This window comes from Pseudomonas sp. Pdm06 (genome assembly GCF_014851795.1).
Taxonomy (GTDB): Bacteria; Pseudomonadota; Gammaproteobacteria; order Pseudomonadales; family Pseudomonadaceae; genus Aquipseudomonas; species Aquipseudomonas fluorescens_AA.
The window spans coordinates 403004-460674 of record NZ_JACVAH010000002.1 but is presented as its reverse complement, the minus strand read 5'-3'; the positions used below and the strand labels follow the sequence as shown (position 1 = coordinate 460674).

Annotated in this window: 43 protein-coding genes (2 of these 43 running past the window's edge); 21 read left to right on the top strand and 22 right to left on the bottom strand. The window is 60.8% G+C overall.

Going from position 1 to position 57671, the window contains the following annotated elements; genetic code table 11:
• The 5 genes from IB266_RS05150 to IB266_RS05130 form a co-directional block, all read right to left on the bottom strand.
• A protein-coding gene (locus IB266_RS05150) for a carbohydrate ABC transporter permease (RefSeq protein WP_053184628.1) crosses the window boundary here: on the bottom strand, positions 1-453 show its start. Its footprint begins 483 nt before the window's first position; only the first 453 of its 936 coding nucleotides appear in the window; the start codon lies at positions 451-453; its stop codon lies beyond the left edge, outside the window.
• Between the two features lie 157 nt (positions 454-610).
• Positions 611-1921, bottom strand: a complete 1311-nt coding sequence (locus IB266_RS05145) for an ABC transporter substrate-binding protein (RefSeq protein WP_092200812.1) — start codon at positions 1919-1921, stop codon at positions 611-613.
• 345 nt (positions 1922-2266) lie between these two features.
• On the bottom strand, positions 2267-3172 hold the full coding sequence (locus tag IB266_RS05140; RefSeq protein WP_060742529.1) for an AraC family transcriptional regulator: 906 nt from the start codon (positions 3170-3172) through the stop codon (positions 2267-2269).
• A 70-nt stretch (positions 3173-3242) separates the two neighbouring features.
• Positions 3243-4535, bottom strand: a complete 1293-nt coding sequence (locus IB266_RS05135; protein WP_192260425.1) for a glycosyltransferase — start codon at positions 4533-4535, stop codon at positions 3243-3245.
• 77 nt (positions 4536-4612) lie between these two features.
• A complete protein-coding gene (locus tag IB266_RS05130; protein ID WP_192260424.1) occupies positions 4613-4993 on the bottom strand; it encodes a response regulator in 381 nt (126 codons plus the stop codon).
• A gap of 251 nt (positions 4994-5244) precedes the next feature.
• Between IB266_RS05130 and IB266_RS05125 the strand changes: the two genes are divergently transcribed.
• The 5 genes from IB266_RS05125 to IB266_RS05105 are packed head-to-tail and all read left to right on the top strand — an operon-like array spanning position 5245 to position 11782.
• Entirely contained in the window at positions 5245-8727 is a 3483-nt protein-coding gene (locus tag IB266_RS05125; RefSeq protein ID WP_192260423.1) for a response regulator, read from the top strand.
• A complete protein-coding gene (locus IB266_RS05120; RefSeq protein ID WP_192260523.1) occupies positions 8727-9542 on the top strand; it encodes a CheR family methyltransferase in 816 nt (271 codons plus the stop codon). The genes IB266_RS05125 and IB266_RS05120 overlap by 1 nt, the downstream gene beginning before the upstream one ends.
• Complete coding sequence (locus IB266_RS05115) at positions 9539-10126, top strand: chemotaxis protein CheB (RefSeq protein ID WP_192260422.1); 588 nt, start codon at positions 9539-9541, stop codon at positions 10124-10126. The genes IB266_RS05120 and IB266_RS05115 overlap by 4 nt, the downstream gene beginning before the upstream one ends.
• Positions 10127-10131: 5 nt before the next feature.
• Positions 10132-11412 carry a hybrid sensor histidine kinase/response regulator gene (locus tag IB266_RS05110; protein WP_192260421.1) on the top strand — a complete coding sequence of 427 codons (1281 nt, stop codon included), beginning with the start codon at positions 10132-10134 and terminating at the stop codon, positions 11410-11412.
• The gene (locus IB266_RS05105) at positions 11405-11782 is read left to right on the top strand and encodes a response regulator (RefSeq protein WP_060742522.1); all 378 of its coding nucleotides are present in this window, start codon (positions 11405-11407) and stop codon (positions 11780-11782) included. The genes IB266_RS05110 and IB266_RS05105 overlap by 8 nt, the downstream gene beginning before the upstream one ends.
• Positions 11783-11838: 56 nt before the next feature.
• Here IB266_RS05105 and IB266_RS05100 read toward each other — a convergent pair whose 3' ends face one another.
• The 5 genes from IB266_RS05100 to IB266_RS05080 all read right to left on the bottom strand — a co-directional run bounded on the left by IB266_RS05100 (position 11839) and on the right by IB266_RS05080 (position 18297).
• Positions 11839-13509, bottom strand: a complete 1671-nt coding sequence (locus IB266_RS05100) for a response regulator (protein ID WP_192260420.1) — start codon at positions 13507-13509, stop codon at positions 11839-11841.
• On the bottom strand, positions 13506-15008 hold the full coding sequence (locus IB266_RS05095) for an ATPase domain-containing protein (RefSeq protein WP_192260419.1): 1503 nt from the start codon (positions 15006-15008) through the stop codon (positions 13506-13508). The genes IB266_RS05100 and IB266_RS05095 overlap by 4 nt, the downstream gene beginning before the upstream one ends.
• A 230-nt stretch (positions 15009-15238) precedes the next feature.
• Complete coding sequence (locus IB266_RS05090; RefSeq protein WP_192260418.1) at positions 15239-16297, bottom strand: tetratricopeptide repeat protein; 1059 nt, start codon at positions 16295-16297, stop codon at positions 15239-15241.
• Positions 16298-16685: 388 nt separating this feature from the next.
• Positions 16686-17366, bottom strand: a complete 681-nt coding sequence (locus tag IB266_RS05085) for a glutathione S-transferase family protein (protein WP_192260417.1) — start codon at positions 17364-17366, stop codon at positions 16686-16688.
• A gap of 178 nt (positions 17367-17544) precedes the next feature.
• Entirely contained in the window at positions 17545-18297 is a 753-nt protein-coding gene (locus IB266_RS05080; RefSeq protein WP_192260416.1) for an SDR family oxidoreductase, read from the bottom strand.
• A 127-nt stretch (positions 18298-18424) separates the two neighbouring features.
• On the opposite strand from IB266_RS05080, the gene IB266_RS05075 reads away from it, so the two are divergent.
• Positions 18425-19372, top strand: a complete 948-nt coding sequence (locus tag IB266_RS05075) for a LysR family transcriptional regulator (RefSeq protein ID WP_192260415.1) — start codon at positions 18425-18427, stop codon at positions 19370-19372.
• Between the two features lie 61 nt (positions 19373-19433).
• Here the strand turns inward: IB266_RS05075 and IB266_RS05070 are convergent, their stop codons facing one another.
• From IB266_RS05070 to IB266_RS05055, 4 genes are all read right to left on the bottom strand, one after another.
• Entirely contained in the window at positions 19434-20855 is a 1422-nt protein-coding gene (locus IB266_RS05070; protein ID WP_192260414.1) for an efflux transporter outer membrane subunit, read from the bottom strand.
• Positions 20852-24031, bottom strand: a complete 3180-nt coding sequence (locus tag IB266_RS05065; protein WP_192260413.1) for an efflux RND transporter permease subunit — start codon at positions 24029-24031, stop codon at positions 20852-20854. The genes IB266_RS05070 and IB266_RS05065 overlap by 4 nt, the downstream gene beginning before the upstream one ends.
• 15 nt (positions 24032-24046) lie before the next feature.
• Positions 24047-25300 (bottom strand): multidrug efflux RND transporter periplasmic adaptor subunit MexE, encoded by a 1254-nt coding sequence (gene mexE, locus IB266_RS05060; RefSeq protein ID WP_192260412.1) that lies wholly within the window; start codon positions 25298-25300, stop codon positions 24047-24049.
• Positions 25301-25445: 145 nt separating this feature from the next.
• Positions 25446-26210 (bottom strand): substrate-binding periplasmic protein, encoded by a 765-nt coding sequence (locus IB266_RS05055; protein WP_192260411.1) that lies wholly within the window; start codon positions 26208-26210, stop codon positions 25446-25448.
• A 369-nt stretch (positions 26211-26579) separates the two neighbouring features.
• On the opposite strand from IB266_RS05055, the gene IB266_RS05050 reads away from it, so the two are divergent.
• The 4 genes from IB266_RS05050 (at position 26580) to IB266_RS05035 (ending at position 30058) form a co-directional block, all read left to right on the top strand.
• Complete coding sequence (locus IB266_RS05050; protein ID WP_060742514.1) at positions 26580-27005, top strand: VOC family protein; 426 nt, start codon at positions 26580-26582, stop codon at positions 27003-27005.
• 128 nt (positions 27006-27133) lie between these two features.
• On the top strand, positions 27134-27754 hold the full coding sequence (locus IB266_RS05045) for a TetR/AcrR family transcriptional regulator (RefSeq protein ID WP_060742513.1): 621 nt from the start codon (positions 27134-27136) through the stop codon (positions 27752-27754).
• A gap of 203 nt (positions 27755-27957) precedes the next feature.
• Complete coding sequence (locus IB266_RS05040; protein ID WP_192260410.1) at positions 27958-28737, top strand: thioesterase family protein; 780 nt, start codon at positions 27958-27960, stop codon at positions 28735-28737.
• A gap of 49 nt (positions 28738-28786) precedes the next feature.
• Positions 28787-30058, top strand: coding sequence for an OmpP1/FadL family transporter (locus IB266_RS05035; RefSeq protein WP_192260409.1), 1272 nt, complete (start codon positions 28787-28789; stop codon positions 30056-30058).
• Positions 30059-30115: 57 nt separating this feature from the next.
• Here IB266_RS05035 and IB266_RS05030 read toward each other — a convergent pair whose 3' ends face one another.
• Positions 30116-30901: an SDR family NAD(P)-dependent oxidoreductase gene (locus IB266_RS05030; protein ID WP_192260408.1), complete on the bottom strand. Its 786-nt coding sequence runs from the start codon at positions 30899-30901 to the stop codon at positions 30116-30118.
• Positions 30902-31037: 136 nt separating this feature from the next.
• On the bottom strand, positions 31038-32501 hold the full coding sequence (locus IB266_RS05025; protein ID WP_192260407.1) for an efflux transporter outer membrane subunit: 1464 nt from the start codon (positions 32499-32501) through the stop codon (positions 31038-31040).
• Positions 32502-32719: 218 nt separating this feature from the next.
• Here IB266_RS05025 and IB266_RS05020 point away from each other — a divergent pair, with 218 nt between their 5' ends.
• The 7 genes from IB266_RS05020 to IB266_RS30955 all read left to right on the top strand — a co-directional run bounded on the left by IB266_RS05020 (position 32720) and on the right by IB266_RS30955 (position 46699).
• Positions 32720-33829, top strand: coding sequence for an efflux RND transporter periplasmic adaptor subunit (locus IB266_RS05020; protein WP_192260406.1), 1110 nt, complete (start codon positions 32720-32722; stop codon positions 33827-33829).
• On the top strand, positions 33826-36906 hold the full coding sequence (locus IB266_RS05015; protein ID WP_192260405.1) for an efflux RND transporter permease subunit: 3081 nt from the start codon (positions 33826-33828) through the stop codon (positions 36904-36906). Before IB266_RS05020 ends, IB266_RS05015 begins: the two co-directional genes overlap by 4 nt.
• A 56-nt stretch (positions 36907-36962) precedes the next feature.
• Positions 36963-38255, top strand: a complete 1293-nt coding sequence (fabF, locus tag IB266_RS05010) for a beta-ketoacyl-ACP synthase II (RefSeq protein ID WP_192260404.1) — start codon at positions 36963-36965, stop codon at positions 38253-38255.
• Between the two features lie 231 nt (positions 38256-38486).
• Positions 38487-40202, top strand: coding sequence for a type I secretion system permease/ATPase (locus IB266_RS05005; RefSeq protein WP_192260403.1), 1716 nt, complete (start codon positions 38487-38489; stop codon positions 40200-40202).
• A gap of 19 nt (positions 40203-40221) precedes the next feature.
• Entirely contained in the window at positions 40222-41532 is a 1311-nt protein-coding gene (locus tag IB266_RS05000; protein WP_225613412.1) for an HlyD family type I secretion periplasmic adaptor subunit, read from the top strand.
• A 1-nt stretch (position 41533) separates the two neighbouring features.
• Positions 41534-42841, top strand: coding sequence for a TolC family protein (locus IB266_RS04995; protein WP_192260401.1), 1308 nt, complete (start codon positions 41534-41536; stop codon positions 42839-42841).
• A 123-nt stretch (positions 42842-42964) separates the two neighbouring features.
• On the top strand, positions 42965-46699 hold the full coding sequence (locus tag IB266_RS30955) for a M10 family metallopeptidase C-terminal domain-containing protein (protein ID WP_192260400.1): 3735 nt from the start codon (positions 42965-42967) through the stop codon (positions 46697-46699).
• 200 nt (positions 46700-46899) lie between these two features.
• Here the strand turns inward: IB266_RS30955 and IB266_RS04985 are convergent, their stop codons facing one another.
• The 3 genes from IB266_RS04985 to IB266_RS04975 all read right to left on the bottom strand — a co-directional run bounded on the left by IB266_RS04985 (position 46900) and on the right by IB266_RS04975 (position 50437).
• Positions 46900-47463 (bottom strand): cytochrome b, encoded by a 564-nt coding sequence (locus IB266_RS04985; RefSeq protein ID WP_192260399.1) that lies wholly within the window; start codon positions 47461-47463, stop codon positions 46900-46902.
• Between the two features lie 107 nt (positions 47464-47570).
• Complete coding sequence (locus tag IB266_RS04980; protein ID WP_192260398.1) at positions 47571-49025, bottom strand: aldehyde dehydrogenase family protein; 1455 nt, start codon at positions 49023-49025, stop codon at positions 47571-47573.
• Between the two features lie 38 nt (positions 49026-49063).
• Positions 49064-50437: an aspartate aminotransferase family protein gene (locus tag IB266_RS04975; protein ID WP_103310029.1), complete on the bottom strand. Its 1374-nt coding sequence runs from the start codon at positions 50435-50437 to the stop codon at positions 49064-49066.
• 215 nt (positions 50438-50652) lie between these two features.
• Between IB266_RS04975 and IB266_RS04970 the strand changes: the two genes are divergently transcribed.
• The 3 genes from IB266_RS04970 to IB266_RS04960 all read left to right on the top strand — a co-directional run bounded on the left by IB266_RS04970 (position 50653) and on the right by IB266_RS04960 (position 54066).
• Complete coding sequence (locus IB266_RS04970; protein ID WP_192260397.1) at positions 50653-51621, top strand: helix-turn-helix domain-containing protein; 969 nt, start codon at positions 50653-50655, stop codon at positions 51619-51621.
• 58 nt (positions 51622-51679) lie between these two features.
• The gene (locus tag IB266_RS04965; RefSeq protein WP_192260396.1) at positions 51680-52420 is read left to right on the top strand and encodes an IclR family transcriptional regulator; all 741 of its coding nucleotides are present in this window, start codon (positions 51680-51682) and stop codon (positions 52418-52420) included.
• Positions 52421-52617: 197 nt separating this feature from the next.
• Positions 52618-54066, top strand: coding sequence for an APC family permease (locus IB266_RS04960; RefSeq protein ID WP_060742497.1), 1449 nt, complete (start codon positions 52618-52620; stop codon positions 54064-54066).
• Positions 54067-54237: 171 nt separating this feature from the next.
• Here the strand turns inward: IB266_RS04960 and IB266_RS04955 are convergent, their stop codons facing one another.
• On the bottom strand, positions 54238-55029 hold the full coding sequence (locus IB266_RS04955; protein WP_192260395.1) for an SDR family NAD(P)-dependent oxidoreductase: 792 nt from the start codon (positions 55027-55029) through the stop codon (positions 54238-54240).
• Positions 55030-55296: 267 nt separating this feature from the next.
• Between IB266_RS04955 and IB266_RS04950 the strand changes: the two genes are divergently transcribed.
• Positions 55297-56106: a sugar phosphate isomerase/epimerase family protein gene (locus IB266_RS04950; protein WP_192260394.1), complete on the top strand. Its 810-nt coding sequence runs from the start codon at positions 55297-55299 to the stop codon at positions 56104-56106.
• 172 nt (positions 56107-56278) lie between these two features.
• Here the strand turns inward: IB266_RS04950 and IB266_RS04945 are convergent, their stop codons facing one another.
• Entirely contained in the window at positions 56279-57085 is an 807-nt protein-coding gene (locus IB266_RS04945; protein ID WP_192260393.1) for an IclR family transcriptional regulator, read from the bottom strand.
• 45 nt (positions 57086-57130) lie between these two features.
• Positions 57131-57671, bottom strand: the 3' portion of a protein-coding gene (locus IB266_RS04940; RefSeq protein WP_192260392.1) for a Gfo/Idh/MocA family protein. The gene runs 467 nt beyond the window's last position; only the last 541 of its 1008 coding nucleotides appear in the window; its start codon lies off the right edge, out of view — the gene reads right to left on this strand; it ends in the stop codon at positions 57131-57133.

Genomic DNA, 57671 nt, shown 5'->3' with positions numbered 1-57671 from the left:
CGAGACCGGGTGGAAGATCAGGTTCTTCCAGATCAGCGCACCGACGGTGGGCATGATGAAGAACGGCGAGATCAGCAGCACACGGACGATGCCGCGACCGAAAAACTCACTGGCTTCCAGTAGCGCGCTGATCAATACCCCGAGGACGATACTGATCAACAGCACGCTGCCCACCAGCAACAAAGTATTGGTGGCGCCGGGCATGAAACCCGAGTCGGTCAGGAAATAGGTGAAGTTCTCCAGCCCGACGAATTCGTTTTCGCCGGGGTAGAGCAGGTTGTAGCGGATCATCGAGAAGTAGACGGTCATGCCCAGCGGCACGATCATCCACAGCAGCAACAAGGCCACCGAAGGGCTGACCAGGAACCAGCCGGGGTTGGCCAGGCGGATCTTGCGCGCCGGCGGCGGGGCAATCTCGATGGGGGCTTTGGCGGTTGTAGTTGAGCTATTCATGGCATTGAACCGATTTTTGCGGGCCTATGAAGATCCACTGTGGGAGCGAGCTTGCTCGCGATGGCGTCGTGTCAGTCACTCGTGATATTGGCCGGGGAGCCCTCATCGCGAGCAAGCTCGCTCCCACAGGTATCGGGAGCGGGCCTCAATGAGCTGACTACTTGGGATACCCAGCGCGTTTCATCTCGCGTTCGGTGGTGGACTGCGCGGCGGTCAACGCCTGGTCCACGGTCTGCTGGCCGGTCAGCGCGCCCGAAAAGAACTTGCCCACCTGGGTGCCGATGGCCTGGAATTCGGGAATGGTCACCAACTGGATGCCGATGTAGGGCACAGGCTTGAGGGTTGGCGCTTTCGGATCGGCGACTTTCAACGATTCCAGGGTCACCTTGGCAAACGGCGCGGCCTTCATGTACTCGTCGCTGTAGGTCGAGGTGCGGGTGCCTGGTGGTACGTTGGCAATGCCGTCGGTCTTGGCGACCAATTGGCTGTACTCCTTGGACGTCGCCCAGGTGGTAAAGACCGTGGCGGCTTCCTTGGCTTTGGAACTGGTCGGGATAGCCAGTGACCAGGAGTACATCCACGAGGTGCCTTTGTCGGTTTTTTCGTGGGGGGCGAAGGTGAATCCAACGTGATCGGACACCTTGCTCTGGGTCTTGTCGGTGACGAACGAGCCAGCGACGCTGGCATCCACCCAGATCGCGCATTTGCCGCTGTTGAACAGCGCCAGGTTTTCGTTGAAACCGTTGCTGGAGGCGCCCGGCGGGCCGGATTTCTTCATGTTGTCGACATAGAAGTTGAGTGCGTCTTTCCACTCGGGGCCATTGAATTGTGGCTGCCACTTCTCATCGAACCAGCGCGCGCCATAACCGTTGGCCAGGGTGGTGATGAGCGCCATGTTCTCGCCCCAACCGGCCTTGCCCCGCAGGCACAGGCCATATTGCTCCTTGGATTTGTCGGTGAGCTTTTCCGCGAACTCACCGATCTGGGTCCAGGTCGGGTGTTCGGGCATGGTCAGCCCGGCGTCCTTGAACAGGTCCGTGCGGTAATAGGTGATCGAGCTTTCGGCATAGAACGGCAGGGCGTACAGCGAGCCTTTGACCGACAAACCATCGCGCACGGAAGGGAAGACGTCGTCCAGGTCGTAGGAGGCCGGCAAATCCTTCATCGGCTCCAGCCAGCCCTTGGCGCCCCAGAGTGCAGCTTCGTACATGCCAATGGTCAGCACGTCGAACTGTCCGCCCTGAGTGGCGATGTCGGTGGTCAGGCGCTGGCGCAGGACGTTTTCTTCGAGCACCACCCAGTTGAGCTTGATGTCCGGGTGCTCGGCCTCGAAGGTTTTCGAGAGCTTTTGCATGCGGATCATGTCGCTGTTGTTGACGGTGGCAATGGTCAGGGTCTGTGCGCCGAAGCTGACGCTACTGAGGGTCATGCAGGTGGAGACAAGCAGAGCTTTTACCGAAGGTTTCATCGCGCACTCCTTTTCCGCGCCCGAAAGCTGCGGAAGGACAGTTATTGTTTTTGTGTCTTCCGGATGAAGGGAAGAATGTGCGCTGATTACAGCCTTCAATGGACGGCGTGACAAATCATCCGTCGCACTTGTGCTGATACTTTTTTGCACTGGAGGGATTAATGCCTGCCACTTCAGGCCGAACAAAGGACCCGTGGCGAGGGAGCTTGCTCCCGCTGGGGCGCGCAGCGGCCCTCAACAATTCCCCTGACAACTCGGTGCGAAAGGCTGATCCAGGGGGCTGCTTCGCAGCCCAGCGGGAGCAAGCTCCCTCGCCACAGGGGATCTCTGTCAGGGCGAAAAGTCTCAGCCTTGGTTCTGCTCGGTCAACCGCTGCACCGCCAGCCGCCGGTAGTGCGAAGGCGTCATGCCCTTGAGCTGCTGGAAACGCCGGTTGAAATTGGAGATGTTGTTGAAACCGGATTCAAAACACACGTCCGTCACCGGTTTGTCGCCGTCGGCCAGCAATTCGCAGGATTTGCTGATACGCAGGCGATTGACGAATTCGATGAAGCAGCGGCCAGTGGCCTGTTTGAACACCCGGCTGAAGTAGGTGGGTTTCATACCCAGGTGTTCGGCGACTTCTTCCAGGGGCAGCTCCCGGGCGTAATGGGCAAAGATGTAGTCCACCGCGCGGTTGGTGCGGTCGATGCTGTGTTCGTCCGCCGTTTGCGGGGCGGTCGCGCCGGACAGCAGTTGGTAGTCATCCGTGGCGGCCAGCAGCTCCATCAGGATGAAAAAGTGCCCCAGGCGGCTCATGCCCTGGGAATCGGCGATACGCTGCATCAGGCTCATGGCCTGGCGGATGGTGCGCTTGCAACGGAACTCGATGCCGTATTGGGCGCGTTCGAGCAGCGGGGCGACCGTCTTGAGCTCGGCGAATACCTGGTGGCCGCTTTCGAACAACTCGTCGGTGAAGTTCACCAACATGTCGCGCTTGGGCACCACTTCGTCCTCGGCCACCTGGCTGATCCAGTTGTGGGGCAGGTTGGGCCCGGTGAGAAACAGCGACTGGGGGTAGAAGTTGCCGATGTAGTCGCCAATGAACACCTTGCCGGAACTGGCGACGATCAAGTGCAGCTCGTATTCCTTGTGGAAATGCCAGCGCACCAGCGGGCAGGGAAAGCCGTGCTGCCGGTAGATGATGGACAGCCCGTTGTGGTCGTCCATCAACTCGTAGGAGGGGTCGGTGACTCTGGCTGTTCGGGTCATGGGCCTGGCGCTTTTATTGTTATCGCCACTGGATAATGCCCCCTTCGCCAGGCAGGTGCCACCCTGGCGTCTAACCGTTGCGGTTTTTTTCTTCGATCCACTGGGACATGTATTGAGTGCTTTTGTGCTGGTGGTGACGCAGCATGCTGCCGGTGAAATTGTCCCGGCGTCGTTGTGCCAGGTCTGCCCGGCAAGCGTTGATGCTGTCGATCAGCGCCGGCCCATGTACCTGTTGTCGGTAGCGGCTCGCCAGCAGCGCAAGGCCTGCGTGCTGGGCCTGGGTCCAGCGCGCCTGGTCGCTATACAACTGCACCGCCGCGCCGGCGATGCCTTTGGCGCTCTGGGCAATCGACCCGGGCCAGGGCATGTCGCCGTGCATGGCTTCGGCTCCCACGGGCGTGGTGACGTTGGGGGTACCGCAGAGCATGGCGTCGATCAGCTTGCCCTTGATCCCGGCGCCGAAACGCAACGGCGCCAGGCAGATGCGTGCCGCCGACATGACCTGCAAGGCGTCCTCGGCCCAGTTCATGATGTGAAAGCCCTGGGCCGGATTGTGCAATGCAGCGGCCTTGGGCGGGGTATAGGCGCCGTACAGGTGCAATTGTGCGCCGGGCAATTGCTGCCGGATCAGCGGCCAGATGGCGTTTTTCATCCAGAGCACGGCGTCCCAGTTCGGCGCGTGGCGAAAGTTGCCGATACTCAGGAAATGCGCCCGGTCCTCGAACGCTACCGACGGCTCACTGGGCAGGTCCAGCATCAACGGGCACCAGTGCAGCAGGTTGCGAGGCAGCTTGAAGTGTTCCACCAACAGTTCGATTTCAACCTCGGACACCATCAGGTTGAGGTCGCAGCGGTACAGGGCGGCGATTTCCCGCTTGGCCAGGTCGGTGTCGGCCATCCGTTGGAACTCCTCGCCCAGGGCCGGGGCGAAGAGGTCGCTGAAGTCCTCGCTCGCCTCATCGCGCTTCAGGCGCTCTTTCAGGCGTTGATGCCGGGCGTGACGCAGGCTTTGCAGATCGGAGGTCTCCAGCACCCGCAGGGCACCGGGGCAGTGCTTTTCGACGCGCCAGCCGAACTGTTCTTCCATCATGAACTGGTCGAACAGCACGATGTCCGGCGCAAGTGTCTGGATGAACACGTCGAAGCTGCTGCTATTGAGTTCGATGGGCACTTCGCGGATACCCAACGCAACCAGGTCGGCGCGCTGCTCGCCCGGGCCGGCCGGGCTGCTGAAGGTGATGTCCCAGCCTTGGCCGAGGAAGGTGTCGAGGATCTGCATGACGTGCCCACTGGCAGCCGATGAGCGCGGCTCGGGCCAGACATAGCCGATAACCAGGACTTTGGTGGCAGTGGGGTGATGCATGAGCAGGGGGTTCCTCGGAGCGAATCAGGCGCCATCGGCGCGCGGGGCGCCGATAGTGACCAAGAATGCGATCCGGCTCAAGCAAGAATGCGTTTGACCTTGTCCCGCAATTGATCGATGGAGAAGGGTTTGCCGATCACCGACATGCCTTCAGGCACATCGATACTTTCGGCATATCCGCTGGCAAACAGCACCGGCAGCTGTGGCCGCTCGAGTCGAGCCTGCTTGGCCAATTCGCGTCCGTCCATTACCGGCAGGCCGACGTCGGTCATCATCAGGGCGATGTCCTGTTGGTGGTCGCGCAAAAACTTCAGCGCCTGCTCACAACCGTCCGCCTCCAGCACCTGGTATTCCAGTTCTTCCAGCACGTCGACGATCAACATCCGCACAATGTCATCGTCTTCGACTACCAGGATGGTGGGCTGGGTGGCGGCAGGGGTGGTGGGCATAGTCGACATTCTCGAAAGATGGGAGCGGGAGGGGCACGGAAAAAAACGGCCTCATTCATGAGTAAGTGCCAAGGCGGCACAAGTTCCCTGGGTTGTACAAGAAAGGATCTATAGTACAAGAGCTGACAAGGATAGTCGCTTCCCTGCTATAAGACGGATTGTCGTGGGATTCGCCTCCTTGACTTGTCAGAAAATGTGGATCCAAGCGCGGTTTTTCGGGCAAACTCCACCGATTTCAACTGTCCACCAAGGCCCTCTCCATGACTCCTTCGTCTTCGGTCGACGAGCAAAGCTTTCGCAAACTCCTGAGCCGCAATATCAGCCTGCCGTTGGGCATGGGCGCCCTCAGCGCGGTGTTTTTTGTCATCCTTATCACGTACCTGCTGTCGGTGATCCAGTGGGTCGGCCATACCGACAGGGTGATCAATAACGCCAACGAAGCGCTCAAGCTGAGCGTGGACCTGGAAACCGGCATGCGCGGCTACCTGTTGAGTGGTGACGAGCACTTCCTCGACCCCTATGAAGTGGCCAAGCCACGGATTGCCGTGGCGTTGGACACATTGTTGGAATTGACAGCTGATAACCCCGTCCAGACCGACCGCCTGCACAAGATCCAAGCACTCCAGACGGAGTGGGCCAATTACGCTCAAAGCATGATCGACCTGCAACGTAGCAGCGGCGATTACCGGGGCGCGGTGAAGGCCGGGCGCGGCAAGCGCCTGACTGACGAAATTCGCCAGTCCTTCGAAGAAGTCGTCGAGACCGAGCAACAATTGCGCGCGGCCCGCAACCAGGATGTGCGCACCACCACCGTCTGGAGCATTGCCCTTTACCTGTTGTTCGTCGCAGCGGTCAGCGGGCTGCTGGCCTACGTCGGTCGCCGGGATCTGTTGAACCTGTCCGAAAGCTACAGCGCCAGCCTGAAAGTCCAGCAACGCAGCGCTTTGCACCTGGAGAAGCAGGCCTGGCTGCGTAACGGCCAGACGCAACTGGCCGAGCAGGTCCTGGGGCAACTGTCGCTGAACCTGTTGGGCCGCAACATCCTGCAGTTCTGTGCGAAATACCTGGGCGTCGCTGTCGCTGCGCTTTATGCGCGGGAAGAAAATGGAGTCCTCAGGCGTGTCGCCACCTACGGGCTGTCCCGGGAGGATGAAGAACAACAGCAGGTGATCGTCGCCGGCGAAGGCATCGCTGGCCAGGCCGTGCAGCAGGGGCGCCTTATTCGTCTGGACGACGTACCGAACGATTATCTGAAAGTCAGCTCCGGGCTGGGGCAAGGCCTGCCCAACAGCGTGCTGGTGGTGCCCACCAGTGACGATGACCGGATCAACGGTGTCATCGAACTGGGTTTCCTGCGGCCATTGACCGAGCGTGACGTCGAGCTGCTGGAGCTGATCGCCGGCAATATCGGCACCTCCATCGAAGCCGCCCGTTATCGCCAGCGCCTGCAGGAAGTCCTGGCCGAAACCCAGCAGTTGAACGAAGAGCTGCAAGTCCAGCAGGAAGAGCTCAAGACCGCCAACGAAGAGTTGGAAGAACAGTCGCGCATCCTCAAGGAGTCCCAGGCCCACCTGGAAGCCCAGCAACAGGAACTGGAGCAGACCAACGAGCAATTGGCCGAGCAGCGCGACGCCATGGACCAGAAGAACAGCGAATTGAACCTGGCCCAGATCCAATTGCAGGAGCGCGCCGAAGAGCTGCAGCGCTCGAGCAAGTACAAGTCCGAGTTCCTGGCCAATATGTCCCATGAGTTGCGCACGCCGCTCAACAGCTCGCTGATCCTGTCCAAGCTGCTGGCGGAAAACCCGCAGCACAATCTCAGCGAGGAGCAGGTCAAGTTTGCCGAGTCGATCTACTCCGCCGGCAACGACCTGCTGAACCTGATCAACGACATCCTCGACATCTCCAAGGTCGAGGCCGGAAAGCTGGAAGTGCGTCCGGAAAACACCAGCGTGCAGCGGCTGGTGGAAGGGCTGCAGGATATGTTCAAGCCGTTGGCGGCGGACAAGGGCCTGAGTTTCGAGGTCCAGGTGCTGCCCGATGCGCCGGCGATGCTCTACACCGATCGCCAGCGCCTGGAACAGGTGATCAAGAACCTGCTGTCCAACGCCGTGAAATTCACCGAGCAAGGTTCTGTCAGCCTGTCCGTGGCCGGTCAGCCAGGCTCGGGCATCGCGTTCATCGTGCGGGACTCCGGGATCGGCATCGCCGTCGATCAACAGCAAAGTATTTTCGAAGCGTTCCGCCAGGCCGATGGCACCACCAACCGTCGCTACGGCGGCACGGGCCTGGGGTTGTCGATTTCCCGGGACCTGGCCATGTTGCTGGGCGGTTCGATTTCGGTCTCCAGCGAGCCGGGGCAGGGCAGTGTGTTTACGCTGGTATTGCCTGAGCGTTATGTCGAGCCCGGTGACACGCCGATAGCGCCAATGACCTTCACCCCGACGGCCACCGCGCCGGCGTCTGTCGCGCCCAAGGCCGCAGCGGCGCCGCTGGTCGCCGAGGTGGACACGCCGATTGCCCGGTTCGCCGACGACCGCGACAAGGCGCCGTTCGACACCCGTTGCATCCTGGTGATCGAAGACGAGCCCAAGTTCGCCCGGATTCTGTTCGACCTGGCCCACGAGCTCGGGTACCAGTGCCTGGTGGCCCACGGTGCCGACGAAGGCTTCGACCTCGCTTTGCAACTGGCTCCCGACGCGATCCTGCTGGACATGCGCCTGCCCGACCATTCCGGACTGACGGTGTTGCAGCGGCTCAAGGAGCAGGCCGAAACCCGGCACATCCCGGTGCACGTGATTTCCGTCGAAGACCGTGTCGAAGCCGCCATGCACATGGGCGCTATCGGCTATGCCGTCAAGCCGACCACCCGTGAAGAACTCAAGGACGTGTTCGCCCGCCTGGAGGCCAAGCTGACCCAGAAGGTCAAGCGGGTGCTGCTGGTGGAGGACGATGATCTGCAGCGCGACAGTATTACCCGCCTGATCGGCGACGATGACATCGAGATCACCGCCGTTGGCTTGGCCCAGCAGGCCCTGGACCTGCTGCGGACCAATGTCTACGACTGCATGATCATCGACCTCAAGTTGCCGGACATGCTCGGCAATGACCTGCTCAAGCGCATGTCCAGCGAAGACATCTGTTCCTTCCCGCCGGTGATCGTCTACACCGGGCGCAACCTGACACGGGACGAAGAAGCCGAACTGCGCAAGTATTCACGCTCGATCATCATCAAGGGCGCCCGTTCGCCAGAGCGCTTGCTGGACGAGGTGACACTCTTTCTGCACAAAGTCGAATCCCGGTTGTCCCATGAACGACAGCGGATGCTCAAGACCGCCCGCAGCCGCGACAAGGTGTTCGAAGGCCGCAAGGTGCTGTTGGTGGACGACGATGTGCGCAACATCTTTGCCCTGACCAGCGCCCTGGAGGCGAAGGGGGCGATCGTGGTCATTGGCCGTAATGGCTTGGAGGCGATCGATCGCCTGAATGAATTCGACGACATCGACCTGGTGCTGATGGATGTGATGATGCCGGAGATGGATGGTTTCGAAGCCACCACGCTGATCCGCAAGGATCCGCGCTGGCGCAAGCTGCCTATCATCGCCGTGACGGCCAAGGCCATGAAGGACGATCAGGAACGCTGCCTGGCGGCGGGTTCCAATGACTACCTGGCCAAGCCGATCGATCTGGATCGTCTGTTCTCGCTGATTCGCGTGTGGTTGCCGAATATGGAAAGAATTTAGTGGAACGTGACACTGACATTGAACTTCGTTTGTTGATCGAAGCGATTTACCTCAAGTACAGCTACGATTTTCGCGATTATTCCGGCGCCTCCATCAAGCGCCGGGTCCACCATGCGTTGAGCCAGTTCGAGTGCAAGACCATTTCGGCCTTGCAGGAACGCGTGCTGCACGACCCGGGTGCATTCATGCAGTTGCTGCAGCTGCTGACGATCCCCGTCAGCGAGATGTTTCGCGACCCCTCGCATTTCCTGGCGATCCGCGAGGAAGTCGTGCCGCTGCTCAGGACGTACCCTTCGATCAAGATCTGGATCGCCGGTTGCAGCACGGGAGAGGAGGTCTACTCCATGGCGATCCTGCTGCGAGAAGAAGGCCTGCTGGACCGCACATTGATCTACGCCACCGACATCAATCCGCGCTCGTTGGAAAAAGCCAAGCAAGGCATTTTCTCCCTGGAAAACGTGCGCACCTATACGCAGAACTACCAGAACGCTGGAGGCCGGCGATCGTTTGCCGATTACTACACAGCCGCCTACGATTATGCGATGTTCGATAAAACCCTGTGCGAGAACGTGACCTTCGCCGATCACAGTCTGGCGACCGATAGTGTCTTTTCAGAAACTCAATTAATTTCATGTCGCAACGTGTTGATATATTTCAATAAAAAACTGCAAGATCGTGCATTTGGACTGTTCCATGAGTCCCTTTGTCACCGTGGTTTCCTGGTATTGGGCAGTAAGGAGACATTGGATTTTTCGGCTTACGGTCATCGATTCGAGCCGTTGGTCAAACAGGAACGGATCTATCGCAAGTTATGAACCAGACGAAGGACAGATCCAACTCGCCCATCGAGGCCATTGTCGTCGGTGCATCGGCCGGCGGCGTCGAAGCGTTGCTCAGGGTGTTCGGACACCTGCGCAAAGGTTTCGGCCTGCCCATCCTGGTGGTACTGCATTTGCCGAATGAGCGCGACAGCCAACTGGCCTCCGTGCTCGGCCATCGCCTGGCGGTGCCGGTGGCGGAAGCCCGGGACAAGCAGGACATCGCACCGGGTACCTTGTACGTCGCCACGCCCGGCTATCACTTGTCGGTCGAGGCCGACCGTTGCCTGTCGTTGAGCCTGGAGGAACCCGTACATCATTCGCGGCCGTCCATCGACGTACTGTTTGAGTCGGCCGCCGATGTCTATGGCGAGAAGTTGCTGGCCGTGGTAATGACCGGCGCCAATGGCGATGGCGCCCGGGGCCTGGCGAGGGTCAGGGCGCTGGGCGGGATCACCGTGGTCCAGGACCCCTCCGAAGCCCAGGTCGCGACCATGCCTGAAGCGGCGCTGGCCCTGCATGAGCCCGACCATATCCTTACTTTGCAAGGCATCGGCCAATTGCTGGCCGGGCTGGAATGAACCACATGCCAAGAGATATTCAAGCCAAACTGCTGATCGTCGACGATCTGCCTGAGAATCTGTTGGCCCTGGAAGCGCTGATCAGGGGGCCCGACCGCGAGGTCTTCAAGGCCCTGTCGGCGGACGAAGCCCTGTCCCTGCTGCTGCAACACGACTTTGCCCTGGCAATCATCGATGTGCAGATGCCCGAGATGAACGGTTTCGAGCTGGCCGAGCTGATGCGCGGCACGGAGAAGACCCGCAGCATCCCGATCATTTTCGTCAGCGCCGCCGGTCGTGAACGCAACTATGCCTTCACCGGTTATGAAAACGGCGCCGTGGACTTCCTGCACAAACCGCTGGACACCCAGGCCGTCAAGAGCAAGGTCAATGTGTTCGTCGAGCTGTATCGCCAGCGAAAGGCCATGAAGGAGCAAGTCGTAGCCCTCGAGCAGAGCCGGCGGGAACAGGAGATCCTGTTGCAGCAACTGGAGGCCACCCGCGGCGAGCTGGAGCAAGCGGTGCGTATGCGTGACGACTTCATGTCCATTGTCGCCCACGAGGTACGCACCCCCCTCAATGGCCTGATTCTCGAGACCCAATTGCGCAAGATGCACCTGGCCCGGGACAATGCCGCGGCCTTCAGCCTGGACAAGGTGCGGGCAATGGTCGAGCGTGACGAGCGCCAGATCAAGAGCCTGATCCGGCTGATCGAGGACATGCTGGATGTGTCGCGGATTCGTACCGGCAAGCTGTCGATCCGTCCGACCCGCTTCAACTTGACGGCTCTGGTGGAAAACCTGCTGCGCAACTTCCAGCCGCAGCTTGCCATCGCCGAGTGCTCATTGACCTGCCTGGCCGAGCCTGCGGTGGAGGGGCAGTGGGATGAGTTTCGCATCGAACAAGTGGTGTCGAACCTGTTGACCAATGCGCTGCGCTACGGTGGCAAGAGCCCGATCGAAGTGCGCGTCTACAAGACGCCCGAGCATGCCTGCATCGAGGTCCGGGACCACGGCATCGGCATCAGCGAGGAGAACCAGAAACGTATCTTCCAGCAGTTCGAGCGCGTATCGTCCAAGGCGGCCGCTTCGGGCCTGGGGCTGGGGCTGTTCATTTCCGAGCAGATCGTCACGGCCCATGGCGGGACGATCACGGTCGACAGTCGCCTCCATGAAGGGGCGTTGTTTCGTGTTTGCCTGCCCTTGCAGAAAACTGTCTTGGACAAAACCGCCGAACAGACGCAACCTCTGAGAGACCCTAAGGTCGTATCAGCAGCTATTGATCGAACAAAGGCTTCTCATGAGTGAAGATGCGCAAGATGTTGTATTGATCGTCGAGGATGACCCGTCGATCCTGATGGTGCTGTCTGCCTACCTGTCGGGCGAGGGATACCGGGTGCTGCAGGCCGAAAACGGTGACCAGGCGTTCGAGATCCTGGCGAGCAAGCCGCATCTGGACATGATGATTACCGACTTCCGCCTGCCGGGCGGTATTTCCGGGGTGCAGATCGCCGAGCCTGCGGTCAAGTTGCGACCCGAGCTGAAGGTCATCTTCATCAGTGGTTACGCGCAGGAAGTGCGCGACACCGATAGCCCCATTACCCGCAAGGCTCCGATCCTGGATAAACCGTTCGACCTGGATGAGCTACAGCGCATCATGCAGTCGATGTTGTCGTAGGTAGGTGAGGGGGGCATATCCCGGCAGATCAGGCGCCCCAATGCCTGCCCATCGCCTCAGACCTTGATCATCTCCCGTACCTTGGCCGTCAACAAATCAAACGTGAACGGTTTGGTGATCATCTGCATCCCAGGGTCAAGGAAGCCGCCGCGTACCGCCGCATGCTCGGCGTAGCCGGTGATGAACAGTACCCGCAGGTCCGGGCGTACCTGCCGGCCGATTTCCGCCAATTGCCGACCATTCATGCCGGGCAGGCCTACGTCGCTGATCAGCAGGTCGATGCGTTGGCCTGACTCGAGGATAGGGACCGCGCCATTGGCGTCGGCCGCTTCCACAAAGGCATAACCCAGTTCGCTCAACACCGCGCTCACCAGCACCCGCACCGCCGGATCGTCCTCGACGATCAGCACGGTTTCGCCGTCCTGTGCATACGGCGCATGTTGGGTGGTGACCTGGGGTTCGTGGACTTCTTCACCGCGGAAGCGCGGCAGGTACAGGTTCACGGTGGTGCCTTTGTCGACTTCGCTGTCGATGGTCACGTGGCCACGCGACTGCTTGCTGAAGCCATAGATCATCGACAGGCCCAGCCCGGTGCCCTGGCCGATCGGCTTGGTGGTAAAAAACGGATCGAAAGCGCGGCCGATCACCGCTTCGGGCATGCCACAACCGGTGTCCTGCACGCTCAGCACCACATAGTCGCCGGGCTCCAGGTTGGTGTAGGCATCGGTGAAGTCGGCGTCCAGGTGTCGGTTGCAAGTCTGCACCACCAGGTTTCCGCCGTTGGGCATGGCATCCCGGGCATTGAGCACCAGGTTGAGCAGGGCGCTTTCCAGTTGGTTGGGGTCAGCCTCGGCGACCCAGAGCTGTTCGTCCAATCGCATGTCCAGGCGAATGCTTTCGTTGAGGCTGCGTTGCAGCAGCTCGCCCATGGACAGCACCAGCGTATTCATCTGGACGGCCTTGGAGTCCAGCGATTGCCGTCGGGAAAATGCCAGCAGGCGATGGGTCAGGCCGGCGGCGCGGTTGGCCGAGGTCACGCCCAGGTCGATCAGGCTGTCCAGATCCTCGGTACGGCCACGAGCCAGGCGTCGACGCAGCAGTTCGAGGCTGCCGATGATCCCGGTGAGCATGTTGTTGAAGTCGTGGGCGATACCGCCGGTCAACTGGCCGACCGCTTCCATTTTTTGCGACTGGCGCAGAGCCTCTTCGTTGTGACGCAACTGGGCGGTACGTTCTTCTACCTGCTGCTCGAGGGTTTCAAGGGTGGTCTGCAGGCGCAGTTCACTGTTGCTGAGGTCGATCAGGCGGTCGCGGGCTTCGTACTGCCTTCGACGACCCCGCAGGGCGGTGGTCACCAGACTGATCAGGGTCACAGGATGGAAAGGACGCTCGAGGAAGGTCACGTTGCCCAATTGCGTACCGATACGGGCCGCCGGGTTCTGTTCCGGCCCGCCGTGATGGGTCAACAAGACAATGGGCAGGTCGGACCAGGTTGGCTGCTGTTCGATTTGCAGGAACAGCGTTTCCAGGTCGGGCCCTACCAAAGCCTCCGAAGAAATCACCAGCAGGCCGGCACCGCTTTCCAACTCTTCGCACAAATGGCCCAGGTGGCGGCAGATGAGGCCGGCAAAACCGGCTTCATTGAGGATCATCAAGGCGATCTGGCTGTCCCGTCCCAGCGGCGCGAGGATCAACGCCCGCTCGGACAGCGGCTCGGCCAGCGTCACCGGTGTTCATCCTTGAGCAGCGGGTTGCTCTCGCCCATGTAGGTGGGAACTCCGCGCAAGACGCCTTGGAACGCCTCCAGTGGCTCGCCGATGGTCATCCCCAAGCCGCTGATGCGGTATTCGCGGATGGTCGACTCGTGGCTGCCGGTGCGTTTCTTGATGATGGAGATCGCCCGGCGAACCTTGCCCAGTGCTTCGAAATAACGCAACAGAATCACCGTGTCGGCCAGGTAAGTAATGTCCACGGGCGCCTGCATGTCGCCGACCAGGCCGTGCTGGGCGACGGTCATGAAGGTCGCCGCGCCCTTGCGGTTGAGATAGAGCAGCAATTCATGCATGTGCAGTACCAGGGCGTTCTCTTCCGGCATGGCCGCCTGATAACCGTTGATACTGTCGATGACCACGGTCTTGATGTTGCCCTCATCGACGCAACGGCGCACGCGATGGGAGAACTCGCCGGGGGACAACTCGGCCGCGTCGACCTGTTCGATCAGCAGGTTGCCGGTCTCTAGCAGGGCCTGCAGATCGATGCCGATGTTTTTCATGCGCTCGAACAGCAAGCCCAGCTCTTCGTCGAAGATGAACAGCGCGGCCTTCTCGCCACGATGCACGGCGGCTGCGGCAAAAATCAGCGCGATCAGCGACTTGCCGGTACCCGCGGGGCCCAGGATCAAGGTGCTGGACCCCGTCTCGATACCGCCGCCCAGCAATGCATCCATTTCGGCGATGCCGCTGGAGAGTTGCTGGCGCAGATACTGTCCACGGTGTTCGGCGGCTACCAGGCGCGGGAAGACGTGCACGCCGTCGCCCATGATGGTGAAGTCATGGTAACCGCCGCGGTACTTCTGCCCGCGATACTTGACCACCCGGATCCGCCGCCGCTCGGCGCCGTAGTTGGGAGTCAGCTCTTCCAGGCGAATCACCCCGTGGGCGACGCTGTGCACGGTCTTGTCCAGGGATTCGGTGGTCAGGTCGTCGAGCAACAGGACCGTGGCGTCGTAGCGCACGAAATAATGCTTGATCGCCAGGATCTGGCGACGATAGCGCAGGGAGCTTTGCGCCAGCAGACGGATCTCCGACAGGCTGTCGAGTACGACCCGGGTCGGCTTGACCCGTTCGACCACTTCGAAAATCTGCCGCGTCGCTTCGCCCAGTTCCAGGTCCGAGGAGTACAGCAGGCTCTGCTGGTGCTCGGCATTGAGCAGGCTTTCGGGCGGGGTCAGCTCGAAAATATGAATATTGTCATCCAGCGTCCACCCGTGGGAGGTCGCGCCCTGACGCAGTTCACGCTCGGTTTCCGATAGCGTGATGTACAACGAGCGCTCGCCAGCCTTGGCGCCGGCTAACAGAAAATGCAACGCGACCGTGGTCTTACCAGTCCCGGGTTCCCCCTCGAGCAGGAACACATGGCCGCGGGACAAACCACCAGAGAGGATATCGTCCAGTCCCTCGATGCCGGTGGCGGCTTTTGCACTGATCAACTCGTTAGATGTAGACAAAAATAGCCCTCTCATGACTAGGGAAGTGGGCAGCAGGCGGGGTAACGCCTGAAATCGACTGCCTGAACACTTGACCTTTGGCGGTGATGGCGGTTCCGCTTACATCGACAAAACGCGGTGCACTGCACAACTTTGTAGGCGCTGTCGAGCGAAACGAGGCTGCGATCTTTCACCAGGCAATTGAGTCGCAAGTGAACAAGCAACCAGAAGATCGCAGTCTTCGGCAGCGCCTACAGGCCCTGTTGCAGCGCCGGGTCATCGGGGTTCAACTGTTCCAGTTTCGCCAACAGGATCTGCACATTCTGCAACTGACCGGTTTCCTTCCAATAGTTGATCAGCAACACCCGGGCCTTGCGGTCGGCGGGGTAGCGCTGGACGATTTCCTGCAACTGCTTCTGCGCGGCTTCCACTTCCTGTTCGGCATGCAAGGTGGTCGCCAGGTCATAGCGGTAATGCCGGTTCTCGGGTTCCAGTTCCACGGCTTTTGCCAGACCGAGCACCGCATACTCGCTCTGGCCGTGTTGCAGCAGCCACATGCCCAGCGCATGTTGCAGATAAGCCGACGGTGGCTGGGTTTGCAACTGTCGGGCGAGCAATTGTCGTGCGGCTTCGCCCTGGCCTTGTTTGTCCAGCACTTCGATCTGCATGACCAGCGCCGGGAGATTGTCCGGTTGCAGGCGCAAGGCCTGCTCAAGGGCCAATTGGGCTTTCTTCAATTCGGCGTTGTGCAGGTGCAGCCGAGCGAGCTGGTAGTGGGCGTCCGCGGTTTTCGGACCGTCCTCGAGCACCTGCTCCCAGGTATCGATGGCGATCTGCATCGCGCCGAAATACAAGCCGAGGTCATCCGGCGAGAGGCCCAACAGGGCATTCACGGCAGCGAACCGGACATTCGGGTCGTCATCATCCAGAAGTGGGCCGAGCAACAGGCTGCGCTGGCCCGTCGGCACCAGCCCGACGACGCTGCCGATGGCGGCCTGACGCACGTCCGGTGATTCGCTGTGCAGGTCCGCGTCCGCCAGTTTCAGGGCTTGCGGGCTGGGGTAGTTGGGCAGTTCGGCGTGCAGCCACACACGGCGCTTGGGTGAGAGGTCTGGACGCCCCAATTGCTGGTAAAGCATGCGCGCCGCCCCCGGCTGTCCGTTGCGGGCGCTTTCCAAGGCTTCACTGTAACCACGCTTGATCGCTTCGGGGATTTGCGGCGTGGTGCTGCGTAGCCACACCGCGACAAGACCGATCAACAACAGGGCACAGAGACTGAGGAGCAGATAGCGGCGGCGAGGCGAGGGCATGCAGGGAATCCATTACCAGAAGCGTGAAATGTCGCAAGCTTCGGTCAGGTGGCGGCTTGAGTCAAACCTTGTCACAGCGGTAGCGGACCTGTGGGAGGGGGACCCAACCCTGTACCCACCCGAGACCCCTGTGAGAGCCGGGCTTGCTCACGATGGCGGTTGCGCCTCCGACATCACCGCCAACTGACCCACCGCTATCGCGAGCAAGCGCGCTCCCACAATGGTCATGCCTGAACGGCTGGGACACCATGGCCCTGCGCTGGTAGATGACGTGGCCGGCCACCGACGTTCATGGCCGTGGGTTCACGGGATCTGTTTCTGGAGGAAGATGTTGCCTATGCACGGCGTCTGTCCTGATCGAAAGACTTGGGTTGATTGATCGCTTCGGCTAAGCGGCAGCGATCAGTGCTCCTTGTTGGCGCAGATGCGATTGGAAACGATCGGCATAGTCTTCGACAACGGCATTCCTTACGCTGGAGCGCGCCTCAAGCGCCTCAAGCGCCTCACGCCAAGCCGAAATGCGCGGAAGGCCGTCGAAAATCTGGTGTGCGACAGTTGCGTCGATACTCTCGAAGTAACGGAAAAGCGGCGCATAAACCGCATCAACCATTCCAAAGGCCGAGCCATCGAAGAACGGCCCCACGCCTATTTCTGACTCCAGTTTGCCGAGCCGTTCGCGAAATGCGGTGCGCTTGGCATCTGCGGTCGCAGAGTCACGAGCGTGGAGAAACTGCCAGGCTTCAGCTTGAGTCTGCGACGCGAACTCGATCCACGCGCGATTCCGGGCGCGAGCTAACGCATCAACGGGGTACATCGGCGCGCCATCTTGGGTTTCGTCGAGGTACTCGCAGATGACCATGCTTTCGAATAGGATCGCATCTTCCGCATTGTCCTGGCGCACCTTGAGCACGGGGACCTTGCCGGTTGGCGAAACGGCCAGGAACCAGTCTGGCTTGGCTGATAAATCGACATTTATCCGATCGAATTGGATGCCCTTTTCAAGAAGCACAATTGCGGCGCGCTGTACGAATGGGCAGAGTGGGTGGCTTATTAGCGTAAGAGCGTTCATTGCTTTTAGTGGCTCTGGATGGTTTATCAAGCGCAAACAGCGACAGAGGTTTCCCGCGTGCCGCTGTTTGCACAGTCTGGATTGGACTCGTTCGTCGCTGAGTGCCGAGGTGGGCGTTCAGTACCTGATTAACTCAGCCCAGGCGATGTTGCATTCGCGCAATTCTTGAGCGGCGCGCTTAGCCATTCAGCAGGCGGCCGCCGTCAAGGACGATTTCAGAGCCGACCGTCCAGCGCGACTCGTCGGATGCCAGATACAGCACTGCTTTGGCGACCTCGTCGGAGGTACCGAAGCGCCCAAGCGGAATGGTTGCCGCGATCTCTTTGTTAAGCTGCTCGCGATAAGCCTGCGGAATACCGAGCTTGTCGTAAAGTGGTGTCTCGACGGGGCCAGGGCTCACTGCGTTGACACGGATGCCACGGCCCAGCAATTCGGTCGAGAGCGTCTTCGACATGTTCAGCAAGGCGGCTTTCGTTGCGGCATACACGGACGAGCGATCTGCGCCTGCATGCGCGCTTACGGAAGTAGTCAACACTACGGAAGCAGGATTTGCGAAGACCGGCAACAGCGCCTGCATCAGGAAGTACGGCCCTTTGACGTTGATGTCGAAAGAGCGGTCGAACATATCTTCCGTCCATTCCTCGATGGGCAGCCAGACGGATACGCCAGCATTGAGGAAGGCAACGTCAAGTTGGCCGTAGTGTTCCTTGATGACTTGTGCCAGCTCCTTTTGTGCGGCAACGCTGGCCGAGTCGGCACGCAGCACCGGCACTTCCGGGCCCAATTCGGCCTGGGCCTTTGCAATCGAATCGGGGTTGACACCCGTTACGATCACGCGAGCACCCTCCGCCAGGAACTGCTTTGCCGTTTCCAGCCCGATGCCACTGGTGCCGCCAGTGATGAGAGTACGTTTACCTTGCAAGCGCGACATTTGAATTCTCCGGTGAATGACGACCACCGCGGTCGACATGGAGAAATATGCGCTCATGCTTCGTATCGGATAAGACTGCCTATTCGCATATAATTCATGCAAATCAGGCATGAATTAAGGTGGGGAAGTGGACCGATTTCTTTTGATGACATGCTTCGCGCGTGCTGTAGAAACTGGGAGCTTTTCGGCGGCAGGGCGCGATCTAGGGTTGGGGCAACCCAATGTAAGCCGCTATGTAGCGGCTCTGGAGGATCATTTGCAGACGCGCTTGCTCCACCGGTCTACGCGCAAGCTATCCTTGACGCCGGAGGGCGAACGCTACTATGCGGACATCCGGCGCATCCTGGATGCGGTGGATGAATCCGAATCTTCCTTCAGGAACAACATCGTCCCATCGGGACTCTTGCGCGTAGCCTGTCCGACAGCTCTCGCACACGCGTTTGTACTGCCGCATGTGCCGGCCTTTTTGGAGCGCTACCCTCAATTGATCTTGGATCTGCAACTCAACGATCGATACGTAGACCTGGTCAATGAAGGTACCGAACTCGCCATTCGCATAGGACAGCTGGAGGACAGCTCCTTGCGCGCCCGGCCTCTTGGATGGTACGACCGGGTCTTCGTCGCCAGCAAGGACTACTTGGCTAAACGCGGAGTTCCACAGACCCCGGATGATCTACGCGACCACGACTGCATCATCTACACCTTACTGTCGTCCGGGGCGACCTGGCGATTCCGTGACGCGGACATTCCGATTGCCGGCAGGCTCAGGGTCAACTCGCCAGACGCTGTCAGTGCGGCGGTCGTGGCAGGCCTGGGTGTGGCGCATGGACCTGCGTGGCTGTTTGAGGGCGGGCTGAACAGCGGGAGATTACAGTTCATTCTTACCAACCATACGGCTCCCCCTGTCCCCGTGCAGATGGTTTATGTCGCCAATAGACTGCTCCCCACGCGGGCTATCGTGTTCATGGATTTTATGGCTGACGTGTTTTCAAAGATTCCAGCCTTGAACGGCAGCACCCCTCTGCCGACTCTGCTGGAGTCATCGTCAAACAAAAAAAGCCCCGCGTCCAAATGAACGCGGGGCAAAGAATTGGTTGGTTGCGGCCAACCAAAGGAGCTCGGTTGAGCAGGGCGGCTCAGTTGCTGGCAACGGTTTCCGGTTTCCAGCCGCCACCCAGGGCCTTGTAGATCGCGACGATGCCGCGGTACAGGTCCACTTCGGCCTGGGCCTGGGTATCTTCGGCGGCCAGGCGTTCACGTTGGGCATCGAGCAGCACGAGGAAGTCCACGGTGCCTTCGCGGTAGCGAATCTCGGCCAGGTCGGCGGCGGCGCGGCTCGATTCACTCTGGCGGATCAGTGAAATCAGTCGTTGCTGACGCTTGCCGTAGTCGCTGAAGGCGTTTTCCGATTCTTCCAGGGCCAGCAGTACTTGCTGTTCGTAAGTCGCCAGGGCGCCGTCCGCCTCGGCGTCGGCACCGCGCAAGCGCGCCCGCACGCTGCCCAGGTCGAAAGCGGCCCAGGTAATGCTCGGGCCCAGCGCCCAGGCGTTGGCGGCCGAGGAGCCGATCTGCGAACCGCGTCCAGCCGTGAAACCGAGGAAACCGCTCAGGCTGACCCGTGGGAACAGATCGGCCTTGGCCACGCCGATGCGCGCCGTGGCGGCGGCCAGTTGGCGCTCGGCACTGAGAATGTCCGGGCGTCGTTGCAGCAGTTCACCCGGATCACCGATGGGCAGGGCCTTGGCGATGGCTGGCAACTGTTTCGGGCTCAAGTCCACGCTGAGTTTGTCCGGGCGCTCGCCCAGCAACGTGGCGATGCGGTTGCGTTGGCGCACCTGTTCGGCCTGCAGTTGCGGCACGCTGGCCTCTACAGACGCCAGGCGGGCATCGGCACGGACCACGTCGAGCTGATCGCCGACACCGGCATCGCGCAGGCTTTCGGTGATCTTGCGCGAGTCCTGCTGATTCTTCAGGTTGGCCAAGGCGATCTTTTCCCGCAGTTGCGCGCCGCGCAACTGACCGTAGGCGTCCACCAGTTCGGCGATCATCGTCACCTGCAACTGATAGAGGTCGGCTTCGACCGCCTGCTGATCGGCATCGGTGGCTTCCAGGTTACGCCGGATGCGTCCGAACAGGTCCAGCTCCCAGGCCATGTCCAGGCCCAGGTCGTAACGCTCGGTGCTGACCCGGTCGGTGGTCTGCCCAGGAATCTGGCCTTTGCCCAGGTCGCTGCTGGCGCGGCTGGTGATGGTTGGCATGACGTCATTACTGGCGTCATCGCGAATCGCCCGGGCGGCACGCAAGCGAGCAAAGGCGACGCGCAACTCGCGGTTGCCATCCAGGGAACGGGTCACCAACGCGTTGAGGGTCGGGTCGTCGAACTGCTGCCACCAGACGCCCTCGAAGCGGGCGCGGTCGAAATTCTTCTGGCCGGCGGCACCGTCGGTGGCGGTGGTGATGTTCGCTGTTTCTGTTTGCGGTGCCTTGTAGTCCGGGCCTACGGCGCAGGCACTCAGTGCCAGAACCAGCAAGCTCGGCATGAACGCTTTCAAACTCATTGTTGCGCCTCCAGTTTCAAAGCCCGGGCCGCCTTGCGGGCCTCGCTGCGCTCGACGAAGTTGCGGATCAGTACATAGAACACAGGGGTGAGCAGCAGGCCGAAGAAGGTCACGCCGAGCATCCCGGAGAACACCGCCACACCCATGGCATGACGCATTTCCGCACCTGCGCCGCTGGAGAACACCAGGGGCACCACGCCCATGATGAAGGCGAAGGAGGTCATCAGGATCGGCCGCAGACGCAGGCGGCAGGCTTCGAGGACCGCCGCCAGCGGGTTCATGCCTTCGAGCTGTTTATCCTTGGCGAACTCGACGATCAGAATCGCGTTCTTGCAGGCAAGCCCCACCAGTACGATCAAGCCGATCTGGGTAAAGATGTTGTTGTCGCCACCGGAGAGAATCACCCCGGTAATCGCCGACAGCAGAGTCATTGGTACGATCAGGATCACCGCCAATGGCAGGCTCCAGCTTTCGTACTGTGCCGCGAGCACCAGGAACGCCAGCAGTACGCAGAGCGGGAACACGAACAGCGCGGTGTTGCCCGAGAGGATCTGCTGGTACGTCAGGTCGGTCCACTCGTACGTCATGCCGTTGGGCAGTTCCTCCTTGAGCAGTTTCTCGATGGCCTTTTCAGCCTGGCCGGAGCTGTAGCCAGGGGCAGCGGCACCGTTGATTTCAGCGGTGATGAAGCCGTTGTAGTGCATCACACGGTCTGGCCCCGAGGTGTCGCTGACCTTGATGAAGGTCGCCAGCGGGATCATCTCGCCACGGTTGTTGCGCACCTTGAGCTGGCCGATCTGGTCCGACTCGAGACGGAACTGCTGCTCGGCCTGGACGTTGACCTGGTAGGTGCGACCGAAGCGGTTGAAGTCGTTGGCATACAGCGAACCCAGGTAGATCTGCAGGGTGTCGAAGATGTCGCTGACGGCCACGCCGTGGGTCTTGGCTTTTTCACGGTCGATGGCGGCATCGACCTGGGGCACGTTCACGGTGTAGCTGGTGAACAACCCGGCCAGTTCCGGCACGCTGCGGCTCTTGGTGATGATGTTCATGGTTTCTTTGTACAGCTCGTCGTAGCCCAGGTTGCCCCGGTCCTCGATTTGCAGGCGGAAACCACCGATCGTGCCCAGGCCCTGTACCGGCGGCGGCGGGAAGATCGCCATGTAGGCTTCCTGGATCTCCGAGTACTTGCCGTTCAAGGCACCGGCGATGGCGCCGGCCGACATGCTCGGGTCCTTGCGCTCGTCGAAGGGCTTGAGGGTCACGAACACGATGCCGGCGTTCGGGCTGTTGGTGAAACCATTGATCGACAGGCCGGGGAAGGCCACGGCGCTTTCAACACCGGGTTGCTTGAGGGCCAGGTCGGACATGCGCTTGATCACGTCTTCGGTGCGATCCAGGCTTGAGGCGTCCGGCAGTTGGGCGAAGGCCACCAGGTATTGCTTGTCCTGGCCGGGCACGAAGCCGGTCGGGGTGGTGGAGAAGCCGAAGAACGTCAGCACCATCAGGCCAGCGTAGAGCACCAGGGCGATGCCGCTGCTGCGGATCACCCGAGCGACGGTGCCCACGTAGCCATGGCTGGCACGCTCGAAGAAGCGGTTGAACGGACGGAACAGCCAGCCACCGAATATCTTGTCCAGGAATTTGGAGAAACGGTCCTTGGGCGCGTCATGGCCCTTGAGCAGCACCGCGGCCAGGGCCGGCGACAGGGTCAGGGAGTTGACCGCCGAGATTACCGTGGAGATGGCAATGGTCAGGGCGAACTGTTTATAGAACTGACCGGTCAGGCCGCTGATGAACGCCGCCGGAACGAAGACCGCGCACAGCACCAGGGCGGTGGCGATGATCGGACCGGTCACTTCGCCCATGGCGCGCTTGGTCGCCTCCACGGGGGAGAGTCCCAGCTCGATGTTTCGCTCGACGTTCTCCACCACCACGATGGCGTCGTCCACCACGATACCGATCGCCAGGACCAGGCCGAACAGCGACAGGGCGTTCAACGAGAAGCCGAACAGGTGCATCACCGCGAACGTACCGATCAGCGAAACCGGCACTGCCACCAGGGGGATGATCGAGGCCCGCCAGGTCTGCAGGAACAGGATCACCACCAGCACCACGAGAATCAGGGCTTCGAACAGGGTGTGGACCACCGCTTCGATGGAGCCCCGGACGAAGATCGTCGGGTCATAGACGATGCTGTAGTCCATCCCGGCCGGGAAGCCTTTCTTCAGTTCGTCCATCTTGGCGCGAACGTCGTTGGATATCTGGATGGCGTTGGAGCCCGGACGCTGGAAGATCGGGATCGCCACCGCCGGCTGATTGTCCAGCAACGAGCGCAGGGCGTATTGGCTGGAACCCAGCTCGACCCGGGCGATATCCTTCAGGCGCGTGATCTCGCCGTTGGCGCCGGAACGAATGATGATGTTCTCGAACTCTTCCTCATTCACCAGGCGACCCTGGGTATTGATCGACAGCTGGAAGGATTGGGCATTGGGCGATGGCGGCGCCCCCAGGGCACCGGCCGCGACCTGGCGGTTCTGTTCACGGATCGCGGTGACCACGTCGGTGGCGGTCAGGTTGCGCGAGGCGGTCTTGTTCGGATCCAGCCAGACCCGCAGGGAGTAGTCACCCATGCCGAACAGCTGTACATCACCTACACCGCCCAGGCGCGCCAGCTCATCCTTGATGTTGAGCAGGGCGTAGTTGGACAGGTAGAGCATGTCGTAGCGTTTGTCCGGCGAGGTCAAGTGCACGACCATGGTCAGGTCGGGCGATGCCTTGTCCACCGTGATGCCGATCCGGGTCACTTCTTCCGGCAGCTTGGGCTCGGTCCGGGTGACGCGGTTCTGCACCTGCACCTGGGCGTTGTCCAGGTCGGTGCCCAGGGCGAAGGTGATGGTCAAGGTGATCTTGCCGTCAGCGGTGGACTGCGAGGACATGTACAGCATGTTCTCGACGCCGGTGATGGCTTGTTCCAGGGGCGCGGCCACGGTTTCGCCGATGACCTTGGGGTTGGCGCCAGGGAAGTTGGCGCGTACGACCACGGTCGGCGGCACGACTTCCGGGTATTCGCTGATCGGTAGCTGGAACAGCGAGATGGCGCCGGCGATCAGGATCAGCAGCGAAATCACCGCTGCGAAGATCGGCCGCGAAATGAAGAACTGGGAAAATTTCATCTTGGATTCAGTCCCTTAACCGCGTGGGGTCGCAGCGGCCAGTTTGCCTGCCGAGCCTGACGCCGCCTTGGATGGCGCGACTTGGGGCAGGTTGCTGGCTTCGAGCGCTTTACGTTGTTGTGCCAGGGCGGCAATGGTTTCGTCGCTGGCCATCGGCACGGTTTCAGGCGTGACCGGTGCCCCCGGACGAGCCCGTTGCAGCCCCTTGACGATGATGGTGTCGTCCTTGCTCAAGCCGTTGCGCACGATGCGCAGGCCTTCGATCTTCGGCCCCAGCTCGACAGCGCGGTAGGCCGGCTTGTTGTCGGCGTCCATCACCAGCACGAATTTCTTGCCCAGGTCGGTGCCCACGGCTTCGTCATTGATCAGCACGGCAGAGTAGGTGCCACTGCCCACCAGTTTCAGGCGGGCATACAGGCCTGGGGTATAGGCGCCGTCCTTGTTGTCAAACACGGCGCGACCGCGGATGGTGCCGGTCTGCGGGTTGACCTGGTTGTCGACGAAGTTCATCTGCCCCTGGTGCGGGTTGCCGTCTTCGTTGGACAGGCCCATGTAGACCGGTGTGGCCTGGCCGCGCTGGCCCTGGCGGGCGAGTTGGGTGTACTTGAGGAAGACACGCTCGTCGGCGTCGAAGTAGGCGTAGACCTTGTCGGTGGACACGACGCTGGTCAGCGGCGTGACGTCGGCGGTCACCAGGTTGCCGGCGGTGATGTCCGCCCGGCTGACGCGACCGCTGATGGGCGAGGTGACCCGGGTAAAGCTCAGGTTCAGTTTCGCCAGGTCCAACTGCGCCTGGATAGCCGCGGCGGCGGCACGGGCTTCCTGGGCGGCGCTGGTGCGCGAATCCGCCAACTCGGCGGAAATGGCGTTGCTCAAGCGCAGGCGTTCGCCGCGCTGGGCTTCGTTCTCGCTGCGGGTGGCGGTGGCGCGGGCTTGAGCCAGTTGGGCTTCGAGGCGACGGACTTCAGCCTGGAAGGGGCGTGGGTCGATCTGGAACAACAGGTCGCCTTTCTTGACCAGCGCGCCTTCGGTGAAGGCCACTTCGTCGATCTGCCCGGAAACCCGCGGGCGGATCTCGACGGTTTCTGGCGCCTCGAGGCGGCCGGTGAACTCATCCCATTCGTTGACGGGCTGCTCCAATACCTTGGCCACACTGACTTTGGCCGGCGGCATGGACGCTGCCGTGTCGGGAGTCTTGCCGCAGGCGCTCATCACCAGCACCGCCAGCAGCGCGAGGGGAAAACGCAGTTTTGAAAGTGAATGTTCCATGGATAGCATCCGCCAATGTATTGAGAATGGGCGGATGATGCGTGGCGCAAGGCACAGGAACGAATCGAATGAAGCAAAGGTAACTATCATTCAGAATGATATAAGCCATCGATGAGGGCTCTAGTCCGGCTTCCCTCGCCACAGTCTACTGCGGCAAATAAAGGTCATGGACACGCTTGACGGTCCCATCCGCGCGAAGCGCTTCAACCGCGTCGCGCAGATGCTCGACCATTTCCGGCGAGCATTGCTTGGAGCAGGCCAGGTAAAGGTCGGCGTTGCTGCCAACCGAACTCATGAGCAGTTTGCGCTTGGACACCTTCGGCCAGATGTAACGACTCTCCGGCACGCCGTTGAACCAGGCATCGATACGCCCCATCAACAGCATCTGGGCGGGATTGTCGCCGATGGCCAATGGATAGATCTGCTCGTCGCTGAACCCTTCGCTGCGCAGGATATCTTCCTGTGCACTGCCCAGGCCGACGCCGATCTTGCGGTAGGTTTCTTTCGCTTGGGCGAAGCTGCTCACCCGCCGCTCGAGGCTGAAAAAGGCGCGCTCCATGGGCATGATCGAGGCGATCCAGGTGAAGCGATCCTCACGAGTGGGGATGCGCGACAGGGGGGTGATCAAGTGGTCATGTTCTTCGCTGACATGCTTTTGTGCCCGGGCCCAGGGAAGCACATGGACCTTTACGGTGTACCCGGCCCTGGTCATGGCCGCCACGGCGACATCGCCCACGATGCCGTGGCCCCTGGGGTCGTTGACGAAGGTCAGCGGCGGTGCGTCGAGAATGTGCAGTTCAATGACCGGAGGCTCAGCGCCCGCCTCATGGGAAGCCAGCAGCGGCAGTAACAGACAAAGCCGGTAAAGCGCTTTGGTTGAGGCGTTCAAAACGCGTGTAGTCGGGCTCATGGACGGATACTTCAGGCATTGAAAGTGGTGCGCCAATCCCGGCGTACGGGCGCCGGGAACAACGTCTACAGGCCAGCTTCTTTATAGGGTGCGGCGCATGATGCAGCGATCCAGCAGGATTCGCCAGAACCGTTCCATCCCATCACGTCAGTGCCGCTGCCTTGGCCCGACTGTGCTTCTGAAGGTATAGATCATTTACTCGGCGCAAGCGGCTAATTTGGATGTGTACCTGCACGGCGGACCTCCGGTGCAAGGTCCTGCCGCGAAAGTCCCGTCCGTTCCCGGCATCGGTTGGACACGGACTGTAGGGTTTTCTTGCCGCAAGCGCGGCGCTACGATGGTCCGACCTCACACGTAAGAGGATTTTCGATGAGCCTTTCTCCGTTTCATCTGGCGATTCCGGTCTACGATCTTGCCGCCGCCCGTACCTTCTATGGTGAAGTGTTTGGCCTGGAAGAAGGCCGTTCCAGCAGCCAGTGGGTCGATTTCAATTTCTACGGTCACCAACTGGTGATTCATGAGCAACCCAAGACCGCTTCCCAGGAAAGCGCCCAGAGCAATCCAGTGGACGGGCACGATGTGCCGGTCCCGCACTTTGGCGTTGTTCTGGCTTGGGAGGCGTGGGAGGCACTGGCTGAACGATTGAGATCTTTCGGTACGGAGTTTGTGATTGAACCCTACGTCCGCTTCAAAGGGCAGGTTGGCGAGCAAGCCACGATGTTCCTGTTCGATCCGTGTGGCAATGCCCTTGAATTCAAGGCATTCAAGGATATGAGCCAGCTTTTTGCCAAATGATACGGATAAATCGGGAGCCCTTGTGGCGAGGGAGCAAGGCGCGGGTAACTGACGGACGGTTGTTTTGTGACTATATTCATTGGTGGTCACAAGTTGTCATCCCTCGCAGGGATGCGTAAGCTGCTTCCATGAATCAGCCAACAGCACCTTCGCCCAGCACTCGCGGCCCAGCCGATCATGACATTCGCGACCAGATTGTCGCGGCGGCCAACGAGCATTTCAGTCAATACGGCTACGCCAAGACCACCGTGTCTGACCTGGCCAAGGCCATCGGCTTTTCCAAGGCCTACATCTACAAGTTTTTCGATTCCAAGCAGGCGATTGGCGAAGCCATTTGCTCCAGTTGTCTTGCGAAGATCGTTGCGGCCGTGGAGGAGGCCATCAGCGAGGAGGGGCTCTCTTCGACCGAGCGCTTTCGCCGCCTGGTCAAGACCCTGATTACCACGGGAATCGACCTGTTCTTCAATGATCGCAAGCTCTACGACATTGCCGCATTCTCCGCGTCGGAGCGCTGGCCCAGCTCCCAGGTGTATGACGCACGGATCAAGCAATTCGTGGTGCAGGTCGTACGGGAAGGGCGCGAGAGCGGTGAGTTCGAACGCAAGACGCCCTTGGATGAAACCGTTGAAGCGATACACCTGACCCTTCGGCCTTTCGTCAACCCGCTATTGCTGCAGTACAGCCTCGATCATGTCGAAGTGGCGCCGACGCTCACCGCCAACCTCATCCTGCGTAGCCTGATGCCCTGAGGGACGGCTGCCACGAGCAGCCGTCCCGATTCGAAAACGACTTCCCTTGCATTCGGGTTGTACCTGACTGAGCGGTCTCTTTTTGCCTGATAAGTGACTATTGACACAAATGGTCACATGAATAAGTATGGCATCGACTTTCAAGTGGCCCCTCTTGCGATGCTTCTGCGGGTTCACGTTCAGGCCAGTCGGAGGACGTCTAAATGACCAGTTTTGCTCAGGTGCTGGCCCAGTTTGATCCGAGCGTGCCGTTCGTTGCTCCCGCCAATTGGCAGCAGGGTCGCACGATCTTCGGGGGGCTTTCGGCTGCGTTGTCGTTGGAGGCGGTTCTGCGCGAACGCCCACAGGGCTTTCCTCCGTTCAAGTCTGCGCAGGTGTCATTCATAGGTCCGGTCACGCAGGCCCAGACATTCGACACAAGCGTGTTGCGCGAAGGGCGATCCGTGACTTCGGTGTCTGTCGACTGCAAGTCGGGCGATGAGCTGGCGTTGCGCACGACCTTGCTGTTCGCTCAACCACGAGCCAGCAGGATTACCCATGAAGCGTGGGGATGCCCGTTGGTGGAGGAGGCGTCGCGGTACACCACGCTGGCGCTGGACAACACCATTGCGCCTGCCTGCGCCTTCAACTTCGAAATGCGCCCCGCGGGTGGTTCACTGCCGGTGTCCGGGGCTAAAAATCCCGAGTTACTGATGTGGGTTCGTCACCTGGATGCCCAGGGGGTGGATCCGGCGGTGGCTTTGATCGCCCTCGCTGACAGCCTGCCGCCCGCCGCGATGACCTGCTTCACAGAGCCGGCAGCCATCAGCTCGGCTTCCTGGACTATCGATCTGCCGCAGCCCGCCGTGACCGGCGAATGGTTCCTCATCAGTTCTTTCAGTCAGCAAGCCTTGGAAGGCTACTCGCTACAGGATATGGAGATCTGGGACGAAAGCGGTCGGCGGGTGCTTTGGGCGCGTCAGACCGTGGCGATTTTTACCTAGTAGAAAAACAAACCGTTCCCCCCCAGCAATTGTTCCTAGAGTCCTAATAATGAAAAGAATCTTGCTCAAGACCCCCATGAGTCTCGCCGTTGCGTTTGCAACGTCCCAAGTGTTTGCCAGCGGCTTTGCGCTGAACGAACAAAGCATCAGTGGGATGGGCTCGGGTTTTGCCGGGCGGTCCTCTTCCGCTGAAGATGCCAGTACTGTCTTCGGCAACCCGGCGGGCATGTCTCGCTTGAAGAAAGAGCAGGTCAGCCTGGGCGCTGCGACACTGTTCACCCAGAGCGATATCAGCCAGACCCGCAGTACTTTCGGTGGCCGAGAGGATGGTGACATGGTGCCGACCACCACGGTGCCGATGGGTTACTACGTCAAGCCGGTGGATGAGCATTGGGCTGTCGGCGTTGGTTTTTATGTGCCATTTGGTTTGATCACCGATTATGGCAGTGACTTTGCCGGGCGTTATTACGGCAACAAAAGCGAAGTGACGACGCTGACCTTCCAGCCCACCGTCAGCTATGCCTTCAACGACAAGGTATCGATCGGGTTTGGTCCGACCATCAACCGCATCAGCGGTGAAATCTCCGGGATGGTGCCCAATCCCCTCAGCCCCGGCAGTAACGACGGCAAGCTCAAGAGCAATGGCGACGATACGGCGCTCGGCTTCAACGCCGGCATCCTGGTGCAGGCGACGGACCAGACTCGCCTGGGGCTGACTTACCACTCCAAGGTCAGTTACCACCTGGACGCCAAGTCCAAGCTCACCGGCGGCATTTTCAGCGTGTTGGGGGTAAGTGGCCGCAGCTATGATGCGTCGTTGGACGTGGATACTCCGGAGTCCGTGGACATCTCGCTCACTCATCAGCTCAATGATGACTGGACGATGTACCTGGGAAGTACCTGGACGCGCTGGAGCCGCTTCAAAGAGTTGACCATCGAGAACTCCGGCCTGCCTGCGCTGCTGAGCGGCGCGTTGAGCACCGTCAGCGAAGAACAGAACTGGCATGACACCTGGGCCCATGCCATCGGTGCCGCGTATAAGCTCAACGATCAATGGGTCCTGCGCGCGGGCTTGTCGGTCGACCAGTCGCCCGCCAACAACACCAATCGTGGGCCTCGGATACCAACCGGCGACCGCACGGTGCTCAGCTTCGGTGCCGGCTGGACGCCAGTGAAAGAGGTGACGATCGACGTGGCTTACTCCTACTTGCAGGAAGAGAGCGTGCGCATCAACGAAACCTCGTCGACCCGTGGCGCATACAGTTCCAAATACCGGAACAGTGCCAGCGGTTTTGGTACTTCAGTCAGCTATCGCTTCTAACGCAATTGGGCGTGTGTCGGGAGCCCTTGCGGCTCCCGGTCCTTCGCCGCATCGCATTCATGCCCCCATGACATTCGCCATGAGACGCTGGTGAAATCGGCGTGGCGTGGCCCAAGTCAGCACCGTGAGCGCCTTGTTGCCGAAGCCGGGTACCACACTCATGCGCCCGGCTTGCAGTGCGCGAATGCCTGCGCGAACCACTGGCTCGGGTTGCATCATCACCATTTTCAGCGCTGGCGTGAGGGTCTGGTTGGCACTCTGCGCAAACCCGGTATCCGACATGCCAGGGCACAGTGCGGTCACGACGACACCGTCGCCCTTGAGTTCCTGATGCAGTGCTTCGGAGAAGCGAAGCACGTAGGCCTTGGCCGCTGAATAGACCGCGAAATTTTTCACGCCTTGATAGGAAAGCAAGCTGGCGATCTGCAAAATGTGCCCGCGGCGACGGATGCGCATGTCCTGCGCAAAGAGGCGAGTCATGGTGGTCAGGCTGGCGATATCCAGATCGATCATTGCCAGGGATTGGTCAATGGCGTGGTCCAGGAACGGGCCCTGCAATCCATGGCCGGCGTTGTTGATGAGCACATCGACCGCAATACCCTGTTGAACCAGCCGCTTGTGCAATTCGATGACTGCCGGAATCGAAGACAGGTCGACTTGTTCGTTGATCACCTCGGTGCCGAAACGCTCACGCAGTTCTTTTGACAGCGCTTCTAGTTTGTCCAGCCTGCGGGCTACCAGAACGAGGGATTTTCCCTGCGCTGCGTATTGCCGGGCGAACTCCTCGCCAAAGCCGCTTGAAGCACCCGTGATGAGCACCCAGGAATTCTCGTTGGTTTTCATGTGGCTGGACTCCGGTTGTAGAGATTGAAAATAGTTGTGATTGCCCGGTCGCGAGCAAGCTCGCTCCCACAGGGAATGAGCGCTAACCCTGTGGGAGCGAGCTTGCTCGCGATGACGGCCTGGTGTTCATGTCGAATCATCGGCTCGCTATGGGCTGTGGTGGCTGCGGCGCTTGCCAGCCGCCACCGAGCGCCCTGAATGCCGCGACCGCCGCCCGTGCCGATTCCGTCCGTGCTTGTGCCCGGGCATCGGATGCCTGGAGCAGCGTTTCGTCGGCGTTAAGGACATCGATCAGGCTGGCCGTGCCTTTCTGATAGGCGATAAAGGACGATCGACGCGCCTCGCTCAATGACGCTTCGCCCGCGCTGAGCGTGGTGGCCTGGGCTTCTCGGTTGACCAAGGCGGAGAAGGCATTCTCGACATCCTCCGTGGCGCGCAATGCGGACTGGCGGTAAGCGGCCAGCGCCTCGGCTTCCTGTCCCTTGGCCTGGTCGATCTGGGCGTTGATCCGGCCAAAATCGAACAGCCTCCAGCGCAGCCCCAGCGCCCCCGACGCCTGGCTGGCGCCGCCGGAGAAAAGGTGTCCGGCAGAGACCGTAGTGGCGCTGCCGAGCAACGCGCTGAGGGAAAATTTTGGATAGTACTCGGCGACGGCTTCACCGATACGAGCATTGGAGGCGGCGAGACGGCGCTCGGCGACAATGAGGTCCGGCCGGCGGCGCAGCAGATCAGCCGGTGTACCCATCTCGCTGATTTGTGGGGGCAGGGGAATGCTAGCCGTCTCGGTCAGTTGCGGGCGGTGGGTGCCTGGCGGCGTGCCGAGCATGACATCCAGCGCATTCATGGCGGCATCCAGCCCGGTTTGCAGGACCGGTACCGTTGCCTGGACCTGGGCAAGTGCGCCCTCGGTCTGGCGGACCTGATAGCTGGCGGCGAGCCCTTTGCTGTAGAGCAGCTGGACTTTTTCCAGCAGGTCCTGCTGGGTCTTGACCTGGCGGTTCGCAATGTCCAGTCGCGCTTGCAAGCCGCGCAGGGTGATGTAGATGTCAGCGGTCTGCGCGGCGACGGCCAGCCTCGTGGCCGCGGCCCCGGCCTCGGAGGCCTGGTACTCGGCCAATGCAGCTTCGCGTCCGCGTCGCAGGCCACCAAAGACATCCAGTTCCCAGCTTGCGCCCAGGTCCATCGAGTAGGTATTTCCATATCGATCATAACCGGGGTTTGAATCGAGCACCTGGCCCAGCGGCGTCTCGACGGATTGATAGGCCCGTGCGGCCTGGCCGCTGATATTTCCCGACGGCAGCAAGGCGGCGTTGGCGGCGCCCAGACCCGCCCGCGCTTGGGCAACGCGCGCTGAGGCCTGGGCAAGGTCGAGGTTCTGCTCCAACGCCTTGGTGATGAAATCGGTCAGCACCGGGTCGCCAAAACCCTCCCACCAGACTGTGAGATTGGTCCGCGCTGTGCCGGTCCTTTGTTCGACAGAAGACTGGCCCAGGAAACGATCCGAAAGCGTGGCATCGGGACGCTGATAGTCCGGACCGACCGCGCAGCCGGTCATCAAGCTGGCGCTTACTAAAAAAGCAAGGGGGCGCAGGGGTGGCATTGACGTTTCCTTGGGATCGACATTTGTGACCATATTATATTATGGTCACATCCTGTCAATTGGTGATGGAAGTGGGCTTTCGGATTGAAAGTGCAGTATTTGCTGGTTGTCTATAAAAAATGGATATTCAGAAACTGTATGATGATATGTGACCATTGACAGTATTGGTCACGAGCGCAAGAATGAGATCCCAGTCCTCTGTTCAGTAAAGGGAACCTATGCTCCGGCTCCGACCTGTCACCCTTGCCGCTTGCTTGTTGCCTCTCGTCCTCACGGCGTGTGGCGACTCATCCACTGCTACCGATCCGCGCACGCTTGCTCCTCTGGTGAGGGTTGCGCAAGTGCAGGGTTCCTCCGCCGGGGCTCGTTCTTTCACCGGCGTCGTGGCGGCGCGCGTCCAGAGCGACCTGGGCTTTCGTGTATCAGGCAAGGTCCTGGAACGGTTGGTGGATGCCGGTCAGGCCGTCAAGAAGGGCCAGCCGCTGATGCGTCTGGACCCCATCGATCTGGGCTTGCAGGCGCGAGCCCAGCAAGAGGCTGTCACGGCCGCACGTGCCCGAGCCAAGCAGACCGCTGACGATGAAGCTCGATATCGCGAGCTGGTGGCCGCCGGGGCGATTTCGGCGTCGGGTTATGACCAGATCAAAGCCGCCGCCGATACCGCGAAGGCGCAGCTCAGCGCCGCCGAGGCGCAAGCCGACGTGGCCCGCAATGCGTCCGGCTATGCGGTGCTTCTCGCCGACGCCGATGGTGTGGTGATGGAAACGCTCGCCGAGCCGGGGCAGGTCGTCAGTCCGGGTCAACCGGTGGTCCGACTGGCGCGAGCCGGGCAGCGCGAAGCCGTCGTGCAACTGCCCGAGACCTTGCGGCCGGCCGTCGGGTCCAGCGCCCAGGCGACGCTGTATGGCAACACCAGCGGGGCGGTCGCCGCCAAACTCAGACTGCTTTCCGATTCGGCTGACCGGGTGACCCGTACCTTTGAAGCACGTTATGTCCTGGAAGGTGCCCTGGCTAATGCACCGCTGGGCTCGACCGTCACACTGCGTATCGCCGAGGGCGTGGCCCAGGGGCAGGTGCTGCAAGTACCGATTGCGGCGCTGTACGACCCCGGCAATGGCACTGGCGTGTGGGTCATCGACGGCGAGCCGGCAAAAGTGACTTGGCGTCCCGTCCAGGTCTTGGGCTTGAGCGACGACGCGGCGCGCGTTGCAGGCCGTCTCAACGTCGGTGAGCGCATTGTCGGCCTGGGTGCACATCTGCTGCGTGAAGGCGAGCCCGTCCGGCTGCTTGCACAGGGCGATGTGAACGTCGCGGGGACCCGCCAATGAGCTTCAATCTATCGGCGCTCGCCGTGCGCGAGCGCGCCATCACGGTATTTCTGATTTTCCTGATTGCCGTTGCCGGGACCCTGGCGTTCTTCAAGCTTGGCCGCGCGGAGGATCCTCCGTTCACGGTCAAGCAACTGACCGTCATCACGGCATGGCCGGGCGCGACGGCGCAGGAGATGCAGGACCAGGTCGCCGAGCCCCTGGAAAAACGCCTGCAGGAATTGAAATGGTACGACCGCTCGGAAACCTACACTCGTCCTGGTCTGGCTTTCACCATGGTTTCGCTGCTGGACCGCACGCCGCCTTCACAGGTGCAGGAAGAGTTCTACCAGGCGCGCAAGAAGCTCGACGACGAAGCCACCAAGTTGCCGGCGGGTGTGATCGGACCCCTGGTCAACGACGAGTACTCGGATGTGACGTTCGCACTTTTCGCCCTCAAGGCCAAGGGCGAGCCGCAGCGCCTGCTGGTGCGTGATGCCGAGGTTCTGCGCCAGCGCCTGTTGCATGTGGCGGGGGTGAAGAAGGTCAACATCATCGGCGAACAGGCCGAGCGCATTTTCATTTCCTTCTCCCACGATCGGCTGGCGACCTTGGGTGTTTCTCCCCAGGACATCTTCGCCGCACTGAACAGCCAGAACGTACTGACGCCCGCCGGCTCCATCGAAACCAAGGGGCCGCAGGTTTTCCTGCGGGTGGAGGGCGCCTTCGATACCTTGGAGAAAATCCGCGACACGCCGCTGGCCATCCAGGGGCGCACGTTGAAACTCTCGGACGTGGCGACGGTTGAGCGTGGCTATGAAGACCCGGCCACCTTCCTGGTGCGCAACAACGGCGAAGAGGCGTTGTTGCTGGGGGTGATCATGCGCGAGGGCTGGAACGGCCTCGATCTGGGCAAGGCGCTCGATGCCGAGACGAGCAAGATCAATGAAGACATGCCGCTGGGCATGACGCTGACCAAGGTGACCGATCAAGCCGTGAACATCGATTCGGCCGTCGGCGAGTTCATGGTCAAGTTTTTTGTCGCGCTGCTGGTTGTGATGCTCGTGTGCTTTCTCAGCATGGGCTGGCGTGTAGGCGTTGTGGTCGCAGCGGCCGTACCGTTGACACTGGCCATCGTGTTTGTGGTGATGGCGGCTACTGGAAAGAACTTTGACCGAATCACCTTGGGTTCGCTGATCCTGGCGCTCGGGCTGCTGGTGGACGACGCGATCATCGCGATCGAAATGATGGTGGTGAAAATGGAGGAGGGCTACGACCGGATCAAAGCCTCCGCCTATGCCTGGAGTCACACGGCCGCACCGATGCTGTCCGGTACGCTGGTGACCGCGATTGGCTTCATGCCCAACGGTTTTGCCCAATCGACCGCTGGCGAATACACCAGCAACATGTTCTGGATCGTGGGCATCGCCCTGATCGCCTCCTGGGTGGTCGCGGTGGCTTTTACCCCTTACCTGGGGGTGAAAATGTTGCCGGACATCAAACCGGTCGAGGGCGGACATGCCGCCATTTACAACACCCGCCACTACAATCGCTTCCGCCAGGTCCTGACGCGGGTCATCGGCCACAAATGGCTGGTGGCCGGCACGGTGATCACGCTGTTTGTCGTGGCCGTCCTGGGCATGGGCCTGGTGAAAAAGCAGTTCTTTCCGACCTCTGACCGTCCCGAGGTAATGGTCGAGGTGCAAATGCCCTATGGCACTTCCATCGAGCAGACCAGCGCCGCCACGGCCAAGGTCGAAGCCTGGCTGCAAAAACAGGCGGAAGCGAAAATCGTCACCGCCTATATCGGACAGGGCGCGCCGCGTTTCTTCCTGGCAATGGCGCCAGAACTCCCAGATCCGTCGTTCGCCAAGATCGTCGTGCTGACGGACAGCCAGGAGGCACGGGAAACCCTCAAGTTCCGTCTTCGCGAAGCGGTTGCCGCAGGGCTTGCCCCTGAGGCCCGTGTCAGGGCGACCCAGATTGTGTTCGGTCCGTATTCACCGTTTCCGGTGGCCTACCGGGTGATGGGGCCTGATCCGACGAAACTGCGGGAGATTGCCGCACGCGTACAGGACGTCATGCAAGCCAGCCCGATGATGAGGACGGTCAACACCGATTGGGGGCCGCTGGTGCCGACGCTGCATTTCAACCTGGATCAGGATCGCCTGCAGGCGGTCGGACTGACATCCAGTGCTGTCGCCGAGCAACTGCAATTCCTGCTGACCGGGGTGCCGATCACGGCGGTTCGCGAGGACATCCGTTCGGTGCAGGTGGTGGGGCGCGCCGCCGGTGACATCCGCCTCGACCCCGCCCGGATCGAAGGCTTTACGCTGGTGGGGGCCGCCGGGCAGCGTATCCCGCTGTCCCAGGTCGGCGAGGTGGATGTACGCATGGAGGATCCGATCCTTCGGCGGCGCGATCGTACGCCGACCATCACCGTGCGCGGCGACATCGCCGAAGGCTTGCAGCCACCAGACGTCTCGAGCGCGATGCTCGCGCTATTGCAGCCAATCCTCGACACGCTTCCTGACGGCTACCGGATCGAGCAGGCAGGGGCTATCGAGGAATCGGGCAAGGCCAACCAAGCAATCCTGCCCCTGCTGCCGATCATGGTGGCGCTGACGCTGCTGATCATCATTGTCCAGGTGCGTTCGATCTCGGCGATGCTCATGGTGTTCTTAACCGCGCCCTTGGGACTGATTGGCGTGGTGCCGATGCTGCTGATATTCCACCAGCCGTTCGGCATCAACGCCCTGGTCGGCCTGATCGCACTGTCGGGCATCCTGATGCGCAATACGCTGATCCTGATCGGGCAGATCCATCACAACGCCCAGGAAGGGCTGGATCCCTTCAATGCTGTCATCGAAGCCACCGTACAGCGGGCCCGCCCCGTGCTGTTGACGGCGCTGGCGGCGATCCTGGCGTTCATTCCCCTGACGCACTCGGTGTTCTGGGGGACGTTGGCCTACACGCTGATCGGCGGTACGTTCGTCGGCACGCTCATGACCCTGGTGTTCCTGCCAGCGATGTATTCCATCTGGTTCAAGATCCGTCCCGGCCAGCCTGCTCCAATTGAAACAGTGCGGCTGGTATAAGCGAGTGTTCGCGCGTGGCTGCCAGTGAGCGTCCACCGAAAAATGAAGAGGTTCTTATGAGTACTCCCGAAGGTCAAAAGCGAATCGTCGTCACGGGTGTCGGCATTGTCGGCCCCCTGGGTTGCGGTGTAGAAGAGGTGTGGCAGCGGTTGCTGGCCGGCCGCTCCGGCATTCGTATCCTGCCTGGCGATATCACCGAGGGTACCGGTGTGGCCGTGGGCGGCCAGGTGCCGTCGTTGGAGGAAGACGCCAGCGCTGGTTATGACCCCGAGCGCGTCATCCCGGTCAAGGATCGCAAGAAAATGGATCGCTTCATCGAGTTTGCGCTGGTGGCCGCCCATGAGGCCCTGGAGCAGGCGGGCTGGCATCCGACCGAAACCGTCGACCAGGAGCGGACCGCGACGATCATTTCATCGGGCGTGGGTGGGTTTGGCGCCATTGCCGATGCCATACGCACCACCGACTCGCGGGGGCCGCGTCGGCTGTCACCGTTCTCTGCGCCGGCGTTTCTCGCCAACATGGCGGGCGGCCACGTGTCCATCCGGCATGGCCTCAAAGGCCCGCTCGGTGCCCCGGTAACCGCCTGTGCGGCCGGCGTCCAGGCCATCGGCGATGCGGCCCGGCTGATCCGGAGCGGGGAGGCGGACATTGCCGTTTGCGGCGGTACCGAGGCGGCGATCGATCGCGTGACCTTGGGTTGTTTCGCGGCGGCCAGGGCGCTCTCCACCGGTTTTGCCGACCGCCCGCAGGAAGCTTCGCGCCCCTTCGACCGTGATCGCGACGGCTTTGTCATGGCCGAAGGCGCGGGCTTGTTGGTGATCGAGTCGCTGGAACATGCCTTGGCGCGTGGGGCCAAGCCCCTGGCGGAACTGGTCGGCTATGGCACCAGCGCCGATGCCTACCACCTGACGGCCGGCCCGGAAGACGGCAACGGCGCCCGCCGCGCAATGGAACAGGCGTTGCGCCAGGCCGCTGTCAGCCCAGCCGACGTGCAGCATATCAATGCCCATGCGACGTCTACCCAGGTCGGCGACAGCGGGGAACTGGCGGCGATTCGTTCGGTGTTCGGCACGGACTCCGGGGTGGCGATCACCTCGACTAAATCGGCTACCGGCCACCTGCTGGGCGCGGCGGGGGGCATTGAAGCTATCTTCACGGTATTGGCGCTACGTGACCAGATCGTGCCGCCGACCCTGAACCTGGTTCATCCTGACGAGGCCGCCGCTGGGCTTGATCTGGTTGGCTTGAAGGCCAGGAAGATGCCGATTACCCATGCGCTTTCCAATGGGTTCGGGTTCGGTGGAGTCAATGCCAGCGTGTTGTTTCGTCGTTGGGAGGCTGAGGCTTGAGTATTTGATCTTGTGTCGCCCGCCACGCAGGGCCATCCCGCGTGGCGTATCACCTTTCACATCAATTTCAATTTTTCCTTAAGAACCGCACAGGCGTGCCGATATAGCGCGATAGATCCGATTGTGCGGGCGCTCCAGTGGTGTCTCGCCGAAAGATATTTCAGGCGTTCGCGCGCCTGTGCCCTTGTGATTTTTCAGGTTTGACCAGAATCGGACCTCAGGTGATGAACCATGTCAGCCCACGTCAGGACCGAACTGGAAGGCGCCCTTGCCGTCTGCAAAGGTAGTTTTCTTTCCGTTGGTTTTTTCAGTTTTTTCGTCAACTTGCTGATGCTGGTTCCTTCGTTCTACATGCTGCAGGTGTATGACCGCGCGGTAGGCAGCGCCAGCCTGTCGACGCTGTTGATGCTGACGTTGATCATGTTGCTGTTGATGATCACGATGGGTGGCTTGGAGTGGGTCCGTTCGCGGATTATGGTGCGGATCAGTACTCGACTGGACACGCTGCTGAGCCGGCGTCTGTTCGACGCCAGTTTCAAGCAGGCGCTCAATACCAGTGGCATGAATGCCACGGCCCAGCCTTTGAGCGACCTGAACGGTTTGCGCCAGTTCCTGACGGGCAACGGCCTGTTTGCATTTTTCGACGCGCCGTGGATCCCGATCTACCTGGCTGTCATGTTCATGTTTCATTCCTGGTACGGCTGGATGGGGATCGTGAGTGCCGTGTTACTGGGCGCGCTGGCCTTTGCCAACGAAAAGCTCACCCACTCGCCGCTGCAGGCTGCCAATCGTGAACAGATGGCGGCCACTGCGTTCACCAACAAAAGTTTGCGCAATGCCGAAGTGGTGGAGTCCATGGGCATGCTTGCCAGCTTGCGCGAGCACTGGAGCGGGCGAACCCATAAGATTCTCGCCCTGCAAAGCCTGGCCAGCGACCGTGCCGCGACCATCACGTCGGTGTCCAGGACGTTCCGGCAGATTGTTCAGTCGCTGGTGCTGGGCCTGGGTGCCTATTTGACGATCAATCACGAGATTTCGTCGGGGCTGATGATTGCCGGCTCGATTTTGCTGGGACGTGCGTTGGCGCCCATCGATCAGTTGATCGGCGTATGGAAAGGCTTCCTGGGCGCCCGCGCGCAATATGCCCGGCTGCACGAATTGCTGCTCAAGATTGCCGCCGAGCCTGAACGCATGCCGTTGCCGGCACCCGAAGGGGCGATTCGCGTCGAGGGTCTTTCGGCGGGATCGCCGGACGCTCGCAAACCGATTATCCGCGGCGTGGATTTCCAGGTGGCCGCGGGCGAAGTAGTGGGCATCATTGGCCCCAGCGGTGCCGGGAAGTCGACCCTGGCCAGGGCGTTGTTGGGCGTCTGGCCAAGCCTGGTCGGCACCGTGCGCCTGGACGGTGCCGACATCAGCCAATGGCGTCGGGAGGAGTTGGGTCAGTACATCGGTTATCTGCCCCAGGACATCGAACTCTTTGAAGGCACGATCAGCCAGAACATCTCCCGCTTCGGCCCGGTGAACGCTCCTGCCGTGGTCGCCGCCGCGCGCATGGCGGGTGTGCATGAGTTGATTCTGCAACTGCCCGATGGCTACGACACCTTGATCGGAGCCAATGGCGGTGGGTTGTCCGGCGGCCAGCGACAACGAATCGGCCTGGCCCGCGCCTTGTACGGTGAGCCGCGCCTGGTGGTGCTCGATGAACCCAACTCCAACCTGGACGATGCCGGAGAAAAGATGCTCGCCGAGGCGCTGCAAAAGCTCAGGCAGAGCAGGGCCACGGTATTTGTCATTACCCATCGATCCGGCGTGCTGGCGCAGGTGGACAAGCTGCTGGTGCTCAATCATGGCGAACTGAGTCTGTTCGGACCGCGGGATCAGGTCCTGGCCCGCCTGCGGGATGTAACACCCACGACCCGGCAGGCTGCCGCGATTCAACCGTAGGAAACGGATGAGCCATTTCATGCAAAACAGTCAGCACTCATCCACCGCGTTGCCCGTCGATGACAGGCCGATACGCCGCGTCGGCTACCTCATGCTGCTGGTCACCTTTGGCCTGTTCGGTGGCTGGGCGGCATTGGCCCCCCTCGACAGCTCGGCACTCGCGCCGGGCGTGGTCACGGTCAAAAGTTACCGCAAGACGGTGCAGCACCTGGAAGGTGGCATCGTGCGCGAACTGCGCGTGCACGACGGGGACCTGGTGAAAACCGGCGATGTGCTGCTGGTGCTCGACAACACCCAGGCGCGTTCGGAAATGGAAACGACGCGCAGCCAGTTGATCGCCGCGCTCCAGTTGCAGGCCCGGTTGGAGGCAGAACGTGACGCGCTGCCCGAGCCAGTGGCGGTGCCGGCCCTGGACCCCGCTGACCCGCGAGTGCAAGAGGCCCGCGACAGCGAGGCACGAATTTTCCAGACTCGACGGACCTCATTGCTGGGTGAAATCGGTTTGCAAGAGAAGACCATCGGACAAATCGAGGAACAGATTCGCGGATTCAAGGCCATCATCGCCAGCAAGCAGATGCTGGCGGCCTCTTATCAAGACGAAATAGTCGATCTGCGGGCACTGCTTGCCGAAGGCTACGTGGACAAGCAGCGCCTGCGTGAGCAGGAGCGCAGCCTCGCTCGCCTGCAAACGGAAATAGCCGAAAGCCAGTCCGAGATCGCGCAAGCGCGGGTCCATGTCGACGAGGCGCAGTTGAAGATCCTGCAATTGAAAAAGGCCTTCGCCAGCGAAGTCGCCGGCCTGCTGGGCGATGCGCGGACCAAGGTGTATGAGTTGCGCGAGCGACTGGCCACCTTGCAGGACCGCGATCAGCGTACCGATATCCTCGCGCCCGAGTCCGGAATGGTCATGGGCATGACCGTCCACACCCTCGGTGCCGTGGTCAGCCCTGGCACTGCGCTGCTGGACATCGTTCCGGCCAACGAGGAACTGATCGTCGAGGCGCAAGTATCGCCGATGGACATCGACCGCATCGCGTTGGGCAAGTTGGCGGACATTCGCTTCAGCGCATTCAAGAGCAGCACCACGCCTGTCATCGAGGGACGGCTGGTGCAGATTTCCGCTGACCGTCTGATCAACAAGGACACAGGCACGGCTTATTACTTGGCACGCGTAGCCCTGACGGACAAAGGGCGCCAGACGCTGGGCAACCTTACCCTTGTGCCGGGAATGCCGGTCGAAGTGCTGGTCAATACGGGCGCGCGGACGCTGTTGCAATACTTGATGCAGCCTGCGAGCAATGTGTTCGCCCGTTCGTTGATCGAGGACTGAGATGAAGCGTCTGATCACCCTGTGCCTGGCACTCATGCCATTGGGCGTCCTCGCTGATGACACTTATGTCGACCTGTGGCAATTGCACCAGGAAGCGCAAGGGGCTGATCCGCGCGTCCTGCGGGCACAAGCCCTGACCCGAAGCGGCGAGGGCAAGGAGCGGGCGGCCTTCGGTCAATTGTTGCCGCAGCTCAACGCCAGCGGCAGCGTCAATCGCGGCCGGCGCGAAGACGACCTGAACCGTATCCAGTACAACGGCAAGCGCATGGCCGTGGTGCTCAATCAGGTGATCTATGATCCGCAGGTCTGGCGCAGTTACCAGAAGTACATCGAGTTGACCCGGCAGAGTGGCTACGAGTCGACCGATACCCAGGTGCAGGCCAGCATCGATCTGTCCGAGCGCTATTTCGCCGTGCTTGCCGCAGAAGACGAGCTGTCGCTGGTGCGCAGCGAACTGCAGGCGACGGAGCGTAACCTCAAGCGGGTCAAGGCTTTGTACGCGCGACAAATGGCCATGGTGACCGATGCACTGGATCTTGAGGCGCGGGTGGATGCGCTCAAGGCTGACGAGATCGAAGCCAGCAACAAGGTCCTGGTCAGCCGTGAAGCGATTTCCGAACTGGTGGGGCGCGATGTCAGCGAGCGGTTCAAGCGCATCGGTGACAATCCTGCCTTCAGCCTGCCGGCGCAAGCGCAGGACTACTGGGTGCAGACGGCACTCGACAGCAACCCGGCGTTGCACGCCCGGGAGCACAGCGTCCTCGCCGCCGAGGCGGCCATCGCTGAAAACAAGGCAGGGCATCTTCCCCGGCTGGGCCTGAACTTGACGGCGCAGCGCAGTGATATCGGCTATGAAAGCGCCGTGACGCCTCGCTCGGACAACCTCGTGGCCTCCCTGGATTTGCAGATGCCGCTCTACAGCGGCGGTTCCACTCGTGCACGGGTATCGAGTTCCGAAAGTGACAAGGAAGTCGCCCAGCAAGAACTGGAAGCCTTGCGTCGCCAGGTCATCAAGGAAACCCGCACGGCTTATCTCGGCATGAGCGCCGAACTCAGCCGGATCAAGGCAACACGGCGTGCGCTGGAGTCTGCCGAGAAGTCACGCATGGCCACGGAAAAAGCCTTTGGCTACGGCGTCAAGAATGCCGTCGATGTGCTGGATAGCATCAAGGAAGAGTTTCGTGCACGGCGTGATTTCTATCAGTCCCAATACAAGTTCGTGACCAGTTTACTGGTGCTGCATCGCTGGAGCGGTCGATTGGGAGATGGGGATATTCGCAGGGCGAATGAATGGCTGGTTACGCCATAGTTGGTGGATTTAAAGCTTGAAAAGTGGCTATGTGATATCACTTTTTGTGTTTCTAATGCAAAATAACCCCCTTTGTAGCGGCCGCATTCTGGAAGGCCGCAGATTGCTTACAGGAAGCTTCGCATGCCCAGTCCACTTGGTTACTCTTCTACTTCGTCCGCGATTCGGACCGGCAACGCGCAAGTCGATAGCTTGCTGGTCGGTACCTATTGGGGGACCCCGTCCCTGACGTACAGCTTCATGACGAACAGTTCATTATTCGCCGCCGACTACAGCAGTGACAATGAATATGAGGCCGGCTACGTCCTGACGTCAGCCCAGCAGAACAGTATCGTCAGTGCGCTCGGCATGTGGAGTTCGGTTGCCAATATCAAGTTCACACAGGTCGGCGAATCCGGTACCAATGTGGGTGACCTGCGTTTCGGCGGCTACCAGGATATGGACGGCGACACCGCTGCCTGGGCTTATTTTCCCGATGAAACCCCCAGCGCCGGTGATGTCTGGATCGGACCGGTGACGAACAACCCGAGTCCTGTCAAAGGCACTTACGACTACCTGGTCTTTGTCCATGAGATCGGTCACGCGCTGGGCCTCAAGCATCCGTTTTCCCAGTTGCTGTCGAACCCGACGGTGCTTGCCCCCCAGTTCGATGATGTCCGTTATACGGTCATGAGCTACGACGCCGCGTATTCCTATCAGCCAACCACGCCCATGTTGCTGGATATCGCTGCCATCCAGAGTCTCTACGGTGCAAACACTCAGTGGCAAACGGGGAACAACTCGTATAGCTGGGCTGTTGGACAGTCGGTTTTCGAGACTATCTGGGACGCTGGCGGCACTGATTCAATTGATGCCTTCAATCAGCAGGAAGCAGTCCGCATCAACCTGAATGAAGGCCAGTTCAGCAAAATCGGCCAAGCGTTTACGGACCTCACTACCCAGGCCGCTTTCAACGAAGGGCTGGCGATCGCCTATGGCGCCAAGATCGAAAACGCATTCGGCTCGGCCAATGACGACACGCTGATCGGCAATGCGCTGGCCAATGTCCTGAACGGTCGTGCCGGCAAAGATACGATGATCGGCGGGGCAGGCAATGACACTTACGTCGTCGACAATATCGGTGACGTTGTCCAGGAAAGCAGCACCCTGGCCAGCGAAACCGACACTGTCATCTCTGCGGTCGATTACACCCTGGGCGCCAACATCGAGGTCCTGACGCTGAGCGCAAGCGCCAATCTCAATGGCACGGGCAACGCGTTGAACAACCGCATCACTGGCAACGCCGGTGCCAATACCCTGGACGGCGGCAGCGGTATCGATACCCTTGTTGGCGGTGCCGGCAATGACACCTATGTGGTCGATAACCTCAAGGACGTCGTCACCGAAACCACTACCTTGGCCAGCGAAATCGATACGGTGCGCGCTTCGGTGAACTGGACGCTGGGCGCCAACCTGGAAAACCTCATCCTGACCGGCACTGCCCAGCTCAGTGGTACCGGCAACGCCCTGAACAACGTGCTGACCGGCAACGCCGGCAACAACGTGCTGAACGGTGGCGCCGGGCTGGACACGCTGATCGGTGGTGCGGGGAATGACGCCTATACGCTCGATCAGGTCGCTGAGCTGGCCCTGGTCCAAGAGAATGTCGATCAGGGCCGCGACAGCCTGACCCTCACTTACGCCGCAGGCGCGTCGAGCAGCGTCGTCGACCTGAACCTCAGCAATCTGCGCAACGTCGAAAGCGTCATCCTGAGCGGTGCCGGGGCGTTCACCGTGATTGGCAACGAGCTGAGCAATAGCCTGATAGGCAATGCCTCCGCGAACAACCTCCAGGGTGGGGCGGGCAACGATAACCTCGATGGCGGCGCGGGTGCCGATACCTTGAGTGGCGGTACGGGCAATGACATCTACACGATCGATGACCTCAAGGATGTCATCAGCGAAACCAGCACCTTGGTGGGTGAAATCGACACCGTACGTTCGTCGGTCAACTGGAGCCTGGGCGCCAATCTGGAGAACCTCACACTGATCGGCAGCGCCAACCTCAACGGCAGTGGTAACGCCTCGAGCAACGTGATGACCGGCAATGCCGGCAACAACGCGCTGAGCGGTGGTTCAGGCAACGACACGCTGGACGGCGGCAGTGGCATCGATACGCTTATTGGCGGTGCCGGCAACGACACCTATGTAGTCGACAACCTCAAGGACGTCGTTAACGAAACGACCCTCCTGAGCAGTGAAATCGACACTGTACGTTCATCGGTCAACTGGAGCCTGGGCGCCAATCTGGAGAATCTGACGCTGATCGGCAGCGCCAACCTCAACGGCAGTGGTAACGCCTCGAACAACGTGATGACCGGCAATGCCGGCAACAACGCGCTGAGTGGTGGTTCAGGCAACGACACGCTGGACGGCGGCAGTGGCATCGATACGCTTATTGGCGGTGCCGGCAATGACACCTATGTGGTCGACAACCTCAAGGACGTCGTCACCGAAACCACTACCCTGGCCAGCGAAATCGATACGGTGCGTGCTTCGGTGAACTGGACACTGGGCGCCAACCTGGAAAATCTCATCCTGACCGGCACTGCCCAGCTCAGTGGTACCGGCAACGCCCTGAACAACGTGCTGACCGGTAACGCCGGCAACAACGTGCTGAACGGTGGCGCCGGGCTGGACACGCTGATCGGTGGTGCGGGGAATGACGCCTATACGCTCGATCAGGTCGCTGAGCTGGCCCTGGTCCAAGAGAATGTCGATCAGGGCCGCGACAGCCTGACCCTCACTTACGCCGCAAGCGCGTCGAGCAGCGTCGTCGACCTGAACCTCAGCAATCTGCGCAACGTCGAAAGCGTCATCCTGAGCGGTGCCGGGGCGTTCACCGTGATTGGCAACGAGCTGAGCAACAGCCTGATAGGCAATGCTTCGGCGAACAACCTCCAGGGTGGGGCGGGCAACGATAACCTCGATGGTGGCGCAGGTGCCGATACCTTGAGTGGCGGTACGGGCAATGACATCTACACGGTCGATGACCTCAAGGATGTCATCAGCGAAACCAGCACCTTGGTGGGTGAAATCGACACCGTGCGTTCAGCGGTCAACTGGAGCCTGGGCGCCAATCTGGAGAACCTCACGCTGATCGGCAGCGCCAACCTCAACGGCAGTGGCAACGCCTCGAACAACGTGATGACCGGCAATGCCGGCAACAACGCGCTGAGCGGTGGCGCTGGCAATGACACGCTGGACGGCGGCAGCGGCATCGATACGCTTATTGGCGGCGCTGGCAACGACACCTATGTGATCGACAACGCTCAGGATGTCATCAGGGAAACCTCCACACTGACCAGCGAAACCGATACGGTAGTCTCGTCTGTGAGCTGGTTCCTGGGTGCCAATCTGGAGAACCTCACGCTGACGGGGACCGCCTTCATGGGGATCGGTAACGAACTGGACAATGTGCTGATCGGCAACGCCGGAAATAACGCCTTGGACGGTGGGGCCGGCAATGACACACTGATCGGCGGCCTGGGTGGGGACAGCCTCCACGGTGGAGACGGAGCCGACCGCTTTGTTTTCAACACGCTGGGTGATCTGGGCAAAGGATTTGGCAGTGACTCCATTTCCGACTTCAATAGCCTGCAGGGCGACAAGTTGGACCTGTCGAAATTCGATGCCAATCTCCTGACCACGTTTGTCGACTCGTTCAGCTTCATCGATTCGAATGATTTCACGGCAGCGGGACAATTGCGTTTCGTCGACCAGGTGCTGTACGGCAACGTCAATGGTGATCTGGGCGCGGATTTTGAAATCCAGCTGACGGGTGTCAATACCCTCAACGCCAACGATCTGATCGTTTGATAGCTCGGGCCCTGTGAGGAAAATCCAGGGCCCTTTCTGTATCAAGTGCCGCGTTGTCACCACGCGCCTGCTGCTTGCGCTGGCGCCTGGTCACTTCATGTCCCCGGCCTGTACCCACAGCACCGCGTCTTGCGACAGGGGTTTGCCCTTGTGGGTTTTCGTCGCACCGATGTCGAGCGCCGCAATACCCCACCATCCAGTCACAGCATGCGGCGCAGGACGTCGTTTCGAGGGTCGCGGTCATAAAACCGGTGCTTCAGGGCACCGGCGACATGCACCAGGAGCAGACCGAGCAGGGTGTAGGCGAGCACTTTGTGCAGCCATTGGAAGACGACGAACCAGTCGTCATTCTTGCCCAGGAGCTCCGGAAGGTTCACCCCAAAGAAGAATACGCCGTCGCTCATCGTGTAGGTGCTCGACATCGAATAGCCCATCAACGGCACGATCACCAGCAGCGCGTACAAGGTACGGTGGGCAAGTCTTGACGAAACCCGCTCATACCGTGCCAGCGTCTCTGGCGGTTGTGGCAGCCTGGCCGCTCTCACCCGCAGGGCGATCTGGACCAGAACCACCAGGAATGCCAGCACCCCAAAGGATTTGTGCCACGGGTAATAGAGCTCATATTTGCTTGCCACTTCGTCATCGAGCCCAGTCATGTGCCAGCCCGCCCAGAGGAGGCCAGCGACGAGCACGGCGCGGACCCAGTGCAAAATTCGCAGGGACGTTGGATACCGATCAATTGTTGTTTGATTTACCAGATTCATCACGGTCTCTCCATCGATCATCAAGGCATCGAAAAAGCACGTTTGAACGGCCACCCTCTGAGGCACGGGGACTGGGAGGGTGGTCCGGTCAAGTGCAGGGATTGTTTTCAGCCGGGCAGCAGCACGGTAATGACCTTCTCCTCGGTGTAGGCCAGCGCGCCGCTGAATCCTCCTTCCCGGCCAATGCCGCTGGCCTTGACGCCGCCCCATGGCAGGTTGGCGTCCAGCGGGCTCCAGCAGTTGATGCCCACGGCCCCGGCCTTCACCGCCGCAGCGACGCGATGCGCTCGTGCCAGGTCGCTGGTCCAGACCGTGGCTGCAAGGCCGTAGTTGGAATCGTTGGCGAGTGCGACGGCCTCTTCTTCGCTGTCGAACGTGATCACCGTGCCGACGGGCCCGAAGATCTCGTCCTGGGCGATCGCCATGTCATTGCGGGCGTTGGCGAAGATGGTCGGCCGGACGAACCAACCTTGTTCAGGGTTCGATACCCCACCGGCCAGCAGGGACGCACCTTGGTCGATGCCCAACTGGATGTAGCGGTTGACGCGATCCAATTGGGCTTTCTTGGCCACCGGCCCCATCTGCACGCCGGGTTGGCGAGGGTCGCCCACTTTGACGGCCCGCGCGGCATCAGCCAGCGCTGCGGCGAAGCGATCGGCGAGGCCGCGTTGGACCAGGATGCGCGAGCCGGCCGCGCAGACTTGGCCCTGGTTGGCGAACAGGCCGAGGGAGCAGCCGAACAGCGCGTCGTCGAAGGCGGCATCGTCGAAGACCATCTGCGGGCTCTTGCCGCCCAACTCCAGGGCCACGCGCTTGAACAGCACGCCGGCAGTGCGTTGGATCTCACGTCCGGCTTCGGGGCTGCCGGTGAAGCTGATCTTGTCGACATGGGGGTGTTCGCACAGGGCACGACCCACCTCGTTGCCGTAGCCGGTGACGACGTTGATCACGCCATCGGGGAAGCCCGCTTCTTGGGCCAGCGTTGCCAGGTGCAGCGCCGACTGTGGCGTCTCTTCCGACGGTTTGATGACCACGGTGCAGCCTGCGGCCAACAGGGCGGCGAGCTTCCAGACCGTGATCATCAGCGGTGAGTTCCAGGGAACGATGGCACCGACCACGCCCACCGGTTCCCGTACTGTGTACGAGAGGGACTTGGTGCCGAAGTAGCCACCGGAGGGAATGGTCCGTCCCTCAAGCTGGTTGGCCCAGCCGGCGGAGGCGCGCAGGTTTGCGACCGCGTTGGGTACGTCCAGCCGGCGTGGTTCGATCGGCGAGCGGCCGATGGCGTCGGCGTCCATATCGGCCAGTACGTCGGTGTCGCGTTCCACCAGGTCGGCCAGTTTCGACAGCAGTCGGGCGCGCTGGGCGCCGTCAAGCTGGCTCCAGGTGCCACGTTCGAGCTGGTGGCGTGCGGCGCCCACGGCACGGTCCACGTCCTCGACGGTGCCGCGGGCGCAACTGCCGTAGACCTGTTCTGTCACGGGGTTGACGAGGTTAATGCGGCGGCCGTCAGAGGCTTCGAAAGATGCGCCTGCGATGAAGTGTTTCAAGTGCTCAGTCATTTTGAAGTCCATGAGTGATGTGCAGGAATCGGGACAGGTCACGCATCGAGGGCGTCCAGGGCGTCGCCGAAAATGTCCAGTGCCTTGAAGAACAGCGCTCGTGAGATCGTCAGCGAGGGCATGACACGCATCACGTTGCTGTAGCGGCCGCAGGGGATCATCAGCACGCCGTGGCTCAGCAGGTAGCCCATGAGTTGGCCAATCTTTTCCGGTGCCAGTGGCGCCTTGGTGGTCGGGTCCGAGACCAGCTCGATCCCGATCATCAGGCCGCGACCACGGACCTCACCGACCAGCGGGCTGCCGAAGCCGCGAATACGCTCCTGTGCTTCCAGACCCAGGGTGTGGGCACGGTTGAGCAGATCGAGCTCCGGATCCTGGAGGATGCTGATGTTGGTCAGCGCTACTGCGGCGGACAACGAGTTGGCGGCGAAGGTGTTGGGCATCGATCCGTCAGGAATCGCCGCCGCGAGGTCCGAGCGCATGATCAGGCCGGCCATTGGCAGGTCGCTGCCGATGCCCTTGCCAAAGGTGAGCATGTCGGGCTTCACGCCGGAGTGCTCGACTGCCCACATCTTGCCGGTACGTCCCGCGCCGGACTGCACCTCATCGACGATCAGCAGCGCACCGCTGCGGTCGCAGGCCTTGCGCAACAGTTGCAGGAACTCTGGCGAGGGCGGCACATAGCCGCCTTCACCCTGCACCGGCTCCACGATCACGGCAGCCACGTCATCGGCGGCGGTGTAGGGGGTGTTCAGCAGGTAATCCACGTACTCGCCGGCGATCTGCTCGGCGCTTTTGTGCGTGGTATCGAAGGGGAAACGGTAGGCATAAGGGTAGGGGGCGTGAATGACGCCACCCATCTGGGCACCATAGCCCTTGCGATAGGCGGTGCCTGTCGTCAGTGCGCCGGAAGCGTTCCACACGCCGTGGTAGCCACCATGGAAGGCGATGATCTGGTGCCGTCCGGTGACGCGCTTGGCGAACTTGATGGCCGCTTCCAACGCATCGCTGCCGCTTTGCGTGAAGAATGTAATGCAGTCGCCGCGCAGGCCGTCGGGCGCGATCTCGGAGAGCTTGGCGGCCAGTTCGGTGCGCCGGGTGCTATTGACCTCCAGAGCGTGCATCAGCACTTCGGACTGTTCGCGAATGGCCTGTACCACTTTTGGGTGGCAGCGACCCACGCTGCTGACGCCCACACCCGCGGACAAGTCGATGTAGGTGTTGTCATCGGCGTCCTTGAAGGTCGCGCCGAACGCCCGATCCATGGCCACAGGCATGCGTCCGCCGCCGCGTGCCATGGATTCGGTACGCGCCGACAACGCCAGCGCCTCGGTGGTCCGGGGGCCGGGAATGGTGGAGTTAATCCGCGGGGCATCCGCGAAATGGAGGGCTTCGAGTTTGGCTTCGCTCATGACGGTCTCTCAGGATGTCGGTTTCAGTGTGCCGATCATCCCCGTGGCCTGTTCCAGGCCGGTAGCCCGAATCGGCACATTGGATGGACCGCCTCGCGCGTCAGTACCGGAGCACAGACACTGCCCAAAGAAAATTTGCAGAATTCTCTTTATGTGAGAATATCGCTCGGGAGGGCGATCTAAAAACAAGAATATTGGCCGAGGCTTTCGTCATCATGAAAAACCAGAACATCAGCCACTTCCATGACATTCATGTCCACGCCGCTACCGTCCAGGAGTGGAGCCAGGACTACAACCAGTTAACCGCTGGTACGGCTGATAGCTCACTGATCCAGTTGACGACGGCGCGCTGCCACGTGTTTCGCGAGCAGATCAACCAGCGTGTCGTGCAGCATGGCGTGGCCCCACGGGGCAAGATGTGTTTCGCCGTGCCGATCACCGTCCCGGGCTCGATCCGGATGCAGGGGCGGGAAGTGGACGACAGCAGCCTGTTCTTTCTTCATGGTGGCGAAGAGTTCATGTTCCATATGCCGCTGGGCATGGAACTGCTGGCGATCACCTTCGAGCGGGAGTTGTTCGAAGATGCGTTGGCACAAACCGCGTCGGCGAAGGAAATCAGTCAGTTGCTGCGTCAACCGGTGATCAAGGTGTCCACTCAACGCTATGCCGAGGCTCGCCGTCGAATGCTGGCGGCGTTCTCCCAGGCGCTCTTGAGTGAAGAACTCGACCATGCGCAAGACCGGGAACTGGCGCTGGAACAGACCATGCTCGGCGAGCTGCTGCAATTGATGACCGACCCCGCCTGCGACAAGCAGCAGCGCACGCCAAGTTCCACGCGCAGCTATATTGTCGAAAAATGCCACCGCCTGGCGACCGCGCAATTGAACAACGTGCCCAGCGTGGATGAGTTGTGCCAGCGCCTCCAAGTCAGTCGGCGTACCGTGCAGAACAGCTTCCGCTCGGTGACCGAGACGACGCCGGTCAATTACCTGCGCTCCGTGAGGCTGAATGGTGTGCGCCGAACCCTGATGTCCACCCCCGCGACGCATCTTTCGATTGGCGATGCCGCGGCCCAGTGGGGCTTCTATCACCTCAGCCATTTTGCGGCGGAGTATCAGGCGCTGTTCGCAGAATTGCCGTCCCAAACCGCGCGCGCTGCCATCGGCGCTTGCGCCCTTGCTTGAGCCTTTGCCCGCTACACCCGGCAGCGGGCGGGTTGGCCTGCACAAGGATGTCGAAAAGATGAACAGCCTTCGCCGCCTGCTCAGGGTCTTCGACTTGTTTCGCCCTGAACAGCCGGTCATCGATGTGGACGTGATTTGTCGGGAGCTCGGCTACACACCCGCCACCGCCTATCGTTATCTGCGCGAACTCGGCGACGCGGGTTTCTTGAAGCGATTGCCACGCGGCTACGCACTCGGCCCACGGATCGTCACGCTGGAGCATCAGATGGCCCACTACGATCCATTGCTGGCCTGCAGCCGGGGCTTGGTGGACAAACTGGTGGCCGACACGGGCCTGGACGCACTGGTCAGCGAATGGCATGGCGACTCAGTGGTCAACGTGCTGATCCACCGGGGTTCCGACGCCGGCCCCGTGGGTGGCGACCGGGGGCGACCGATCGATCTTTTTCACAGCGCGACCGCTCGGGTCGTATTGGCCTATCTGCTGCCGCGCCAGATCCGCCGCATTTATGACGTCCATGTGAAGCCCGCCGAAGTGTTGCATCAGGGGCTGGAGTGGAAACCGTTTACCAAGGGGCTGCTCGCCATCCGCAAGCAAGGCTACTGCATCAGCGAAAGCGAGCTGTACCCGGGACGCAGTGGCGTCGCGGCACCGATCTTCGACGAAAAACGCCGAGTGCTCGGGAGCATGACCCTGGTGGGGCGTAGCGAGCGGTTCCATGCGTTCCAGCAGGGCTACTTGTGCGACCTGGTCACCGGCGCGGCGTCGGAACTGACGGCGCGTATTGCCTTGCAATAAGGAAGGCAAGAGCAGCTGGACGGCTGGCTTTTTCGAGGGGAATGTGCCGATTACCGATTTGGGCTAATGGGGTGTTCGGGGGCAGGCATAGGATCGAGTCCAGCGTGCGACACGAACAATAACGCTATCCGGTGACGGCGAGCGATTGACTGCACCGATCCTACAGCGACTGCCTCATACAATAAGGTCAAGAAAACATGAGTGTACCTCTCCCGGTCAACAGCTCCACGGAGCTCAAGCGTGGGGCCCTGGGTGTCGGCTTCATCATCTTCTTCGTGGTTTCGGCGGCGAGCCCCTTGAGCGTCATCGCCGGCGGCTTTCCCATTGGCATCATGCTGGGCAACGGCGCCGGCACACCGGCGTTGCTGATCCTGGCCTTGTTGGTGTTACTGGCATTTTCGGTGGGCTACACCACCATGTCCCGGCACGTGACCAACGCCGGCGGTTTCTATGCCTTCACTTCTCGCGGCTTGGGTGGCTTGGCCGGTGGCGCGGCAGGGGTGCTGGCGATGTTTGCCTACAACATCCTGCAAGTCGGACTGTATGGCATGTTCGGGGGCGTGGTCAGCGGCACGATGGAGAGCGTCTTCGGCTTGGTATTGCCCTGGTGGTCGTACTCATTGATGGCGATGGCCAGCGTTGCGATCCTCGGCTACCGCAAAATCGATCTGTCGGCCCGGGTGCTGTCGGTCATTGTGATCGCCGAATACCTGGCGATCCTGCTCCTGGATTTCGCCATTCTCAGGACCGGTGGGGACAGCGGGATCAATCTCGACGCGTTCGATCGCAGTCACGTATTCAGCGGCACGCCGTCGATCGGCTTGCTGTTCTGCTTCGCGGCGTTCATCGGCTTCGAGGCCACCACCATCTATGGCGAAGAGGCCAGGAACCCGCAACGCACGATCCCGATCGCCACCTACTGTTCGGTTTTGCTGATCGGCGGGTTCTACGCGCTGTCGGTCTGGTCGATGGTGATTGGCGTGGGCGCGGACAAAATCGTCTCCACGCTTCAGGCCTTGCAGGACCCGACGACGTTTATCTATGGCATGTCCGACCACTTTGTCGGCCCGCACCTGACCCAGGTCATCCGCGTGCTGTTCATGGTCAGCATCTATGCCGGGCTGCTGGCGTTCCACAATGCCGCGGCCCGTTACTTCTATGCCATCGGGCGTGACGGTTTGCTGCCCAGCCGGTTGGGCACCACCCATCGCGTCCACCAGAGTCCGCACATGGGCTCGGCGTTGCAGAGCTTGATCTCCGCCGTGGTGGTACTGATTTTCGCCGCCATGGATGCCGATCCGATCCTGCAACTGTTCGCCTGGCTGTCCAACCTGGCGACGTTGTGCGTGATCTTGCTGATGGCGCTGACTTCCGCAGCGGTCTGGGTCTTTGCCCAGCGCCACCCCGAACTCAAGCTGGGGATCTGGCGTGGGCGGATTTTCCCCGGCTTTTCTTGCGTGGCCCTGCTGGCGGTCCTGGTCATCGCGGTGGTGCATTTCGATGTGCTGACCGGCGCGAGCAAGGCCTTGTCATATGGCCTCTGCGCGATCATTCCCGCAGCCTTGCTGGCGGGTGTGTTTCTGGCGGCGCGACTGCGCAAAGTGGCACCGCAGCGGTATTTGGGGTTGGGGAGTCATAAGCTATAGGAACCTGTGCAGTATCGATGGCGCTTGGAACAAGGTTCAACCAGAGCGGTACTGCCGGTCGAAGCCGCACGTAACACTTAAGCCCGTACGGCCTCGCTTACACTCAGCTCGCGTCGTTTGGTCGACACACCATCCGACCTGAGCGCTGAACTCACTCCAAAGCAATTGTGCTTATGACTTGGAGCTCGGTCGCCCAGGGATATGGCTCAGTATCGATTTGGAGAAGCCACCATCCACACATATATCCTGGCCCGTGACATATGCCGATAAAGGGCTGATGAGAAATTCGATCACGTTCGCGATATCCACGGGCTCACCGATTCTGGCCAGCGGAATGATTGCTTCCCGTGCTTTCTTGATCTGGGGGTCGGTATACATTTTTTCCGACATCGGCGTACGGGTCATTCCTGGGGACACCACGTTGACACGGATCCCGTCAGGAGCCCACTCCAGCGCGAGCGTCTGGGCCAGCATTGTCAAGGCTGCCTTGGTGGGGCTGTACGCGCCTGAGCCAGCATGGGGAGTCTGGCCAGACATCGACGAGGTAAAGCACGCCGAACCTCGGCTCTCGCGCAAATGCGGGTAGCTGGCTTTGGCAAGCAACCATGCGCCGCGAAGATTGACGGAAAACATGTCGTCCCAGTCCGCAATGGACAAATCACAGATTGTGCCAGGGCTGGCGATGCCGGCATTCGCAACCAACGCGTCGAGCCCGCCGAACTCCGCTACTGCAGCTGCCACAAGCTGGCTTGGGACCTCAGGGTCGCCGAGATCCCCTAACAATGCGATGGCGATGCCGCCCATGGCCTCGATGGATCGAACGACTTCTTCCTGAGCAGTAGTGGGTGTGTGCCCGCATACCGCAATTTTCGGCTGCGAGCCTCGGGCAAGGGCCGCTTCCGCGATCCTCAGGCATGCAGACGCACCGATACCGCTACTACCGCCACTGACCAAAGCTCTCATTGGGCACTCCTTCTTATAGTTAGACATTGAGGTAAAAGAGGCTTGTAAAGTACGAAAATAGATTTCGCTTTGCAATCAAATTGACAATGGAATTTGATTCCGATATCGTTTTTTTGCAGTCAAATACCCTTGCCACTAAGTGGCTGTCGCTATCCAGATTCATCCATCGTCGCGTTTTTCAGCTAGCGATAGTGGTCAGGTACAAAATCCATAATACGAATGGCCCGCTTCACTCCAGCGAATACTCAACTGAAAGGATGTTTCGATATGATCATCAGCACGTTTTCCTATCTGTGGTCATCCACGGCAATTGATGCGATTGCGCAGTTGGCCGAGCACGGGCATCGCGTGTTCGAAGTCCCCGTCAGCTCGCCACATTGCTGGCCGGTAGAGCTCTCGGCCGCAGACCGTTCTGCCGCAAGGGCGCGTCTTCATGAATACGGTGCGAAGATCAGGTCCCTCAACGCCGGCGGCTATGACCTCAATCTGGCCAGTCCCGCCGCGAATATGCGTCAGAAGAGCATCGAGCACATCAAGTCGGTCATTGACTTGGCTGCCGCTTGGGATACTCAGGAAGTGGTGATATCCCCCGGCACCAGGCGCCCAATGATTTCCCCGCCGCTCGAGAAGACCTACGATTGGATGTACGAAAGCCTGGCTGCCCTGATTCCGCTGGCGAAACAGGCCGGCGTACGCTTACTGCTGGAGAACACTCCGTATTGCTTTACCCCCACCATGCCGGAACTGGCGAAGGTTGTAGGTACCCTCAACGACGATGTGGTCAGGGTCGTCTACGACATCGCCAATGCGGCTTACATCGGTGAAGATCCGGTGGCGAGTCTGCTGGCTTATCACGCCAGCATCGACTTTGTGCATGTGTCCGATACGGGGACGGACGTGTGGGGGCATGATCCAGTCGGCACCGGTGTAGTGGACTTTATCGGGCTGGGAGAGGCTGTTCACGCGACCTGCGGTATTGAAAACTGCGTACTGGAAATCATCCGCGAAGAAAATGCTTTGTATGAGCTGAACAAGGGTGTGCAGGATCTGCGTGCCAAGGGCTGGAAAATTCCGTAATCGCCCACCGGTCGCTTGTCGCTACCGCCTGCGACCGGATCGTTCAAGTAGCCCTTGAGGCCCGCAACGGGTCCAGGTGACAGCGTTTACACCAGCAATACGCGCGCGATCATGGGGGGGCGCAGGTTTCGGCCTGCTGGAACCGGTCATGATCGCGACGGTGTGCGTGATACTACTGCAGAGGTAGCGAATCATCACCACTGACCGAAGCCCAGAGCGACCAGCATTCGCCTACCCTGATTGCCGAGCGTTTCAAGTGTTCGATATGAGCGCTCAGGGTTTCCTCCCGCATGCGTGCGATGGGGCCGGCGACGCTCAGTGTGGCCACCGGGCCCAAGTTGTCTGGCCGCGAGGTATCGAATACAGCAACCGCCACGACACACACACCCACTTCACCTTCTTCTCGAACGACTGCGTGTCCCTCTTTGCGGATCTGAGCGATGTCATCAAAGATGTCGCGAATCGAAACGCGCGCATTGGGCCCCGCGTAGTCTCGGCTGTTCTCGATGTCCCAGGCGGCGAGAATTCGCATGGCGCGTTCATCGCGCATAGTGGAAAGCCATACTTTGCCCGCCGCGGTTGTGTGGGGAATGATTTTTTCATCCAGGGCTCGGCGGTACTGCAGCCCTCTGGTGTTTTGCGTGGCTTGCAGCACCCAGGTCAGATGATCCTCTGCAACTGCCGCCAAGCGGACATGCTCGCCGGTTTCGCTGGCCAGCTCGTTGAGCAAGGGTTGCATGATCCTGGCGAAGCCCGTTTCAGAGATGAAGTTCACGCCCATGCTGGGGATTTTCAGCGTCAGGCGGTAATGATCCTGTTCGTCCTGGTAAACGTAGCCTCTTTCTCGCAGCGCGCTCAATATGCGGTGGGCCGTGGCCATGGCAACTTGGGTTCGCTCGCCGATTTCAGACAGGGCGAGACCGTCCGGGTGGGACAGCAGCAGTTCCAAGGTGTTGAAGTAGCGGCCAATGTGTGACAATTTTTAAATCCTCTTTTTTGCCAGCAATGGCCAGCCAACGTCGTGTCAGGGGTACTGGAGTGTAATGGGAATGCCGCCGAGGCGGTCTGACTCATAGGCCGCCTCGATGATGCGCATGACGTGGTGCATGGTTGCAAGTCCGGCACCGGTATACGCTGTCTCACGGCCAGGGGGGAGGACATCGGTTACGAAATTGTCGTAATACACGTCAGAGTTCAGGCTCATGGTCAGGTCACTTGCCTCTCCAACCGCGTCGATCAGCCGCAAGCCATCCGGGGTCGAACGCACGTAGAACTGATCGGTTGACAATGAAAACGAGTACTCCCGTTGCTCGGGCGTGTTAGCCGGGTAATTGTAGCCAGTTTCGATGGTGCAGATGCAGCCGCTCTCGGTCACCAGGGTCATCATTGAGGCGATCTCTACGGTGGCCAGCTGCGGGTCGCGGTGCATGACGGCGGACACGCTGCATATGCGCTCTCCGGACATTTGCTGCGCCAGATCGACGAAATGAGGGGCAAGGTTGATCGTGCATCCGCCACCCGAGCGTTTCGGGTCAAGCATCCAGGCGCAACTGTTCGTCAAGTAG

Coding starts and splice junctions, on each gene's coding strand:
- IB266_RS04995 (WP_192260401.1), top strand. CDS start 41,534: ATGAAGCGTCTGATCACCCTGTGCCTGGCACTCATGCCATTGGGCGTC.
- IB266_RS05045 (WP_060742513.1), top strand. CDS start 27,134: ATGAATCAGCCAACAGCACCTTCGCCCAGCACTCGCGGCCCAGCCGAT.
- IB266_RS05125 (WP_192260423.1), top strand. CDS start 5,245: ATGACTCCTTCGTCTTCGGTCGACGAGCAAAGCTTTCGCAAACTCCTG.
- IB266_RS05065 (WP_192260413.1), bottom strand. CDS start 24,031: ATGAAATTTTCCCAGTTCTTCATTTCGCGGCCGATCTTCGCAGCGGTG.
- IB266_RS05005 (WP_192260403.1), top strand. CDS start 38,487: ATGTCAGCCCACGTCAGGACCGAACTGGAAGGCGCCCTTGCCGTCTGC.
- IB266_RS04965 (WP_192260396.1), top strand. CDS start 51,680: ATGAACAGCCTTCGCCGCCTGCTCAGGGTCTTCGACTTGTTTCGCCCT.
- IB266_RS30955 (WP_192260400.1), top strand. CDS start 42,965: ATGCCCAGTCCACTTGGTTACTCTTCTACTTCGTCCGCGATTCGGACC.
- IB266_RS04985 (WP_192260399.1), bottom strand. CDS start 47,463: ATGAATCTGGTAAATCAAACAACAATTGATCGGTATCCAACGTCCCTG.
- mexE (WP_192260412.1), bottom strand. CDS start 25,300: ATGGAACATTCACTTTCAAAACTGCGTTTTCCCCTCGCGCTGCTGGCG.
- IB266_RS04960 (WP_060742497.1), top strand. CDS start 52,618: ATGAGTGTACCTCTCCCGGTCAACAGCTCCACGGAGCTCAAGCGTGGG.
- IB266_RS04980 (WP_192260398.1), bottom strand. CDS start 49,025: ATGACTGAGCACTTGAAACACTTCATCGCAGGCGCATCTTTCGAAGCC.
- IB266_RS05080 (WP_192260416.1), bottom strand. CDS start 18,297: ATGTCGCGCTTGCAAGGTAAACGTACTCTCATCACTGGCGGCACCAGT.
- IB266_RS05110 (WP_192260421.1), top strand. CDS start 10,132: ATGCCAAGAGATATTCAAGCCAAACTGCTGATCGTCGACGATCTGCCT.
- IB266_RS04955 (WP_192260395.1), bottom strand. CDS start 55,029: ATGAGAGCTTTGGTCAGTGGCGGTAGTAGCGGTATCGGTGCGTCTGCA.
- IB266_RS04970 (WP_192260397.1), top strand. CDS start 50,653: ATGAAAAACCAGAACATCAGCCACTTCCATGACATTCATGTCCACGCC.
- IB266_RS05000 (WP_225613412.1), top strand. CDS start 40,222: ATGCAAAACAGTCAGCACTCATCCACCGCGTTGCCCGTCGATGACAGG.
- IB266_RS05135 (WP_192260425.1), bottom strand. CDS start 4,535: ATGCATCACCCCACTGCCACCAAAGTCCTGGTTATCGGCTATGTCTGG.
- IB266_RS05070 (WP_192260414.1), bottom strand. CDS start 20,855: ATGAGTTTGAAAGCGTTCATGCCGAGCTTGCTGGTTCTGGCACTGAGT.
- IB266_RS05105 (WP_060742522.1), top strand. CDS start 11,405: ATGAGTGAAGATGCGCAAGATGTTGTATTGATCGTCGAGGATGACCCG.
- IB266_RS05030 (WP_192260408.1), bottom strand. CDS start 30,901: ATGAAAACCAACGAGAATTCCTGGGTGCTCATCACGGGTGCTTCAAGC.
- IB266_RS05015 (WP_192260405.1), top strand. CDS start 33,826: ATGAGCTTCAATCTATCGGCGCTCGCCGTGCGCGAGCGCGCCATCACG.
- IB266_RS05140 (WP_060742529.1), bottom strand. CDS start 3,172: ATGACCCGAACAGCCAGAGTCACCGACCCCTCCTACGAGTTGATGGAC.
- IB266_RS05020 (WP_192260406.1), top strand. CDS start 32,720: ATGCTCCGGCTCCGACCTGTCACCCTTGCCGCTTGCTTGTTGCCTCTC.
- IB266_RS05035 (WP_192260409.1), top strand. CDS start 28,787: ATGAAAAGAATCTTGCTCAAGACCCCCATGAGTCTCGCCGTTGCGTTT.
- IB266_RS05090 (WP_192260418.1), bottom strand. CDS start 16,297: ATGCCCTCGCCTCGCCGCCGCTATCTGCTCCTCAGTCTCTGTGCCCTG.
- IB266_RS05145 (WP_092200812.1), bottom strand. CDS start 1,921: ATGAAACCTTCGGTAAAAGCTCTGCTTGTCTCCACCTGCATGACCCTC.
- IB266_RS05115 (WP_192260422.1), top strand. CDS start 9,539: ATGAACCAGACGAAGGACAGATCCAACTCGCCCATCGAGGCCATTGTC.
- IB266_RS05050 (WP_060742514.1), top strand. CDS start 26,580: ATGAGCCTTTCTCCGTTTCATCTGGCGATTCCGGTCTACGATCTTGCC.
- IB266_RS05055 (WP_192260411.1), bottom strand. CDS start 26,210: ATGAGCCCGACTACACGCGTTTTGAACGCCTCAACCAAAGCGCTTTAC.
- IB266_RS05040 (WP_192260410.1), top strand. CDS start 27,958: ATGACCAGTTTTGCTCAGGTGCTGGCCCAGTTTGATCCGAGCGTGCCG.
- IB266_RS04950 (WP_192260394.1), top strand. CDS start 55,297: ATGATCATCAGCACGTTTTCCTATCTGTGGTCATCCACGGCAATTGAT.
- IB266_RS05085 (WP_192260417.1), bottom strand. CDS start 17,366: ATGAACGCTCTTACGCTAATAAGCCACCCACTCTGCCCATTCGTACAG.
- IB266_RS05130 (WP_192260424.1), bottom strand. CDS start 4,993: ATGTCGACTATGCCCACCACCCCTGCCGCCACCCAGCCCACCATCCTG.
- fabF (WP_192260404.1), top strand. CDS start 36,963: ATGAGTACTCCCGAAGGTCAAAAGCGAATCGTCGTCACGGGTGTCGGC.
- IB266_RS05025 (WP_192260407.1), bottom strand. CDS start 32,501: ATGCCACCCCTGCGCCCCCTTGCTTTTTTAGTAAGCGCCAGCTTGATG.
- IB266_RS04975 (WP_103310029.1), bottom strand. CDS start 50,437: ATGAGCGAAGCCAAACTCGAAGCCCTCCATTTCGCGGATGCCCCGCGG.